Consider the following 52,472-nt stretch of genomic DNA (forward strand, 5'->3'; position numbering starts at 1 on the left):
ATTGCGCGTGCGTGCGGGCGATCGTCTCGATCGCGTCGCCGCCTTCCATCACGTCGGCGCCACCGCCGCCGTGCACGTGCAGGTCGATGAAGCCGGGCAGGATGTAAGGCGCGTCGTTCTTCGCGGGATCGACGGGCTTGCCGTCGAGGGTCGTGATGCGGCCGTTCTCGCTATCGAGCGAACCGTGAATCCAGCCGTCGGGGGTAAGGATGTTTCCAGTCAGCATGACGTTCTCTTGATGATCTGGTGACGCGGGCATCCGCGTCGTGATTTGCAAATCCGTGTCGTTACTTCACGCGTGTCGCGCGCGGGCAGTCTCGCGCGTCAGCGTTTCAGTTCGGCGACGAAGTCGTAGTAATCGTCGCGGCAATACGTTTCACTCACTTCGATCGCGCGCTGGTCGGCGCCGTAGCCGATCCGCGTGATCACCAGCAGCGCCGAACCCGGCTTCACTGCCATCCATTTCGCGATCGCGTGGGTCGCGTTCGCCGCGCGAAAGTGCTGCAGCGCGCGCACGACGGTCATCCCGCGCGCGTCGAGGTATTCGTACAGCGACGCGCCGAGCACCTGCGGATCAGGCACCACTGCCGCCGGCAGCGTCGAGTGCTCGACGGCCATCACGATGCCGTCCGCGCGGCGCAGCCGTTCGAGCCGCGCCACCGTCGCACCGGGCGCGAGGCCGAGACGCGTGATCTCGTCGCGGTTTGCGGCGCGCAGCGTGCGCGACAGCCACACCGAATCGGGCACGAAGCCGCGCTGCTGCATCTTCGCGGTGAAGCCGACGAGACGCGACAGCGGATCGGCGACACGCGGCGTGATGAAGCTGCCTGCCCCGCGCGCCCGCTTGATCAGCCCTTGCTCGACCAGCAACGCGAGTGCGCGACGGGCCGTGATCCGCGACACACCGACCGACACCGACAGCAGCCGCTCCGACGGCAGCGCCTCGCCGGCCCGCCACGCGCCGACGTGGATCGCGCTCGCCAGGTTGCGGGCGAGCTGCAGATAGAGCGGCGTGTCGCTGAGGGGATCGGGCGCCAGTTCGGACCAGCCGGTTTCCATGTGCCTCCGGGTGTCGGACGACGACCGCAGGCCGTCGAAAGTGAGGGCATTATATAACCACAATAATACCAGTCAACGAACTGGTATTAGCCGCGCCAAAATCGCCGGAAGCCTTGCCCTGCAAGCGTTTTAGTTCAAAGAAACCCTTTGTTTACAACGAAGTGCGGGATAGGGATTTACCCGGATTGGTATGCAAGGGGACAGTTCCAGTACGCGGTTCGGCCAGGTTTTGGGCACGAATATAAGACCTTAATAGAACCAGTTGAGCCGACTGGTATGCACGGGTGACGGCAGGCGCGCCGCCACCGCCACGGTGCGTCAGTGGAATTCGCGGCTCGATGTGCGCAGGCCGCCGAGCAGCGGCGTCAGATCCTCGAAGTGCTGTACGACGAGGTGCCGCACGTCGCTCGCGACCTGCCACACGCCGGACGCGGCGAGCAGCCGCGAATCGAGGGTTTCGCGGCGCTGCCGCGCGAGCAGCTCGGGCCGGACGATCAGGTTCACGCAGCCCGTTTCGTCCTCGAGCGTCATGAACATCACGCCTTTCGCGGTGCCCGGCATCTGCCGCGCGGTCACGAGCCCGCACGCACGCGCGAGCCGGCCGTCGGGGCGGTCGTGCAATTCGGCTGCGGACGACAGCCGCCGCGCGCGTAGCGCGGGCCGCAGCAGCGCGACCGGGTGGCGGTTCAGCGTGAGGCCGGTGGTGTGATAGTCGGCGAGGATGTCGTCGGCTTCCGACGGCGCGCCGAGTGCGGGCTTCTCCGCTTCGTCGATCGGAGCGGTCGCGAGCAGGTCGCGTTCGGGGGCTGCTGCAACCGCTTGCCACAGCGCATCGCGGCGGTGGCCGGCGAGCGTTGCAAGTGCGTTCGCGGCGGCGAGCGCTTCGAGATCGCGGCGTTCGAGTTGAGCGCGGCGCGCGAGGGTGTCGACGTTGTCGAACGGGCCGGCCGCCATGCGTGCGGCTTCGATGCGGCGCGCGGCAGCTTCGCCGAGACCGCGCACGAGCGACAGGCCGAGCCGCACGGCCGGCTGACCATCGGGAGGCGGCTGGTCGGGCAGCGCTTCGAGCGAGGCGTCCCAGTTGCTTTGCGTCACGTCGATCGGCAGCACCTGCACGCCGTGGCGCTTCGCGTCCTGCACGAGTTGCGACGGCGGGTAGAAACCCATCGGCTGGCTGTTCAGCAGCGCGGCGAGGAAGATCGCCGGTTCGTGGCATTTGAGCCAGCTGCTGGCGTACGCGAGTTTCGCGAAGCTGGCGGCGTGGCTTTCGGGGAAACCGTAATCGCCGAAGCCCTTGATCTGTTCGAAGATCTGCTCGGCGAAGTCGGGCGGATAGTCGCGCTCGCGCATCCCGTCGACGATCTTGCGGTGATATTTCTCGAGATTGCCCTTGCGCTTCCACGCGGCCATCGCGCGGCGCAGTTCGTCAGCCTCGCCGGGCGTGAAGCCCGCCGCGATCATCGCGATCTGCATCACCTGCTCCTGGAAGATCGGCACGCCGTACGTCCGTTCGAGCGCAGGCTTCAAATCCTCCTTCGGATAACTGACCTTTTCGATTCCCTGGCGGCGTTTCAGATAGGGGTGCACGGCCCCGCCCTGGATCGGCCCCGGCCGCACGATCGCCACCTCGATCACCAGGTCGTAGTAAGTTCGCGGGCGCAAGCGCGGCAGCATCGACATCTGTGCACGCGATTCGATCTGGAACACGCCGACCGTATCGGCACGGCAGATCATGTCGTAGGTCGCCTTGTCATCCTGCGGAATGTGCTTCAGCGTGAACGGTTCGCCATCCGGCTCCGGCGGCCCGCGCCACGCGGTACGCATGTCGAAGGCGCGATGCAGCGCCGACAGCATGCCGAGCGCGAGCACGTCGACCTTCATCAGCCCGAGTGCTTCGAGATCGTCCTTGTCCCACTGGATCACGCGCCGCCCGTCCATCGCCGCGTTCTCGACCGGCACGAGCCGCGTGAGCTTGCCGCGGCTGATCACGAAACCGCCCGAATGCTGCGACAGGTGGCGCGGAAAGTTCAGCAGCCGTGCGGCGAGCCGGGCCCACGCCAGGATGAGCGGCGTCTCGGGATCGAGCCCGATCGTCGAGAATTGCTGCAGCAGGTCGCGGCTGCCGTCGAACCAGCGGTGCGCTTTCGCGACGCGATCGACCAGCATCGGATCGACGCCGAGCGCCTTGCCGGTTTCGCGCAGCACGCCACGCGGGCGATAGGTCGATACGGCAGCCGCAAGCGCGGCGCGGTTGTGCCCGTACTTCTTGTAGATATGCTGGATCACCTCTTCCCGGCGCTGATGCTCGAAGTCGACGTCGATATCGGGCGGCTCGCCGCGCTCCGCGCTGATGAAGCGTTCGAACAGCATCGTGCTCTGCTCGGGATTCACCTCGGTGATGCCGAGGCAGAAGCAGACGACCGAGTTCGCCGCCGAGCCGCGACCCTGGCACAGAATGTTCTGGCTGCGCGCGTATTTGACGATGTCGTAGACGGTCAGGAAGAACGGCTCGTAGCTCAGTTGCGCGATCAGGTCAAGTTCATACCGGATCTGCTTCGACACCTTCTCCGGCACACCTTGCGGATAGCGGGTGGCCGCCCCGGCCATGGTTTCCTGCTCCAGATAGCTCGTCGGCGTGAGCCCCTTCGGCACGATCTCGTCGGGATACTCGTAGCGAAGCGAGTCGAGTTTGAAATCGCACGTATCGAGAATCGTGCAGGTCTCCTCGATCTCCGCCGGCGAATACAGATTCCCGATCCGGTTCCGCCCGCGCAAATGCTGTTCCGCATTCGGCGCAAGCGCATACCCGCACTCGGAAACCGGCATGCCGACGCGAATCGCCGTCATCACGTCCTGCAGCTCCTTGCACGAGCGCCGGTGCATCGTCACGTCGCCCAGCGCGACGATACGCACACCACGCCGCTCGCCGGCCGCACGAATCTCCTCGCGCTGCGCACCGTCCAGCGCGCGCTGCAGTTGCACGAGCCCGAGCCGCGCACGTTCGCCGAACGTCGCGCGAAACCACGCGACCTGCGCATCGAGTACATCCGCACGCACCGGATACGCCGGCACGAGAATCGCGAAGCAGTCAGGCATGCCGCGCAAGTGCGCAAACTCCGCTGGCGGCGCCGACAGCATCCGCGACGTCAGCGTGTAAGTGCCCTTCGGCGAAGCCATCCGCCGCCACGAGATCAGCTCGGACAGATTGCCGTAGCCTTCACGATTCTGCGCAAGCAACACGAGCCCGAACGCGCCGGGGCCCGGATCGTGGCCAGGCGCGACGTCATCCGGCGTGACCTCGAAATACGAACCGATGACGAACGGCAGCCCTTTCGCCTTCGCCGCGACGTGCATGCGCGGCGCACCGGCGAGCGAGCATTCGTCGGTGATCGCGATCCCGCGATAGCCGAGCTCGAATGCACGCTCGACCAGTTCCTCCGCATGCGACGCGCCATGCAGGAACGAAAAGTTCGAACGGCAGAACAACTCCGCGTAATCGGGCAGCCAGCTGAATTCCGCAACCATCACCGTTCACCCGAACAGACCGTGCAGGAACCAGCGCGGCTCGGCCTCGCTCCCCGCCCGCTCCTTGAACACCCAGTAGCACGCACCGGCCTCGTCCTGCGCGACGCAGTAATCGCGCGCAGCGAGCTGACCGTCGAACCACCCGGCTTCGATCCGCTCCACCGACGACATCATCCTCAGCGGCGTATGAAATACCGGCCGCTCCCCACGCATCAACAACGGCAGCGGCTCCGCCAGCAACCACGCGGGCCTCGGCGGCACGGCGGGTGGCCCGGCAGCCGGCTTGCCGGCCTGCGCGTCGAGCGGCAGCCAGCGGTTCGCGGCCTCGGGCCGGTGATCGGCGACGGGCGCCGCGCGCAACACGTTGTCCGCGCCAAGCCGCGCGACCAGCAGCTCGAACAGCCGCGCACGCGTCTCGCGCGTGCCGCCGGGCTCGGGAAACAGATCGTCGGCCGGCGGCGCGACCGATTCGACGCGCGTGGCCTTCAGGCGCACCGCAATCACCGCGGCCGGCAACTCGACGCGCGCGAGCCGCTCGCCGAGCAGCCGCATGAAGTGCGCCTCGTCGCGCACGGGTGCCGCGAATGCGAGTTCGAGCGGCGTCGGCGGCACGGCCTGGCGGCCGCGCTCGTGTTCGAGATCGAACGTCATCGCGGCCAGTGACAGGTGCCGCGCAGCCAGCCAGCCGCAGAGCTGCACGACGAGCCGCCGCGCAACGAACAACACGGCTTCCGCGTATTCGACGCGCTCCTGCAGTTCGAGCCGCACGTCGAACACGGGCGGCACCGCCATCCACGCGAGCGGCTCGACCGCATCGCCGTACGCGCGATCGAGCGCGGCCAGCAACGCGGGACCGCAGCGGCGCTGCAGCCCTGCGCGTGGCAGGCCGCGCAGATCGGCGAGCGTGCGGCAACCGAGGCCGTCGAACCAGCCTGCATAGGGACGCGCGTCGGGCAGCAGCACGCATGGCAGCCGGTCGAGCACGCGCACGAGCGACGCTTGCCCGGCGACCCGGCGCCGGATGCGTGCGCGAGCCGACACGCGCGCGAGCAGCCACGCGCCGCCCCCGGTCGGAGCGGCAGACAGGCGCGCGGCATAGCCGAGCGCCACGAGCGTCGCGCGCACCTGGCGGCACAGCGACGGCAGCCCGCCGAACAGGCGCAGACTCGGGCCGACATCCACGAGCAGCGTGGCTTCGTCGCCGAGCGCGACGCACGGCGAGAAGCGCAGCAACGCGAGCGCGACCGCGCGCAGCGCATCGGCCTCGCGTGCGGGATCGCGTTCGACGAGCTGCGTGTGCGGCGCGAGCGTGAGCACGCCGCCGCGCTTCATGCCCGCGCGCACGCCGTGCCGGCGCGCGGCCGCGTCGGCGATCAGCACGACACCCTGCTCGAGCACCGCACGGCCGGCGCTGCTGGCCTCGCCGTCAGACGGAGGCGCGACGCACACGTCGAGCGGCAGGCGCGGCAGATGGATGCCGAGCAAGACGCGCATAGCGGCTCTCCACGATGGGCGACGGCAGGTCGAGCACGAGCGGCTCGCTGCGGGCGGGGCCGCGCCGCTTGACGATGTCGAGCGACACGCCGCCCGGCACCGGGTACAGCGCGACCCGCAGCACGGCCGGCGACGGTTGCCGCTCGGCCGACAGCGGGCGCAGCATCACGAACAGCGTGTCGCCCGTGCGTGCGGCCGCGAGATGCAGGCGCCGCAGCGCATCGGGCCGCGCGTCCTGCCACAGCAGCAGCGCGCCGCAACAACCGGTCTTGAGTGCCTGCTCGGCAGCCCACAGCGCATCTGTGCGACTGCCGGCACGCAGCCACAGCAGCGCGTCGGCCGGCACGCCGAGACTGGCGAGCGCGGTGGCATGCGGCGACTGCGGCGGCGCGACGAGCGCAAGCGGGCGCCGCGCGCTGACGGTGCGCGCGAGCGCGGGCGCGAGCAGCCGCATTTCGCCGCAGCCCGGCTGCGCGGCCAGCAGTTCGACGAGCCCGCCGACCGGCCAGCCGCCGCCCGGCAACTCGGCGGACAGCGATGCAAAGCCCGTGTCGATCGTGCGCGGGCCGCCACGCGCGAGTTGCGAGCCGCGCCACAGCGACGGATGAAGGGATTCGGGAGAAATGGAGGATGCGAGCATGACGCCACCCACAACTGTATGGATATACAGTATATGGCAATGCGTCCACGCCGCACAGTACTGGTACGAAACCGGTATTTCGTCAGATGAAAGGCGGGTGAAAAGTCGGCGGGTCCGCAATATTACGGCGGGTCGCCGCCGGCATCACCGGCTCGCACCGTCCGGACGCCCGCCACACCCCTCGGGCGCCGATGTGGCGCATGCGAACCGAATCGCGCAGCCGGGCCGAACCGAGCAGAGCCCAGCCAGCCTGCCAACCGGCACGATGCACATCCTGCACACCGCGCCGGCCCGCCCACCGCCCGTCAGCCGAGCAGCAACGCGTCGTCGTCGAGCTGCTCGTGACGCACCTTCTCAAACATCTGCAGCAGGTCCGGCACGTCGAGCCCCTTGCGCGCGTCGCCCGACACGTCGAGCACGACCTGCCCCTGGTGCAGCATCACCGTGCGGTCGCCGTAGTCGAGCGCCTGCCGCATGCTGTGCGTGACCATCATCGTCGTCAGCTTGCTCTCGGCGACGATGCGCGCGGTCAGCTCCAGCACGAACGCGGCCGTCTTCGGGTCGAGCGCGGCCGTGTGCTCGTCGAGCAGCAGGATCCGCGACGGCCGCAGCGACGCCATCAACAGGCTCACCGCCTGCCGCTGGCCGCCCGACAGCAGCCCGATCCGGTCGGTCAGCCGGTTCTCGAGGCCGAGGTTCAGGAGCCGCAGCTTGTCGCGGAACAGCTCGCGCGACGGCCGGTCGAGCGCGGCCCGGAAGCCGCGCCGCGCACCGCGCGCCATCGCGAGCGCCATGTTCTCCTCGATCGTCAGCGCCTCGCAGGTGCCGGCCATCGGATCCTGGAACACGCGCGCAACGAGGTGCGCGCGATCCCACGCGGCCTTGCGCGTGACGTCCGTGCCGTCGATCGAGATGCGTCCCGCATCGACCGCCTGGTCGCCGCTGACCGCGTTGAGGAAGGTCGACTTGCCAGCGCCGTTCGAACCGATCACCGCGACGAACTGGCCGTCGGGAATCTCGAGCGACAGCCCGCGCAGCGCGCGCGTCTCGATCGGCGTGCCGGGATTGAACGTGAGTTTCAGGTCTTGTGCGGACAGCATGTCAGGCCCCTCCGTTCTTGCGCGCGAACAGTTTCTTGCGCGTCGCCGGCAGCACCAGCGCGATCGTGACGAGCGCGGCCGTCACGAGGTTCAGATCCTGCGCCTTCAGCCCGATGAATTCGCTGTTGAGCGCAAGCGCGATGAAGAAGCGGTAGACGATCGCGCCGAGCACGACGGCGAGCGTCGTCAGCACGAGCCGGCGCGCCGGCAGCAGCGTTTCGCCGATGATCACGGCAGCCAGCCCGATCACGATCGTGCCGATCCCCATCGAGATGTCCGCGCCGCCCTGCGTCTGCGCGAACAGCGCACCGGCGAGCGCGACGAGCGCGTTCGACAGCGCCATCCCGGCGAGCGTCGCGCGGCCGGTCGCGATGCCTTGCGCACGCGCCATCCGCGGGTTCGCGCCGGTCGCGCGCATCGCGAGGCCGAGCTGCGACGAGAAGAACCAGTCGAGACCGAGCTTCGCGACCACGACGACGATCGCGAGCAGCGCCGGGCGCAGCACGTAGTCGGGCATCCAGTCGGGCTGCAGCACGGTGAAGATGGTCGGTTCGGTGATGAGCGGCACGTTCGGCCGGCCCATGATCCGCAGGTTCACCGAATAGAGCGCGATCATCATCAGGATACTGGCGAGCAGATCCATGATCTTCAGGCGCACGTTGAGCCAACCGGTGATGAAGCCGGCCACCGCGCCCGCGACGATCGCGATGCAGGTCGAGCTGAACGGGTCGTAGCCGGCCGAGATCAGCGTCGCGGCAACCGCGCCGCCGAGCGGAAAGCTGCCGTCGACGGTGAGGTCGGGGAAGTTGAGGATGCGAAACGAGATCAGCACCCCGAGGGCGACGAGGCTGAAGATCAGACCGATCTCCAGGGCGCCCAGAAACGAGAACAGAGACATGATGGGGAAATCCTGTTGCTTCCCGGCCGGACGTGTACGGCCGGGCGAAGCGAACGGGCGGCCCCGGGTGGGAGCCGCCCGTCCGGCGAAGTCGTTCAGGCCCGGATCGGGCCCGCAAGCGCAGCGGTCGGGCCGCGGCTTACTTGATGACCGTCTTCGCTTCCTTGAGCAGATCCGGCGACAGCGTGACGCCCTGCTTCGCGGCCGCGCCCGTGTTCGCGAACAGTTCGAGGTTGCTGCTCGTCTCCGACACGATCGCGCCCGGCTTCTCGCCCTTCAGGATGCGCGCGACGACCTTGCCGGTCTGGCGGCCGAGGTCGCCGTAGTTGATGCCGAGCGCCGCGATGCCGCCGCGCTTCACACTGTCGGTGTCGCCGGCGACGAGCGGGATCTTCGCTTCATTCGCGACCTTCACGAGCGCTTCGTACGCGGACACGACGTTGTTGTCGGTGTTCGTGTAGATCACGTCGACCTTGCCGATCAGGCTCTTCGCGGCCGGGCCGATGTCGACGGTACGCGGCGCGGCCGCTTCCTTCAGCGTCATCCCCTGCTTCGCGAGAATCTCCTTGAGCTCCTTCACGACCACGACCGAGTTCGCCTCGCCCGGGTTGTAGACCATGCCGACCGTCTTCGCATTCGGGACGACGCGCTTGATCAGCGCGACCTGGCGATCGAGCGGCAGCTTGTCGGACACGCCCGTCACGTTGGTGCCCGACGGGCCCCAGCCCTTCACGAGCTGCGCGGCGACCGGATCGGTCACGCCCGAATAGACGACCGGCACGCTCTTGGTCGACGCGACCACCGCCTGCGCGGCCGGCGTCGCGATCGCGACGATCACGTCGGGCTGGTCGCCGACGAACTTGCGCGCGATCTGCGCGGCCGTGCCCGTGTTGCCCTGCGCGCTCTGGTATTCCCACTTGAGCTTGTCGTCGCCGTAACCTTCCGCCTTCAGCTCGGCGCGCACGCCGTCGCGGATAGCATCGAGTGCCGGATGATCGACGATCGACAGCACCTTGACGGTCTGTGCGTGCGCGGCACCTGCCAGCGCGAGTGCGGCCACGCCGGCCGTGATCGAACGGATCGCGAAAGTCTTGAAACGCTTCATGGGTGTCTCCCCCGTATTGTGTCGGTTCTGGATGATGGATTCCCGCCGCCGTCATGCGGGCGCCGCCACGCGTGCAACGCGGTGGCGACCGGCCCGCGCATGCCCCGGGAAGGCGTGCAGCGGCGAACGCACGAGGATACCATTTCCGCAGACCACCGCCTGACTCCGCGCTTTCGCGAAGATGCCGGTCCGCGGCGCCCGACGGGGCGCCACTCCCGCGCGCGAAGGCTGCCCGGCGGCGGCTCCCGTCGGCCCGGCGCAACGCGTCAGCCGCGCTCGCGGCTTTACGTTATGCTGTCGGCCGACCCAGTCCACTCCTTCGGAGAGCACATGAAACGGGCGATCCGAGCCATCGCATTCGCGGCCGTCGCGCTGGCGCTGCCAGGTGCGGCGTTCGCGCTGACCGACGGCAGTGCGCAATACGACGAGTGCATGCTCAATGCGCTGCGCGAAAGCCGCAACGGTGCGGCGGCCCAGCTGATCCAGCGCTCCTGCGACGCGCTGTATCGCAACAACGCGATGCTGTTGCCGCGCGAGCGACGCTTTCACGAGTGCGTCGTGCAATCGCTGCCGGGCGTGCGCGACAACTATGCGATCCAGCAGATCATGTCGATCTGCTCGCGGCGCGGCGAGATGTGAGCCGGCGTTGAATGCGCCACACCGTGCGGCCGTCGATCGGCCGCGCCAATGAAAAATGTCCGCTGTCAAGCCTTTGATGCGGACAGGCAGCAACATGAAAGGTCTTGTGGGGCAATAGGTTAGGCCAAAAATCGACCGTTGCGCGCTCCTACTGCTTTTTAGGCTAGGTGCCACATAGGCGCTTTGCGGTGGCAAGTGTAGGGGCACTCCGGCGAGCCGGGGCGCATCGCTGTTGTAGCTTCTAGCCTGGTGCAATCCACTCCAAAAGCGAAAGCGCAGCCCGTAGGCTGCGCTTTCGTCGTGATGAACCAACAAAATCAGGCCTGTTTCGGTTGCACGGCCTTCGCCGCCGCCACTGCTCCTTTCCTGAATCCTCGATCCCCAGCCATGAACGCCTCCAGCATGTGCGGGATGAGCGTCGCAGCATCGACCGCCTCGCCGTAGGTCTGCGCGTGCAGCGCGGCGTAGCGGTCGAGGTCGGCCCGCAGGCTGGCCGGACACGCGAAGGTCAGCTTCGTGGACTCCAGTTTCGGCAGTGGCCCGAGCCGCAGCTTCTTGCCCGTGCTCATCGCATCGCCCCCCTGTTGAAGAACATCGGCTGGTACGGTCGCAGCACCAGGTCACGCTTGACGATGATCCGCACCGGCAGGCCCGGCCGCTCGGTCAAGGTCGGCTGGATGTTCATGTTGCGCCGGGTCATCTCCTGGCCGACCTGATTGATGCTGTCCTGCGCGCTGTCGCGCCCCGCGATCACGATGCGGTTGCCGTCCTGCCGGTTCTCCGGCGCGGCCAACTCGGCACCCACGCCCAGTAGCGTCGTCAGCGCCGCGCCGGCGACGATGCGGCTCCAGTGGTAGTCCACGCCATCTTCGAGGCCGGAATAGCCGGCCGGGTCGGTGCCCACAAGGTTGTCGATGGTCAGCGAAGACGTGTCCGGCAGGATGATCCGGTTCCACACCACCTGCACGCGACTCTGCCCGTAGCTGACCTGGCTGTTGTATTTGCCCATGATGCGCGAGCCTTGCGGGATCAGCAGGAACTTGCCTGTGGCCGAGTCATAGACCGGCTCCGTCACCGTGGCGATCACGTCGCCCGGCAAGTCCGACTTGATGCCCGTGACGAGCGCCCCGGCGATCACCGTGCCAGCCATGACCTGATACGGCGATGCCGGCATTTGCAGGTTGCCGGAATTGCGGGTTTCCGTAGAACCGCCTTTCAGGAACGCCTCCTTCTGGTCTTGCCGGTTCTGCGTGGCGGTCGGGTCGGCGGGCTGGGCCGCTGTCGAGGCCGGCCCGGCCGCCAGCGGGTCGAAGGCGCTGCCCGGCGCAGCCGCAGGGGTTTGGGCCGTGGCTGGCGCTGCGGCCTTGCCCTGCTGGCCCGAGCGGAAGAACACCGATGAGGCCGCCGCGGCGTCGGCCTCCTTGCGCAAGGCGTCCTCTGGGTCGTGGCCGGGCGGCGCATAGGTCGGCGTTACCGGCTGCTGCGAGGCCACGATGGCGGGGCCAAGGTCGCCCGGCAGCGGCGGCCCCAGCTCGGGCACCTTCTGCGGCAGCTTCGAGTAGTCCGAAGGCAGGCCGTCCAGCCCTTCGGACTTGCTCACGCGATCGACGTTGTAAAGCTCGGTCTGCTCGCCCGCGCCCCGCCGGTGCGGCTGCAATGACCAGATAGTCGCACCCAGCACGGCGACCGACAGGCCGCCCATGAGCATCGCCAGCGTGCGCCGGTTCAGGCGAGTGACCGGGCGCGGCTGGGCGCGCAGCGCCACCGCCTCGGGCGCGACCTTGCCCGCCTGCGGCGCGGCACGGTCGGGGGTGTCGTCCTTGCTCATGGTCAGTTCCTCCGGGTGCCGTCCGTGCGCTCGATCCGCACCACGTCGCCCTTGTCGCCGCCCAGGCGCAGCTCCGCCGCGCCAAAGAGGCGATCCACGATGTAGTACGGCGCGCGGAAGCGGTAGTTCACCAGTTGCCCGTCGCCCTGCGCACCGATCACGAACAGCGGCGGCAGCTCGCCTTGCGCGATGCCGGCGGGGAACTGGATATAGACCTTCTCGCCGTCATCGAAGGCGCGCAGCGGCTTCCACGGCGGATTGCTGCCGCTGACCGCGTAGCGGAAGCGGATCTTCTCCAGCGACAAGCCGGTATCAACAGGCGCGGCGGTGCTGGCCGCCTGCGCCTGGCGCTGCAAGGCCAGCATCTTGTCCTTCGGGTACTCCCAGGAAACCGAGGCCATCCATGTCTTTTCGGTCGAGGTCAGCTCCAGCAGGTAGGTGCGCCGGCTGGTGGTGATGACCAGATTCGTCTTGAGGCCCGAGCGGATGGGCTTGACCATCACGTTCACGCGCAGCGCATCACCGCTGCCGCTGGACGTGTCGCCCACGATCCAGCGCACCGTGTCGCCCGCGGCGACCGTCACCAGTTCCTCGCCGGGCTGGAGCGCGATCACGGTCACGCGGCCCACGGCCGCATAGACCTGATACAGCGCGCCATCGGTGAAGGGCCACACCTGAATCGCATTGACGTAGCCCTCGCGCGTGGGCGCGATGCGCGCCTCGGCATTGGCACGCGAGACGCGCACAGTTTCGTCGGCCGGTTCCGGCACGGGCTTGGCGGCCTCGGCTTCGGGCAACGGCTTCAACTGCGCCGGCAGCGCCAGCGGCTCGGGCACCTTGACCACTTCCACCGGCGCGGGCGGCTCCGGCAGCGGCTGGGCCTGCACCGGCTCATCGAGCGAGATGGCCGGCGGCGGCTTGCCCTGTGTGGCGCAGCCCGCCAAGGCAACGAGCATCAACGGCAAAGCGTAAAAGCGGAAAGACAGGTTCATGGTTTTGCTCCTTCGGAAGAATCCAGCTCACGGCTCCACGACAGGCCGTTGACGTAGATGCCCAGGGGGTTCTTGCGCAGGCGCTGTTCGGTGCGCGGGGTCTGCTGCACGATGGAAATCACGGCGTTCCAGCGTTCAGTGCCCGCCGCGGCGCCGTTGACGAAGCGCCGTTCCGTCCAGCGCACGTTGAAAGACGTGTCGCTGGCGCGGGTCACGCTGGTTATCTGCACCGTGACGGATTCCTTGCCGATACGCGCGAACGGGTCGTTGGTGCGCGCGTAGTCGTTGAGCACCACGGCGCCCTTGTCGGTGGTGTAGTCGTAGGCGTCGAGCCAGTTCTGGCGCACGACAATGGGGTCGATGGACAGCGAGCGCACCAGCTCGATGAAGCGGCCCAGGTGGTAGGCCACTTGTGCATCGCTGGGCCGGTACGGCGTGGCGGCTTCGCCGACGGCGCGCACTTGGCCCGCGTTGTCCACCTCCACCACGTAGGGCGTGACGATGGATTGCGCGGAGCGCCACACCAGGCCGCCGGCCATCAGCAGCGCCAGCAGCAGGCAGCCGAAAGCCATCAGCCGCCAGTTCTTCGCTTGCACGCGGGACGAACCGATGCGCTCGTCCCACACTTGCGCGGCGGATTGATACGGGGTCGCAGGCTGCGGCGTGTCGGCATAGCGCACCTGCGGGCGTTTGAATCGCATGGGTGTTCTCCTTGAAGATCAGGAATCGGAATCGCGCAGGCTCGGCCCTTGGCTGGAACTGCCGCCGTCGCCACCGCGCAGCGTGTGGGCGGCGGTCGTCGCGGCATGGGTGAGCTGTTGGCGTCGGTGCAGGCGCTTGGCCCAGGCCGGTTGCTCCTGCGGTGCTGACGGCGGCGCATCGCCACTCGCTGGGGACGCGGCTGCTGGCGCATCGGTGCTGAACGCAGCGGCAGCGCGATCGCGGATCGAGCGCGCGCCTTGCGCCACCTTCTGCCCGGCCGCCTGTGCGCCGGTCTTGGCGACGTTGCCCACGCCGGCGGCTGCGCCCTTGAGGCCGCCGCCAGCAGAAGCGGAACCAGCCTGAAACGCGGACTTCGCGCTGCTGGCGGCCCCGGCGGCGGCACGCGCGCCGCTACCGGCCAGCTTGGCGGCAGCCGGGGCCATGCGCGCGCCGGCAGCGACGGCGCCACCAACGCCCGTGGCCGCAGCGCCCACGGCAACGGCGGTGCCGGCCGCGCCCAGCACGGCGCCGGCCATCGCGCCCGCGCCGAGTTGCGGGCCGCCCGATACCAGCCCGGTCGCAATGCCTGGCCCGAAGATGCCCAGCGCCAGCAGGGTCAGCGAGGCCAGCATGACGACGACCGAATGGTCGATGGACGGCTCGGCCGGTTGCACCTGAAACTCGGCGAACAAGCCCGAGCCGATGCCCACGATGACGGCCAGCACCAGCACCTTGATGCCCGACGACACCACGTTGCCCAGCACCTTTTCGGCGAGGAACGCGGTCTTGTTCCAAAGGGCGAACGGCACCAGCACGAAGCCCGCGAGCGTCGTCAATTTGAACTCGATCAGCGTGATGAAAAGCTGGATCGCCAACACGAAGAAGCACAGCAGGACGATCAGCCAGGCGAGGAACATTACGACGATGGGCGTGATGTTCACGAACACCTCGGGAAAGCCCGCCATGTCGCCGATCTGATCGAGGATCGGCGCTCCGGCGTCGATGCCGATCTTGGCCAGCCTTCCCGGATGCAGGAAGTTCTCCATGCTCAAGGTCGAGCCGCTGGCCGTCAGGCCCAGCCCGGCGAAGGAGCGGAACACGATGCCGGCCAGCCAGTTGAAGTTGCCGATGATGTAGGCGAAGGCACCGACGTAGAGCACCTTGCGGATCAGCTTGGCGATCACGTCTTCGCCCTGGCCGGTGGCATGGCTCATCGCCCAGAACAGCCCGGCGATCGTCATGTCGATGACGATCAGCGTGGCGGTCAGAAACGCCACCTCGCCATGCAGCAGGCCAAACCCCGAGTCGATGTAGCGCGAGAACGTATCGAGGAAGCGGTCGATGATGGTTACGTCATTCATGGCGAGTTCTCCTGCCCAGGCCCGTTGTCATCGGCAGCGGGTTCATCGAAGCTGGGTGGGATCGGCGGCAGGTCGGCGAGCGTCTGGTACTCGCCGGGGCCGGCCTTGCCGGAGAGAAAGCGGCGCAGGTCGGCTCGGGCCACCTGCGCGCAGAACGCGCCGCCGTGCTCGCCCGCGCGGCATTGCGCGCGTAGCGCGTGCAGCCGGGACGGGTCGGCGGCCAGCGCGTCCACCGAAGGCGGCCGGCCGCACCCGGCCAACAGGGAAGCGAGAGCGAACAGGACGGGCGCGTTCTTCATGGCCGCACCCGTCAGGGGTTGTAGAAGTTGACGGGCTGCGGCGTGTACGGCGTGCCGCTGCCCAGGAAGCGCCGCGTCACTTCGCGCCCGCGCTCGGTGGCTGCGGCCTGCCGCGCCAGCTCCAGTGCGGTGGCTCGGTCTTGCGTGATCTGGAGCCGCTGCGACTGGATCGACTGCTTGGCCTGCAAGGCGAGCAACTGGTTCATGGCCTGCATCGCCTGCAACGCGCCTTCGGCCGATTGGCTCTTGCCCACGAGGTCGGCCAGCACGGTTTCGTCAACGCCCAGGTTCTGCGACACCTGCGCCTGCATCTGCATGGTGGTCTGCAAGCCGTTGAGCGTGTTCTTCCAACGCTCCTGCGTGTCGCGGTACATCTGGTCGCCACTGACGGTGGCCGCGTACTGCTCGGGGTACAGGCGCGCGAACTCCTGATCCAGATTCGTCACGTCGTAGGCCAAGCCCTTCGCCTGGGCGATCAGCCGCTCGGTCGTCGCCAGGTTGGTGCGCAACTGGCCGACCACGCTGGACGGCAGGCTGGCGAGGTTGCGCGCCTGGTTCATCAGCATCTGCGCTTCGTTCTGGAGCTGCTGGATCTGGTTGTTGATCTGCTCCAGCGTGCGAATCGCGGTCAGCGTGTTCTGCACGAGGTTCGTGGGGTCGATCACGACCCATTGCGCGTGTACGGTGGAAACGGTGCAAAGCATGGCCGCGACGGCAGCGGCGATGAGTCGCTTTTTCATGGCTGGTTCTCCTGTGGGTAGTCGGCGGTACGGAGGAAATCCGGCGTGAGGCCGGAGAACAAGGGCAGCAGGTCAGCCGCCCAATCGAGGCCGCGATGGCGCAGCCAGGCGCCGGCGAAACCGGGGGTACCGGCGTCCAGCCGCACGCGGTCTATGTCGAGCTGGTCTTGCGGCGTGGAAGCGCCTACGAACGCGAGCGCAGCCGCCCCCAGGTCGAGGTCGAACAGGCGGTTTCCGAGGCGGGATTGGTAGTAGTAGTCGCGCTTCGGAACTGCCGTGGCGACGATTTCGATCTGGCGGTTGTTGAGGCCGAAGCCCTGATAGATCGTCTTGATCTGCGGCTCGGTCGCCTGCGGGTTCGGCAGGAAGATGCGGCTCGCGCAGCTTTCGACGATCGCGGGCGCGATGCTCGAATCCTTGATGTCCGCGAGCGACTGCGTGGCGAAGATGACGCTGACGTTTTTCTTGCGCAGCGTCTTGAGCCATTGGCGGATGCGCGCTGCAAACACTGGGTCATCGAGAAACAACCAGGCTTCATCGAGGATCAGCAGCGTGGGCGCACCGTCGAAGCGTTCATCGAAACGCGCAAAGAGGTAATGCAGCACGGCCATGACGGCGGCCTTGCTGTGCATCAGCTCCTCCATCTCGAAACCCTGCACGTCCGCCATGCCCAGCCGGTCGTGGTCGGCGTCCAGCAGCTTGCCGTGTGCGCCGCCCAACACATAGGGCGACAAGGCTTGGCGCAGCGCGTTCGATTGCAGCAGCACTGACAAGCCGGTCATGGTGCGCTGCTCCACCGGCGCACCAGCGAGGCTGCCGAGTGCCGACCAGATAGCCGCCTTCTCGTCCGGGCCGACGGCCACGCCTTCGTGCAGCAAGCGGCCTTCGATCCATTCGGCCGCCCAGGTGCGGTAGCCGTCGCGGTCAATGCGTGCCAACGGCTGGAAGGCGATTTCGCCATCCATGCCCAGGTCGTAGTGCTCGCCGCCCAGCCCGAGAACAGTGGCGCGCATCGAGCGCCCCATATCGAACGCGAAGATGCGCGAGCCGCGATAGCGGCGGAACTGCATCGCCAGCGTGGCAAGCAAGACCGACTTGCCCATGCCCGTCGGGCCGGCGACCAGCGTGTGGCCCACGTCGCCGATGTGCGTCACCAGCCGGAACGGCGTCGCGCCATCGGTGCGGGTGACGATCAGCGGCGGGCCGTCCAAGTGGTCGTTCTTCTCCGGCCCGGCCCATACCGCCGACACCGGCATCATGTGCGCCAGATTGAGGGTCGAGATGATCGGCTGCCGGACATTCGCATAGGCGTTGCCGGGAAGCGAGGACAGCCACGCATCCACGGCATTGAGCGTTTCGGGGATGGTCACAAACCCGCGCCCCTGGATGACGCGCTCCACCATCCGCAGCTTCTCGTCGGCTGCGCCGGCGTCCTCGTCCATGACGGTGACGGTCGCCGTCAGGTAGCCGAAGGCGACTTGATCGCTGCCCAGCTCCTGCAAGGCGGCATCCGCATCGGCGGCCTTGTTGCTGGCATCGGTATCGACCAGCGGGCTTTCCTGCTGGAAGATCGTTTCGCGCAGCAGCGCGATGACGTTCTTGCGCTTGGCGAACCACTGGCGGCGCAGACGCCCCAATTCCCGTTCCGCCTCGGATTTGTCGAGGCACAGAAAGCGCGTACTCCAGCGATACCCAAATCCCAGGCGGTTGAGGTCGTCCAGAATCCCCGGCCAGGTCGAGGTCGGAAAGCCCCGCACCGACACCACGCGCAGGTGCCGGTCGCCCAGCATGGGCGCCAGGCCGCCGACCAGCGGCGAATCAGTCAGTAGCGCGTCGATGTGGAACGGCACTTCGGGCACCGCCAGCCGATCGCGCCGCGTCGATACCGTGGCGTGCAGGTACGTCAGCGTCTGGCTGTCGTCCAGCCAGGAGATTTCCGGCATCACGCCATCGAGCAGATCAAAGACCCGATCCGTCTCCGCCACGAAGGCGGTCAGGCGCTCACGCCAGTCCACGCCCTCGGTGGGCCGGTTCTCGTACAGCATTCCCGCTGCACGGGCACGCGATTCTTCGGGCGGCAGGTACACCAGCGTCAGGTGATAGCCGCTCTCGAAGTGGTTGTCGGATTCCTCGAACGCTGCACGGCGTTCCTCGTCCACCAGCCACGAAAGCGGCTCGGAAAACTCGGAGTGAGGATAGTCGGCGGCGGCGCGGCGCTCGGCCTCGATGAACAGCGCCCAGCCCGAACCCAGCCGGCGCAGCGCGTTGTTCAAGCGCGCCGACGTGGCGATCAGCTCGCCTTGCGTGGCGCTGTCGAGGTCAGGACCGCGAAACCGGGCCGTGCGCTGGAAACTGCCGTCCTTGTTCAAGACGACACCCGGCGCGACCAGCCCGGCCCAGGGCAGCCAGTCGGCGAGCAGCGTGGGCCGCTGGCGGTATTCGGCGAGGTTCAGCATGGCATCACCTCACACGTCCAGCAGCGGGCGATGCTTGACGTGCCGCGCGAAGACCTGCATGAACTGCGGATCGACGCGCGCCCCCCAAACCGCCAGCGCATGGCCGACGATCCAGAGCACGGCACCGGGAATCCAGAGTTGCAGGCCCAGCCCGACAGCGGCGGCCAGCGTGCCGTTGGCGATCGCCACGGTGCGCGGTGCGCCGCCCAGCAAGATCGGCTCGGTGAGCGAGCGATGCAAAGGCACCTCGAACCCTGCCGCGAAGCTGTCCGGGCCGCTCATACGACAGCCCCGCCGGAGAAGCTGAAGAACGACAGGAAGAAGCTCGAAGCCGCGAACGCGATGGACAGGCCGAACACGATCTGGATCAGTTTGCGGAAGCCGCCCGACGTGTCGCCGAAGGCCAGCGCGAGGCCCGTGGCGATGATGATGATGACCGCGACGATGCGCGCCACCGGCCCTTGGATCGACTCCAAGATCGACTGCAGCGGCCCTTCCCACGGCATCGAGGAACCTGCGGCCTTTGCCGTCCCGGCCATGAACAGCATTACCGCAGCCATCATCATTCCCTGCTGTGCAGGGCGAGCCAGGCGGCGCAGTCGGGCAAGGCCGGACAGGCGCGAAGGCGGATTTACGGAAATACGGAAAGCAGGAACGTGCATCTGCGTCATGGCAGTTCTCCAGGGTGGTTGAGGGACGGGGAAGAAAGGTCGGACTGCGATGGCAGCTCGGGAAACGGCGCGGCCAGAGCGTCCGCCAGTTGGTAGCCCACGCCATCGAAGCCGACGACGCGGGCGATGCTCTCGATGCGGCGCTTGCGCCCGCGCCCGGCGATATGGATCACCACGTCCACGGCTTCGGCGATCAGCGCACGGGGCGGGTTCACCGCCACTTCGAGAATCAGTTGCTCCATGCGCAGCAGCGCGCCCAGCGCGGAGCCTGCGTGGATCGTGGCGATGCCGCCGGGGTGGCCGGTGCCCCACACCTTGATGAGATCCAGCGCCTCGGGGCCGCGCACCTCGCCGACGACGACGCGATCCGGCCGCAGACGCATGGATGAGCGCACCAGCTCGGTCATGGACACCACGCCGGAACGCGTGCGCAGCGGAACGTGGTCGCGGGCCGCGCATTGCAGCTCCACCGTGTCTTCGAGCACTAGCACGCGGTCGCCGGTAGCGGCGATTTCAGCGAGCAAGGCATTGGCGAGCGTGGTCTTACCGCTGCTGGTGGCCCCGGCGATCAGGATGTTCTTGCGCTCGCGCACCGCGCGAACGAGAAAGGCCGCCTGGGCGGCGGTCATCATTCCGTCCACGACGTACCGCTCCAGCGGGATCACGCCGATGGCGCGCTTGCGCAGCGCAAAGGCAGGCCCCGGCGCGGCGGGCGGCAAGATGCCCTCGAAGCGTTCGCCGGTTTCGGGCAGCTCGGCGGATAGCAGCGGCTGGCCGCGATGCACCTCCGCGCCGACGTGAGCCGCGACTAGGCGGATGATTCGCTCGCCATCCGCTTCGGGCATTTCCACGCCCATCGGCGCGCGGCCCGAGGACAGGCGATCCACCCAAAGGGTGCGATCCGGGTTGAGCATGATTTCCACCACGTCGGGGTCTTCGAGCGCGGTGGCGATCAGCGGCCCCATTGCCGTGCGCAGCATCTGGATGCGCCGGTCGAGCGACGTGGCGCTCATGGATTGGGGAACTGCGCTCATGACGCACGCTCCTGCGCTTCTGTGGCTGCCGCCGCGTCCTCCATCCGTACCGGATCAGGATGCAGTTCTTCCACTACGTCACGCACGAGGCTTCGCCCGCGCAGCAGGTGGCGACCAAGCTGCTCCACGAACTGCTCGAAGCGCGCTTTGCCCTGGGCGCGCGCTGCCTCTTGGTGCGCCTCGGGAACCGGCATGCTGACCGTGAGGTAGTAGCGGATGAACAGCGCCAGCGTTTCGATGGCGATGTTCTGGTCGCGCTCCATACGCTCGGCCTGGCGCGACAGGCGATCCAGCCGCTTGGCGATGGCCGCCTCGCGCTGGTCGGCGGCATCGGGCGACAGCCAGGACGCCAAGGCGGCAGCGACGATGCTGGATTTGGACACGCCTTTCTTGGCGGCCAGTTCGTCGAGCCGCTGGGCGTGCTCGGGCTGGATAAAGAGATTCAGGCGATAACTTGAACGATGTGGGCTCATAGTTCGATTCCATCGTTGGGGTCGAGGGATGCCAGCCGGGCCGTGCGCTGCATGGCCGTATCGAGCTGGCGAGGAAGGGGAAGCGGCAGGTCGTCGTCGTCATCGAGCAGCCCGAGGTCGGCCGCGGGTGCGGCTTGCTCGGGGTCGTAGGCGACGGCCTCAGTTAGCTCGGGCTGGCGGCGCGGGCCGCCGTCGTCGGCCGTTCCCAGGTGCTCCAGGCCATCGGCGGATGCCGTGGCCGGTGCGGCAGGCGTCGGCGGAATCGCCAGGCCACTCCAGTCGTCAGCGCGTGCCGGAGGAACATCGGCATAGCGCCCTGGACTGGACGCTGTGGCGAGCGCAGGCGGCGACAGAACGCGCCGCTTGAAGTTGGCGTCGGCGTAGTAGCGCAGCTTCTTGGCCCTGATCGGCGCCACGCTCGACACCATCACCACGGCTTCGTCGGGTGGTAGCTGCATGACTTCGCCCGGCGTGAGCAGCGGGCGGGCCGTTTCCTGCCGCGACACCATGAGGTGCCCCAGCCACGGCGCGAGGCGATGGCCCGCGTAGTTGCGCTGCGCGCGCAGCTCGGTCGCGGTGCCCAGCGTCTCGGAAATGCGCTTGGCCGTGCGTTCGTCGTTGGTGGCGAACGTCACGCGCACATGGCAGTTGTCGAGGATCGAATGGTTCTGCCCATACGCCTTGTCGATCTGGTTGAGCGACTGCGCGATGAGGAAGCTGCGGATGCCGTAGCCCGCCATGAAGGCCAAGGCCGTCTCGAAGAAGTCCAGGCGCCCGAGCGCCGGAAACTCATCGAGCATCAGCAGCAGCTTGTGGCGGCGCTCGATGCCATCGCTGCCGTCGAGTGATTCGGTGAGCCGCCGCCCGATCTGGTTGAGGATCAAGCGGATCAGCGGCTTCGTGCGCGAAATGTCCGAAGGCGGCACTACGAGGTACAGCGATACCGGGTGCTCGGCGGAAATGAGGTCTGCAATGCGCCAGTCGCAGCGCGACGTGACTTCGGCCACCGTAGGGTCTCGGTACAGGCCGAGGAACGACATGGCGGTGGACAGCACGCCCGAGCGCTCGTTGTCGCTCTTGTTGAGCACTTCGCGCGCCGCAGAGGCCACCACCGGATGCGGGCTTCCACCGTTCCCGTTCATCAGGTGGGGCGTGGTCATCATCCGGTGCAGGGTCAGCTCGAAGGGACTGGCCGGATCGGAGAGGAAGTTGGCGACGCCGCGCAGCGTCTTGTCTTCGCCCGCATACAGAACATGCAGGATGGCGCCCACCAGCAGCGCGTGCGAAGTCTTCTCCCAATGGTTGCGCTTCTCCAGCGCGCCTTCGGGATCGACCAGAATGTCCGCGATGTTCTGCACGTCGCGCACCTCATGCGCGCCGCGCCGCACCTCCAGCAGCGGGTTGTAGGCCGCCGACTTCGCATCCGTGGGGTTGAACAGCAGGCAATGCGAGAAGCGCGAGCGCCAGCCGGCGGTGATCTGCCAGTTCTCGCCCTTGATGTCATGGACGACGGCGGACGCGGGCCAGGAAAGCAGCGTTGGCACCACCAGGCCGACACCCTTGCCGCTGCGCGTCGGCGCGAAGGTCAGGACGTGTTCCGGGCCTTCGTGGCGCAGGTACTGGCGGTCGTGCTGGCCGAGGAACACGCCGGCCGGCTGCGTGAGGCCCGCCTTGCGAATGTCCTCCGCGTTGGCCCAGCGGGCCGAGCCGTAGGTGGTGACGAGGCGTGATTGGCGCGAGCGCCAGATCGACATGCCGATGGCGACCAGCACAGCGACAAGGCCGCTGCCGCCGGCAAACGCACCGCCGATGTCGAAAACACGGGGCGCGTAGGCGTCGAAGAAGAACCACCACTCGAACAACCGCCACGGGTGGTAGATCGGCGTACCCAGGAAATCAAACCAGGGCGAGCCAAGGCGTAGCTGATAGCCCAGAGCGGCGGCTGTCCATTGCGTGGCGCTCCAGACGCCAGCGATCACGATGCCGAATACCACGGCGATCTGACCGAACAGTACGTTCGTCCCTTGCATGACCTTGCCTCCGATTTCTCCTGCGCTGATTCCTCATGGGAAAAGCGGCACAAGGGCGTGCCGCAGGCGTCAGGATCGGTGTCAGGTCAGTGCCGGTCAAAGACCGTTTCAGGCAGAAAGATCGAGCAAAAGGAAAGAATTCGTGAAGCGGCGAGTCAAAGAAAAACGCCACAAGAACTGGCGCATTGCGGCGTGTTGAGAAAAATAAGGCTCTGTTGAATTTCAAGTGGGTTGCGGGGCATGAGGATTGATGGCCTGGAAGTCGAGCTTGCCGGCGATCAGGAAGATGACGGTTCTGATGGTGGCCAGGCGCACGAAGCCACGGGCGCGGCGCTTGGCGGCCTGGAACAGGCCGTTGATGGCCTCCAAGAAGCCGTTGGTCTGGCGGGTCTGCGCCCAGGCGACGATGCCCTCCAGGTGGCGACGCACGAGCGCGGCCACCTCCTTCATCGGTTCAACCTTGGAGTGCATGACGCAAGTGCACCAGTGCTGGAGCATGGTGCGCACGACGTTGATCTGCTTGCGCTCGAGGATCTCTCGCAGCTGCTCCTTGTAGACCCAGGCGCGGGCCGTGCGCACCGTGGTCATTCTGGCGATCAAGGCGTCCAGATCGGCGGCGGCCTCGGGCCTGAGGCGGCTGCGATCCTTCAGCAGCGACCAGCGCAGACCCTTGAGCGACTTGTCGCTGCGCTGCTCGATGCGGCGCATCTTGTCCACCGCCGCACTGGCATGCCAGACAACGTGGAACTTGTCGAAGGTGATGCGGGCGTTGGGCAGGAACTCAGTGCAGCCCTTGATGAAGGCGGGTGACATGTCGATGCTCACCGAGGTGATCTGCTCGGCCGGGCAGCCGTGCGCAGCAAGGTCCGCTGCCAGCGCTTGGAGCGTCTTGGCGTCACGGCCCTCGGTGACGAACAGCACCCGGCGTGCGGCGGCGTCGGCAGCCAAAGTGGCGTAGTCGTGGCCTCGGGCACGCGAGGTCTCGTCGATGGCCAGAGCCGTGACCTGGCTGAAGTCGGCCAGGCCCAGGGCGATCTCAACGTAGCGCTCGCACACGGCCATCACCCGGTGGGCCGACTCGCCCACGATGCGCGCCACGGCGGCAAACGGCATCTGCTGCGCCAGCATCAGGATCAGCGCCTCGAACAGCAGCGTGAAGGTATCCGTCCGGCCAACTCACCTGGACGGATTTGCATTCCTTTGATCTGGCGCGCTGCTACGGGGCTGCCGCAAGCTTCCAGCGATGCGGCAGCAACTCATCAATGCGGCTGGCCGGGTGCGTGGGCAGGCGCTCCAACACGTTCTTGATGTAGGCGTAGGGCTCATGCCCGTTGATGCGCGCCGAGTGCAGCAGGCTCATGATGGCCGCCGCCCGCTGGCCTGCGCGCAGGCTGCCGGCGAACAGCCAATTCGAGCGGCCGATGGCGATGGGCCGGATCTGGTTCTCCACCCAGTTGTTGGAGATCGGCACATCGCCGTCCTGCACGAAGCGCGTGAGTTGCGTCCAGCGCTTGAAGCTGTAGTCGATGGCCTTCATCGTGGCCGAGCCCGGCGGCACCAACTGCCGCTGTCTGAGCAACCAGCGATGCAAGACCGCTAGCACCCGACGTGACTTGCGCTGCCGTATCTTCCTTCGCTCATCGCCAGGCAGTTCCTCGATCTCGCGCTCGATCCTGAACAGCACCTGGAAGTAGCGCAGCGCTTGGTGGCCGACCGCGCTGGCGTGGTTGGCCCACAGGTCGTTGAATTTCCTGCGCGCGTGCGCCATGCATTGCGCCGATGTCACGCCCTTGGTCGTCGTGGCGGTGTAGCCGCCAAAGCCGTCGGTAACCAGCGTTCCCTGCCAGGCTCGCGGGGTGTCGAGCTTGAGGAACTGCTGAACGTTCTCGCCGCTGCGGCCCTCGGTGAACTGGAAGACCACGGCCTTCGTCGCGTTCAAGCTCGTGGTGCAGTACGACCAGATGTAGGCCTTGTGCGTCTTGCCGTCGCTCAGGTGCTTGGGCTTGAGCATGGCCACCGGCGTCTCGTCGGCGTGCAGCACCGCATGGCGGCGCAACTCGTCGGCCAGCGCGTTGACCAGCGGCTGCAATTGCGCCCCGCACTCGCCGACCCACTGCGCCAGCGTCGAGCGGGCGATCAGGTGGCCGGCGCGCTCGAAGATGGCTTCCTGGCGGTACAGCGGCAGGTGATCCAGGAACTTGGCAACCAGCAGGTGCGCCAGCAGGCCGGCGCTCGGGATGCCCTTGTCGATGACGTGTGCCGGCACCGGCGCCTGAACAATCCGCTCGCAGCAGCGGCATGCCCACTTGCCACGCACATGGCGCTCGACGCTGAACACGCCGGGCTGGTAGTCCAGCCGCTCGGCCACGTCCTCGCCGAAGCGCTGCAGGGGCTGCCCGCAATTGCAGGTGGTGTCCACCGGCTCGTGCAGCACGTCGCGGCGCGGCAGATGCGCTGGCAACGGGGTGCGCTTGGGCGTCTTCTTCTCGGTCTTGTCCTTGGCCTTGTCGTCGGCCTGGCCCTGCTCGCGTTCGATCTCCCGTTCGAGTTCGGCCAGGTCGGCGTCCAGCGTCTCCTCCAGCAGACTCCTTTGCTCGGGTGCCAGGCTGGCAGCGAAGCGTTCGCTGGTGGCGGCGAACTTCATCCGCTTGAGCACGGCCATCTCGTGCGTGAGCTTGTCGATGAACGCCTGCTTGAAGGCGATCTCGGCGTCGCGCTGCTGGATCTGCGCCAGCAGCGACTGCACGGCCTGGCGCATCTGCGGCTGCAGGGTGTCCAGTTGCTCGGCGCTGATCATGGACGTGATCCTGCCGCGCCGAAGCGCCCTGCGCATCGGCACATCCGGCAATTGCAAGGGTGGTTCAGATCACACGGATGATCCCCGCATCGCCCAGCCGCTGCCAGGGCAGGCCCAGCACCAGGGCATCGAACTGCGGCCGCGTCAGCTGCAGCGTGGCGCTGGCGTCGGCGGGCCAGACGAACTTGCCGGCGTTGAGCCTGCGAGCGGCCAGCCACACGCCGATGCCGTCGTGCACCAGCACCTTCATGCGGTTGGCGCGCCGATTGGCGAAGAGGTAGGCATGGTTCGGGTGCGCAGCGCCGAAGACGCCGACCACGCGGGCGAGTGCGGCCTCGGTGCCCAGGCGCATGTCCAGGGGCTGTACGGCCAGCCACACAGCATCGACCTTGATCATGCGCGTCTCAAGCCAGTACGTCGCGCAGCCAGGCGGCGCTGCGCGCGTCCATCGGCAGGCTGGCGCTGACACTGGTGGTGCCGCGGCGGATCTCCACCGTGACGCGTTCGGATGCCGAGGGGGCAGCGCTCGGCTCGGGCGCGGCAGGTGTTCGATCACCGAAGTCGGCCAGCGTCACCGGCACGAATGCGGGTGGGCTCATGGCGGCCTGGGTGCGCGTCGCCGCGGATGCATCGTCGGCCATCTCCGACTCGCGCACCCAGCGTCGCAGCATGTTCGCGTTCAGGCCGTTGGCAAGCGCCACTGCGGCGACCGAGCCATGGCCTTGGCGGGCCATCGCGATGACATGCGACTTGAACTCATCGCAGTGCCGCCGCCAGCTCCGCTTGGGTGGCCGCGCCACACCGGGATCGGGTTGGGAAGTGTCCATGTGTCCACGCATTTGTTCGTGGACACAAGCATCCAGGGCCGGCTGCGGCAATTCAAGGTGGGTTGGCCGGACGGTTACGCGTGAAGCCCGACAGGCGCCCGGCAAAGTCCGGCTCGACCAGGCGCACCGAGCCGTTGGGCAGCTTGACACGAGGCGTGCGCACCTGCAGGTGGCATTCGTGCTGGAAGAAGTTCAGGTGCCGATAGGTCTTGGTCACGGTGTCGTGCACCGGGTGCGCACCTTCGTGTCCGGAGATCGTGAAGCGCGTGCCCGGCTTGAAGTCGATCAGCACCGTCAGCACCTTGGCCGCTTCGTCGAACTCCACCGTGTCCACCACCCAGGGCTGGGCAATCCCCAGCGCCACCTCAAACAGCTTGGCCGTCATCACTGCCCCCCGCTTCTATGCCCACCAAGGCCCAAGATTACCCACTCGGAATTCAAGAGAGGCAAAAATAATGAGGTGATGCGGCTAAGGAAGGTCTGAACAAGTGCATGTTTCTTGCATGAGGCACAGGGTCACGCAGCGGAGCCACATCGATGAGCCAGATCAGTTTCTCGGACGCGGAGCAAGCGGGCAAGAGGAAGAAGACGCGGCGCGAAGTCTTCCTCGGCGAGATGGAAGTGGTGGTGCCGTGGAAGGCGCTGCTCAAGGTGATCGAGCCGCACTACCCGGTGGCGGGTCGGGGCCGCAGGCCGTATCCGCTGGAGGCGATGCTGCGAGTGCACCTGATGCAGAACTGGTTCGCGCTGAGCGATCCGGCGATGGAAGAGGCGCTGTACGAGATCGCCTCGCTGCGCACGTTTGCCGAGCTGGATCTGGCGGCGATCCCTGACGAGACGACGATCCTAAACTTCCGCCACCTGCTGGAGGCCAACGACCTGGCCGAGGACATCCTCAAGACGGTCAACGCGCACCTGGCCCGCAAAGGCCTGCTGCTCAAGCGCGGCAGCATCGTGGACGCCACGATCATCGCCGCGCCGAGTTCGACCAAGAACGCCGAGGGTGGGCGCGACCCCGAGATGCACCAGACCCGCAAGGGCAAGCAGTGGCACTTCGGCATGAAGGCGCACATCGCGGTGGATGCCGACAGTGGTCTGGTTCACACGGTCACCACCACGGCGGCCAACGAGTCCGACGTCGAACAGATCGGCGATCTGCTGCATGGCAAGGAACAAGACGTGTGGGCCGACTCGGGCTACCGGGGCGCGCAGCGCCGAGTGACCCGAGATGATCGGCACTGGCACATCGCCGGCCGGCCCAGCGACATGGCCAAGCTGCCCGAGGGGCGTGCGAAGCAGAGGCTCAGGAAGCAGGAGTACCGCAAGGCCAGCGTGCGCGCAAAGGTCGAGCACCCGTTTCGGGTCATCAAGTGGCAGTTCGGGCTGGTGAAGGTCAGGTTCCGGGGGTTGGCGAAGAACACGGCCCACGTGGTCACCCTCTTCGCGCTGTCGAACCTGTGGATGGCGCGCAAGAAGTTGATGGCGATGGTGGGAGTCGTCCGCCTGCAGATGGCATGACGCACGAACAACGCGGCGCGATGCGCCCAAAATCCTCGAAGCGCCGGCACTCTTCCGGGCCGAACCAGTTCGCACGGCTCAATGCCATCGCGTTCTTGCCCTGTTCAGACCTTCCCTAACCGCCAACAGTCAGAACTTCGGCGATTCTTTCGGTGGCGCGTACGGGGTTTCGCCGTCGCCATAGAACCGCTTGCGCGTGGCTTCGGCGACCCGGTTGCACAGAAGGTCACCCAACTTGGGGCGGCCGGCTTTGCATTGCCGCCGCAGCTCCTTGAGCCGTTCGGGGTTGGCTGCCAGTTCTTCCACCGTTGGAATGCTGACCTCTGAGACGGCGGCCTTTTGAGGCGTCTCGGACTGGCCGCAGGCTGTCAGGGCTGCCACGAACAGGAAGGGGATGATCTTCTTCACGGCCTCGGTTCCTCCGGTGGATCGGGATGGAGGTCCGGTATGGGCCCGGGCGACTCCGGTGACTCGACGGCCTGCACGCGCTCAATGAACCGCGCCAGCACATCGGACGAGTTGCCTTCGAGACGCAGCAGGTAAGTTGTCAAAGGCGGCACGCGCGATGCCAACGGCCGGGCCACGACGCCAGGCTCGCGATTGGCAGCAATGCGTGCGGCGCCGACCAGTCCCAGCGCGAAGCCGGCTGATACCAGGGCCATCATCAGGTCAGTGGATGCCACCCGCTCTGCAATCAGTGGCTCCATATCCGCGCGGCGTAGCACCCGCTCAACGTGCTTGGCATGGCCTTCACATGCCTGTGGATCGCACAAGACCAACGGATAGCGCAAAAGTTCGTCTAAAGGAATGCGCTTATGTGCCAGTAGGGGGTGCCGAGCGGGCACTGCCACTATCAGCGCATCGCTCCAAGCGGGCACGGAAACGATGCCATTGCCAACTTCGTTGGACTGGGCGAACCCTACGTCATAGAGATCGTCATGTAGCCCTTTGATCTGCTGCGACAGCGGCACCTCGAAGAGGCGAATCTCGACCTCAGGTTCTTCTTGGCGACAAAGTACAAGCAAAGCGGATAGGCGCGACAGCGTGATACCGTCGGACAGAGCCACGCGCAGTTGCCTGTGAAAGCCATTGGCTGCCGCTTTCACGCTGTCACGCGCTTGTTCCAAGGCAGCAAACACGCGACGCACGTGCTCAAGGAACAGATTCCCGGCTCGGGTTAGCCGCGTGCTGCGTGTGGTGCGAGCAAACAAAATCACGCCTAGTTCTTCTTCCAGTTCCTTGATGGCGCGCGATAGCGGCGACTGCTCGATATACAATCGCTCGGCGGCGCGGGCGAAGTGGAGTTCTTCGGCCACAGCCAGAAAGCAGCGCAAATGACGAAGTTCCATATCCCGTTCCTCACTAGGTGACTGGCAAAGCCTTGTGGTGATGCATGGCCGAGTGACCTGCCCCAACGCGCGCATTGCCTTCGATAAGTTCTACTTCGTTGCCCACGCCACAAGCGATGTTGACTAGACGCCTCACCTTGGACAGAAGATCGAACCGGATCTCGAGGGCTCATGCTGGGCGTTGATCAGAGACCGCATCCGCCAGCCCGCCTTCCTACGGGCCGATCTGAGCAGCCTCATCACCCAAGTTGCGACCAAGCGCACGGCGCGCGAGCCTTTACCGAAAGCGGCTGCACGAGTTCCCCGTTCGGAAGCAGACCATCGTTGCGTGCGAGATGCGCACCCAGTGGTACACGACCTTCATGCGCTCCGGGGTTGAGCCGAGGAGGGGCGCTTGTCTGATCCGCAAACATTTCGAGGACATCGTTGCCTAGACGCAAGTCCGTCAGACCAACGGCTTCTTCCATGCGGCTAAGCGCAAGGCGCGCGTCTACCCGCTTCGCCACCAGGTGAACCGTATTCTTCCTGAGCACAGGCAAGCACAACTTCGTTCAGATAGGCCCGCAACTGCTTAACCCACGCAAAGTCGGAAAGAGTCTGTAGCGAAAGAGCCCTTGATTCACCTCCAGACTTGCTTGGGTAAACTGAAAATCCTTTCAAATTGGTATGAATTTCTCGCCGTCACCCACGCAGGGCGTTGACGAAAATCCTCGGCAGCTTGGTCCAGCTGGGTTTGAACTGGAAGTCGGTCAAGAGACGGCCAATCACATCTTGCCGCCGGTTCGTGATGAACCAAGGTGGCCGAGGAAGGAGCGTTGGATGCAGTGAGAGCAGACTGCGAGGGAATGGTCGCCATGGGGCGGATATGACGGTACGCTCCGTTCCTTCAAGCATGAACGAGTTATGTACCGTCCCAATACCAGATTGCGGATCGCGCGACGACCCTCCGGGAAATCCTCCCCAGGGGCAGGGTGCAAGCAGAAATCCCAATCCGGTCCAAGCATTCACGGCGATGGTGCCGTAGCGCAGCTTTTGAAGCAGTTCTTCGAAGCGTTGACGACCGATCTCTCGCACAGTCTTGGGGTGAATCAGAATATTTGCCCCCAGGGTGCCGTACAAACGGTCATTAGCGTACGCAATGGCTGATTCAAGGTACGACCCCGCATCTTTATATTCGAAGGACTTTATTGCTAACGCCGTGCCGAAGACTTCGTGCTGCGCCAGCCATGGCTCATCGCCCCGATCCATGTTCGCAAGAATGCACGCAGGCGCAAGCAGACCACGGTCGATCGCATCCGAACCTCCGGCGTGGGCGGCAAACTCTTCGATGCGCTGCTCGTTGCCAGGGTAGTAGGCCTCCCGCTGCCCGAAGCGCGACATGACATTGGACACAGCAGCCAAAAGTTTGTCCGTGTGTCGCCAGCCACGAGGCACGATCAAGGTTTGGCACGCCACGCAGTTAAAGCCGGAGTTGTGCAACTTGTGCGTTGCTATCTGTTCGGCCTGAAAGCGGATGTCCGCGTTCGACCACGGCCCGGGCACCACAATGGTGGGGCAGACTGCGCCCAGTTCGGACGTGATCTTTCGATGGTTCTTCGGTGTATTCGCGGCCTTGTTGCGTGCGCCTTCTTCTCCGATGCCCCAGACGATGGCATCGTGGGTGGCCTTTGCGCCGGTGATGTGGATTTCCTCTACCAGCGGATGCTCGCACAGGTAGGCACCCACGGCGCCATCGCCGCGAATGATGCGTAGCGCGTCGCATTCGATCAGGGGCCGCAGGGCTGCCTTGAGATAGTCGGTCAGGTAGTCGTTGACCGGATTCATCTTCAGCAGAACCACCTGGTTTTCGATAAACAGCTTCTGAAATGCATCGAGAGGCGAGATGGCCGCGATGTTGCCTGCCCCCAAGACTAGGGCCACCTTACCGCGCCGCTGTTCGGGAGGGATGTCATAGGCGACCGCCGCATGTTGAGCGAGACTGGCCTCGGAGATTCCCTTTTGCATCCAGACTTCAGCTGAGACCCCGGATAGGAGCAACCGATCCCAGATCGAATGGGGCAGAACTCTAACCGCCAATTGCCCATTCTTGAGGTGGCCCAAGGGCAAGTGCTCAAGATATTCCTTTCTATCAATGGCACCGAGTGTCTGCATCAACCCGTTGCAGGCGCCCATGAGGGCGTAGGGGCCGGAGAGCCATTCCTCCCCGGCCAGCGGCGATGCATGCGGAATGCGCTTCTTCCGGGCAGCTGTCTCCGCCCACCCCTGCGCAACCTGCATCAGCGCTGGCTTGATGCGGCCGAGAATAGCAATCCGATCGGCGACCGAGGTTTTTGCCCAGTGGTGCTTGGCCCCATCCAGTGCCTGCAAGTCCTGATCCAACAGGGCCTGAATATCGAAATTTGGGAGAGCGGCCCCCATCACTGCGTGCTCTCCGTGGTATTGCCGGTCAGGAGGCTGCCGTAGGCTTCGCGGAGCCTGTTCTTGAGCACCTTCCCCGTGCCACTGAGTGGCAGCACATCAACGAAGACGGCTTTGTCGGGGATCTGCCAGTCCGGCAGGCGTCCTTTGAAGCAGGCCAGAAGGTCCGCTTCGGACACATTCGCGCCTTCCTTTTTCACGGCGACCAGAACCGGTCGTTCGTCCCACTTCGGGTGGGGCACGCCGATGGCCGCCGCATTGGCGATGGCAGGATGTCCGATAGCGATGTTCTCGATCTCGACCGATGAAATCCACTCTCCACCAGACTTGATGATGTCCTTGGCGCGGTCGCGGATGACCATATAGCCGTTGACATCAAGCGTTGCTATATCACCGGTGTCGAACCAGCCATCACTGGTCAGCGCACTGGATTCGGCGCCGAAGTAGCTGCTGACGATCCAGTGCCCCCTGATCTGTAGTTTGCCCGGGGATTTGCCGTCGTTCGGCAAGACTGCGCCGCCGTCATCGACCACGCGCAGCTGAACGCCGTAGGGTGGTCGTCCCTGCCCCAGTCGCACTTCGCTCTGCCGCTGAGGATCAAGATGGATGTGGCGAGCCAGTGGTTGATTCAGGGTGCCCAGCGGGCTCGTTTCGGTCATGCCCCAGGCATGGATCAGTTCGACACCGAACTCGTCCCGGAACGCGGCGAACATCGACGGCGGCAGTGCCGCGCCGCCAACGATGGTGCGTTTCAAGCTTTTGGGCTTGGTGCCGCGCGCCCTCAACGCCGCCAGCAGTCCCATCCAGATCGTGGGAACGCCAAGTGCCAGACCGACTTCCTCGTCGTCGATCAGGGTGGCGAGACTTGGGCCGTCAAGGTTCGGGCCAGGCAATACCAGTTTCGCTCCCTGCGCCGCCGCAATGTAGGGCACTCCCCAGGCGTTGACGTGAAACATGGGAACAACCGGCATGACAGCATCGCGGGCCGAAACGCCAATGCCGTCCGGGCTGTTGCCCGCCAACGCATGCAGCACCGTGGAGCGGTGGCTGTAAAGCACACCCTTCGGATGTCCCGTAGTGCCGGAGGTGTAACACAACGAAGAAGGTAGATCCTCGTCAATGCTCGGCCACGGGTAGTCGGCGTCGCCCGAGGCGACCACCTCGTCGTAGAACTGCAAGCCATCCAACATGCCCGATGCCTCCTCATCGCGTGGCCCCATGAGAATGACATGTTTGACGGTGCTCAATGCCGACCGAAGCTTGGCCACAATGGGCAGAAAGGTCCGGTCGATGAACAGCACCTGATCATCGGCGTGGTTGACGATGTAGATCAGGGTTTCGGCGGACAGGCGCGGATTGACTGTGTGGCACACCATGCCCGCGCCGGAAACGCCATAGTAAATTTCCAAATGTCGCCGATTGTTCCATGCAATGGTCGCGCAACGCTCGCCCGATTGCACGCCCAGCTTGGCCAGCGCTGACGACAGGCGTCGCGCATTGATCTCGACTTGACCCCAGGTCGTGTGTTCGATCCCGCCCGTGGTGTTGACGGAAACGACTGGCGTATCGGCATGGTAACGCGCAGCATGGGCGATGAGACTGGAGACGAGCAAAGGCTCGCGCATCATTTTTCCGAGCATTTTTCTACTTTCTTTCAGAATTGGTATTTGAGGCCGACGTCGACAACCAGAGGATTGAGGCGAATGGAGACTGAAGTAGACGGTCCACCAAGCGCAAGCATCGTGCCAGCGGCCTTTAAGAGGTTTTTCTATTGGTATGCAAGAAGTAATGCACCAGATTTACCTGAGGAGTGCGCTCTCGTATGCTTGGCGTTCGTTCTTTCGGGAAATCTGGGCTGGGTGTCCATGTGCTCGTTTAATGAGGTCCGCAGCCCTCTCGGCGATCATGATCGTTGGCGCGTTGGTGTTGCCGCTGATCAAAGTCGGCATGATGGAGGCATCGACGACACGCAAACCTTGCAGACCATGTACCTTCAGCTCCGCATCGACCACGGCCATTGGGTCCACACCCATCTTGCAGGTGCCGACCGGGTGGTAAATGGTGTCGGATCGATCTCGAATGAGCTGGCCCCATTGCGCATCACTCATGCCATCGGTAACGCCGAACAATTCGCGCCCACGGTACTTGGCCAAGGGGGATGCCAGCATTATCTCTCGTGTGGCCTTGGCCCCTTGGACCAGGAGCTTCACGTCACGCTCGTCAGACAGGAAGCGCGGATCAATTCCTGGGTCGTCCAGCGGGTTGGGTGATTGCAAGAACACCTCGCCACGCGAGTAAGGGCGCAGATTGCAGACGTGGCACGAGAAACCATACCCAACATGCAGTTTGCGCGCGTGGTCGTCCACGATCGAGATCACGAAGTGCAGTTGCAAATCCGGCCGATCCACGTCAGGGGCGCTCTTGAAGAATGCGCCGCCCTCGGCAAATGGGGTGGCAAGCATGCCGCTGCCATCCTTGCGCCAACTGGAAATGTGGCCCAGCATGTCCACTGACCCTTTGAGTCCGATGCCGAAGTTGTCAGTGTCCTGGGAGGTGTAGGCCAGAATGAAATCCAGGTGATCCTGCAAGTTCTGGCCAACACCGGGCAACTCATGCACCATGCGGATGCCGTGATGGGTGATGTCTTCCGGGCGCCCGACGCCGGACAGCTGAAGAATCTGCGGTGAACCAAAGGCGCCGGCAGCCAGAATGACCTCCCGCTTGGCCCTGACCTCGTGTTCGGCACCGCCGGCATGGTAGGCCACGCCCACGGCGCGCTTGCCCTCGAAGATGATCCGGCTGGCGCGGGTATTCGTCTTGATCGTGAGATTCGGCCGTTGCCCCCGCAGAGGATGCAAGTATGCGGCTGCAGCGGAGCAACGCTCGCCTCGGCGGGCAGCATCGTGGAATTGCGTGACCTGATACAAGCCAACGCCTTCGTTGTCTCCATCATTGAAATCGGCACGAAACGGAATGCCGCGCTGCTTGGCTGCCTCAATGAACGCAAGCGTGATCGGCCTGGGGCTACGCTGCTCGGACACATGCAAAGGTCCATTCCCGCCATGGAGCTTGCTCGCTCCACGCTCGTTGTTCTCTGCCTTCAGGAAATACGGCAGCACCGAGTTCCAGTCCCACCCTTGACACCCCAGGTCGGCCCAGTGATCGTAGTCCTGACGCTGTCCACGGACATAGAGCATGGCGTTGATGGCCGAAGATCCGCCAAGGGCGCGGCCCCGCGGTTGATAGCCCCGCCGACCATTGAGGTTCGGCTGAGGTGCGGTGTTGAATGCCCAGTTATTGATCTTGCCCTTGCCTGGCATCATGACCACCGTTCCAGCTGGCATGCGGACGACCAATGAGTCGCCTTGTCCGCCCGCCTCAAGCAGGCAAACACTGATGCGGGAGTCTTCGCTCAGCCGCGAGGCCAAGGTGGCGCCGGCAGAGCCGCCGCCTAAGATGATGTAATCGAAATTCATAAGAGCCCACGAAGGAGCCGATGGCTCCGAATTGAAAGAAGGGAGTGGAAGGAGCAGCGAGCGTGTTCAGCCAGCCGCCAATTCCTTGTTCCATTGGCGTGGGTCGTAGAAACGCAATGCCTTCAGGCCACTTTTCTGGTTTGCACGCAGCGCCAACTCCCTCTCCTCTGGCGTGGCGTAGTGCCGATCCCACTCCATGAGCTTGGGGATCATCATTCGCTGCCAAAGCGGCGGAATCATCGTCAGCAGTATCGTGGTAAGGTAGCCAGCGGCCATTGTCGGGGCCTCCGGCAAGGGCATCAAGTTCTGGTAAGGCACCTCGCCTTGGGCATGGTGGTGCGAATGCCGACTTAGATTGAACATGGCCCAGGAACTCATTCTGGCATTGGTATTCCATGAGTGCCGTAGTTGTACAGCCTGATCGGGAGCGCGCACCATGCCGTAATGCTCCATGTAGTTCACGATTTCGAGCAGGGATTTTCCCCACAGCGCGCTGCCGGTAAATCCAAGCACGCCGATCCATCCCGCCATCCAGTAGGCGATCGCCACGAGCACCGCACTCATGAGCAATCCGCGGATATAGGCGTTGCGCAAGGAGATCACCGGAAGATGCTTGCGCTTGAGGCGTTCGGCTTCGATGCGCCAGGCGCTGGCGTTGCCGCGAATGGTGGAGATTACGATGTGCTGATACACATTGCGTCCTCGCGGGGCCGTGGCCGGATCATGCTCGGTCGACACATAGCGGTGATGCCCGTAGACATGCTCGATGGCGAATCCCACGTCGAAGCTGAAAGACAGCAGCCAACGGCCAATGAACATCGAGACCGGCTCCCAAGTGCGATGCGTCAATTCGTGCGCCGTGATCGTTCCCAGCACGCCAATCACGAAGCCAGTCAATATGCCTCCAGTGAGGTGGTGCCAAAAGCCCGTCGCCTCCCGGGCGGCCAGAACGTCATAGTGGGTGAGATGGGCTACCCATGCGCCGAATCCCAACGGATCACCGGAAGAAAGCGTCCAGATGTAGGCAAATACGATCAGCGCCACCAGGGGCAGGATGAACCACAGTTGCACCGTGAGAATCCACGGTGATTTGTATTTTGGCGTTCGGGTATCGTTGCCCAACAGCGCATCACCGCCAACGTAGAAGGCGAGAAAGCCGAGCAGCCCCAAACTGGTGTAGGCGCCGCCCGCCAGAATGGAGACCAAAGCACCGATCCCCGCCCCATGCAAAAGGAAGAACTTCAGATAGTCCAAGATATTGGCTGGCACACGCTCAACGGTAGGCAAGCCGACAGCGCCGTAGAAGCCGGTGTGGAGCTTGGGCGCCTGATCGACGAAGCGGTCCGCGTGCAAATTCGTGTCTGCAATACCACGCTGGCGCAGGACGGCGATGGCCGAGTCGATCATGGCCGGCGGGCCGCACAGATAAGCCGACGTGGCGCCCCCAAGCAGTTCTGGAATGTGCTCCGTCACCAAGCCAGTGCGCCCGTCCCAGGGCGATGAAGGGTCGGCCTCGGACAGAACCGGCACGAACCGGAAGTTCGGCCAATCCTTTTCGTAGGCTGCCATCTCGTCGAGCGCGTACAGATCCTTCTGGCTCCGAGCGCCAAACAGCACCGTCACCGGCCGCGTGTCGCCCGAGCGCTTCATGTCTTGAAGCATCGCGAGGATGGGCGCCAAGCCGCTGCCACCAGCCACCATAAGGACTGGCCCCCGGCCCGGGCGCATGTAAAAGTGACCGCCGGGGCCGCGCACGGCGACCGATTCGCCCACATGCGCCTGGTCCACGAGATGCCCGGACACCCGCCCCCCCGGCACACGGCGCACCGTGAAACTCACTTGGCGATCATTGCCAGGTGCGGCCGAGAATGAATAGCTGCGAGGAGCATCCCACATCGAAGTCAGCGTGACCTCTGCAAACTGGCCGGCACGATAGCGAATCGGCGTGTCCAGTTGAATGTCGATTCTCGCGATGTCGTGAGTCAGCATTTGCTTGCCGACGATCACGCCCTTGACCGGAGGGCCATCGATCGCACCCTCCCGATCCAGCTCGATCTTCACATCGCTGCGCAGGCGGCTCTGGCAGGCCAATATGAACCCGTCGGAGATTTCCCTCTCCGTCAGCAGGTACGCCGTCTCGGTCAGTTCGTCAACCTTGCCGCTCTTGAGCTTGCACTTGCAAGTCCCGCAGCCGCCGACACGACAGATGGAGGGAATGTTGATGTTCTGGCGTTGCGCTGCCTCCAGCAAAGTTTCATCGGGCTCGACGGTGATGGTCTGCCCGTTTATCTCCGCTTGGTGCAAGCTTCTTCCGTGAAGAAAATTCATCGCAATTGTCTCCTAATGAATGTTTTTTTCCTTTTTTATTAGACTTCGCCACCACTTTCTGTCGCAAGCGCATAAACTGACAAACATGGTGCATTTCTTGCCAAGCACCTGCCGCTACGTGTAGGATCGTTTTGATAGTCATCAGAGGAAGAAGGCTGAGGAGCGTGTCGGACTCCTCAGGGCGGCCACCGGCCGGCACAAGAACATGGAGCGAGACAACCGTGAACCCAAAAACTGTTCGAGTCACCTACCTGCGGCAAATTGCAGATCAAGCGGCTGAACTGGGCGTGGATACCGTGGCGTGGCTGGCCATTTCCGACCTCAAGCAAGATGATCTTGCCGATGCGTCGGCGGTAGTTGCCGTCGAAAAGTTTGGAGAGCTGATCACCCGCGCCGTCAGTCTGTCGCGTGAGACGGGCTTCGGGGTATTGGCTGGGCGTCGTTTGCTTACAGCAACCCATGGTGTCCTCGGCATGGCGGCTGCGGCAAGCCGCAGCATCCGTGAAGCCATGCAAATCGTCGAGCGTTTTGTCTGCATCCGAACGGAGGCTATCAGTATTCATACCCGCGAGGTAAATGGAAGTCTGGAGGTCTGGTTTGAACCGGCGATCGGTCTGGGTTCTGCAAGCAACACGGTGACGGAAATCGCGATGGTTGCAGTCAAAAATATCGCCGACGACATATTTCTGAGTCGCAGTGCCTGCAATATGGCTTACTTTCAATTTCCTGAGCCGCCTCATGCGGCACTGGCACGCGGCGTTTACGGCTGCGCAGTTCGATACAATCAGAAATGGTCAGGTTTATCTTTTGATATTTCTGCTGCCGAAGAAGTCACCCAGAAATACGATCCATTGGTTCTAACAGAGGCAGTACGCTTCTGCGTCGAAGAGTTAAATGAAACTGGAGATAACAGGAGCGCAGGCTCGAAATTGGAGAAAATTGTTCTAGAACGGCTTCCGCCAATTCCTCATCTCACCGTATGTGCACGGCTGCTGAGCACGACGCCTCGGACACTTCATCGGCGCTTGATCGAAGAAGGAACCACTTACCGTGAAATAGTGGAATCAATTAGGCATCGCATGGCGTTAAAACTGCTCAGAAAAGGGTCTTCCATCAAAGAAGTGACCTATTTCTTGGGCTATGCGGACATCGCCAGTTTCAGGCGCGCATTCCGGCGCTGGGAAGGTATGGCGCCGTCGGATTGGTCGGCAAGAGTGCAAGAGCCGGCGGGTGAATCCAGGTAATTGATGGCTCTTGGAATGTGAAGGATATGCTTGATGACACACCAGAAAAGTTCGTGCGACTGAACTATATTCGGCCAAATTTTTGCCGAATATTTTGATCAAGTGTAGAGCCAGCAGATGCCCCGTGCGCGTGCGATGCTTTCTTGATCGAAACATTGCAGGCCTTCGGTATCGAATGGAAAAAAACGTTTTGTCCATCGTCTCAAACGATAGCAGGCCCGCGTTTACGCCCGATCTCCCAACATACCCCGCTACCGCGCACTATGGCCGCAAGCGGCTGCCCCAGGCGCTGTTCAATTACCGGTTTCCAGGGCACCAGGCTGAATCCTATGCCATCGTCCAGCATCGCGTAGCGCCCACTGGCGAGCATGACGCTGCGGCGGTAGATGCCGGCCACGCGCTGCCCGTCGGCCACCGGGCGATGCTCCAGGCCGGTTTCGCCGGCAATGTCCTTCGCGGCCTGCGCCAGTTCCCGGTTGCGCAGCATGCCCAGCAGGTTGCGCGCCAGGATCACACGCTGCCCGCGCCGCTCGGCCAGCCCCTGTTCGGCCAGGAAGTCGGCGCGCTGCTGCATCGCCTGCTTGGCCTCCGCGCCAAAGCCCAGGTCGCCCAGGCCCGAGCCGCCGCCGATCAACTGCTGGTCGAGCCAGGTGGCCCCGATCACGCGTGCCTGCCGCTCGATGGGCAGGTGCGATTTCAGCTCCACGGCCACGCCGCCCAGGCGTTGCGCGTCGTAGCGCTGGCCCTGCTCGGGCAGGTCGCCCGGCACCTTCCATAGCCCTTCCGCCACACGCTCCACGATGCCCGCCCGGCGCAGAGCTTCCAGGCGGCGGACATGGGCCGCCACAACTTCCTGCGGGTCGCGGCCCGGTACGACCTGGCCCTGCGCGATGGCGAGGTGGTGGTCGGTGCGGTACAAGCCATCGCTCGCCAGCGCGGCGATGTTCCTGTCGGCCGCGCGCACATCGGCCGATCCCTTCACCTCCACTACGGCCCCGGTCGGATAGTTCGCCAGCTCGTCGCGGGCGTTGAGCGCGACGTAGTGGGCCTTGCCGTCCACGCCGTCTATGACCAGATAGCCCCGGTCGCGCAACTCGTCGGCCAGCCCCTTCGCGGCCACGCGGCCGAGGATGGTTCGGCCGTCGTCCCCCGGCTCGAACACCGCCAGCTCGCGCGGCTCGCCGCGCATGGCCCGCTGCATCGTGCGGATGATGTCGCCGCGCTCGCCCAGGGCGCACAGGGTCTTCTCTGCATCGGCATGGACGGCCCAGGTGCCCGGCCGCGTCTCGTCGGCCAGGCCCAGGCGCTGCAAGCGTTGCAGGCGGCCGATCAGCAGCAGGCGCCGGCGCTGCAAGCGGGGTTCGTTGAGCCGTTCGGTATGCACCAGGCCATCGCCGCCGGCCTCGCCCATTTCTCGTTTGAGGGTGCGATCCAGGCTCGTCCACCGCTCTTGCTCCACCTCGCGCTGCAAGGTCTGCTGGATCTCCAGCTCGGTGCGCGGCCCCAGCCATTCGGTCGCCAGCTCGGCGGCGCGGTGGCGGAAGCCAACGGCGATGTAGTCGCCCGCGATGATGAGGTCTTTGCCCGTGTCGTCGCGCCCGCGCACGACGATGTGCGTGTGCGGGTTGTCGGTGTTCCAGTGGTTCACGGCCACCCAATCGAGGCCCGTGCCCAGGTCGGCCTCCATACGCTGCATCAGGTGCCGCGTGTAGGTGCGCAGGTCTTCCAGCTCCGCGCCATCCTCGGGCGAGAGGATGAAGCGGAAATGGTGCCGGTCGTCGGCGCAGCGTTCCTTGAAGGCGTCGAGGTCGGCCATGTCTGTCTGCGGCCTATAGGCTTGGCCCGGCTCGCCGTCGCGACCCACGCCATCGCGCTCGATGTAGCGCAGGTGCTTGGCAAGCGACTGCGGGCTGGCCCGCTGGTGATTCACCAGCAGCGTCTTGATGGTCACGCGCCGGGACATCGGCGTCAGCTTCGCGCCCGCAAAGCGCGCCGCCGTATGGCCGCGCCCCAGGCGCGATCCGGGCCGTTGGCCGGTGCCGCCCGCCGAGCCAGGACGGCGCACCGTGGACTTGCCGCTGCTGGCCTTGCCCGTCTGCTTGAGCACCTTGGAAACGAAGCTCTGCCCCTGGCCCTTGCCCCGGTTCTTCGGGGCCTTTGGAGGGTTCGGGTGCACGCGGAAATCGTCATCGCGGCGGTCGCTCATGGCTGTGCTCCCTGCAAGCTCTGGCGTGTCCTGTCGTGCGAAGCACGCGGACATGCCTGCATTGGCGCGGGCCTCGCGCCATACGCGGCACGGCGGCGAAGCCGCTCCGTGCCGCGCCACCCCCACGTGCAGACTGGCTTTCGACGCGGCCCGGTGCCGCGTCCTTTTGTCTTGCCTTCCGCATTTGCCTCCCCCTGTCCCCCAGGTTCTCGATCCCGGCAACTGCGGCCCGGTGGCAAGGCTGCACCAGCAGCCAGCGCACCGGCGAACACGGCAATGGCCGCAGGCCAGCCGTGTTCGAGGCAAGACGCCTGCACGTGGGACGGCTGCGCCGGAGGCAGCGCGAAGTGCAGCGCGGATGCGCTCGCACTGCACGCGCGACGACATGACAACGGCCAGCAGAACGACACGCCCGATAGCACGATGATGCGCAGCGAATCGGTGGCCATCATGGGCGCGACTCCAGCCAGACGGGGCGCGCAACGCCGATCACGGAAGCTGCGCTGACCGGCCCGAAATACCGGCTATCGAACGACGCCGGATTGGTCACGCTGAGGAGGAACAGCTCGCCATGCCGCAAGCGGTGGCATTGCTGCCGGGATGGCAGCGGCCGGCCCCAGCGATCGGCAGACAGCACGGCGGCTGAAGGCACGCCGTCGATGCGGACTTTGCCGTCAGCGATGCACACCTCTTGCGGCGCCACCGCGCCCACGCGCTTGAGCAGAGGAATGCGCGTCGGCAGGTAGCCGCGCTGCGCAGCGAGCGCGGCAGCCTCGGCAGGCAGCGGCACCAGCACGATGCTGCCTACCGACAACGGACGTGGTGGCGAGCTGGTGCGATGGTCGAGCGGATCGATGCGATACCAGCCGACCTCCACGCTGTCGGACGGGTTGTAGGTCAGGCGTGGCAGCGGATGCACGAAGGACGCCCAGGCCAGCGCAGCGAGGCCGCAGGCGGACAGGCCCGCCAGCACGAGGCGAGCGCGCACGCGCAAGCGAGGGTGCGGCGCGGTGCCGGAAGTGGAAACTGCGGTCATGGCAGCGCCCTCCCGGCCAGCCAGGCGGCGTGCCGCTCGGCGGTGTATTCGTGCAGCGGCAAGTGCGCTGCGAGCCGGTTGGCGAGCGTGCGCCAGTACGCGGGCGAGACGCCGACAGGCGTGATGCCCAGCGCCTCGATGGCGTCGATGCGCGCCAGCACGGCACGCACCGATTGCTCACCCTCGGCGTGCAGCAAGAGGCGCGCGCCGGGTTGCACGCCGGAGATGCGCTGCGCGCCATCCATCGGCATGCACGCCTGCATCACCATGAGCTGCCAGCGGATCGTGCCGTAGTCGTTGGCCTGCCAGCGGATGCGGCAGAGAACCGCATTCGGCGTGAACACCGCGCAGCGGCGCCAGCGGTCGAACCGGATGATGCGGGCAGGATCACCGAAGCGCAGGTAGAGGTCGAAGCGTTGGTCGATGTATGCGAGCGCAACGCGCGTCAGCGGTACGCCGTCGGCCACGCCGACAGGCGGGATGGACGGCGGTGCCGAAGCCGTCGAGGCGGGTGTGTTCATGAGGACTTCTCCGGGAATTCCCGCTCCAGCAGCGCGCGCAACAGATCGGCCACCGTCACGCCTTGCGTGAAGGCCGATACCTTGATGCGCGCCCGCATGGCGGGCGTGATGTCGAGGGTCAGGCGGGCCGTGTAGAGGTCGCCTTTCTGGAGGTCATCGGCACTGCCCTGGCGAATCCACGCCTCGGCGTGCGGATTCGCGGGCGGGCGAGCGCCGATGCCGATGCGCTTGCCCGTGCGCTTGCTGGCAGGAGTGCTCATGACGGCCACCGCAGCAGTTCATCGACCAGCGCGGTGATTTCGCGCGCGGCGGCGCTGTCTGGCGCCGTCTCGCGTGCAAGCCGGCCGGCGGCCACGCTGTCGGCAAACACGATGCGCTGATGCACTTCCGCGCGCAGCGCAGGAAGCGGCTGCTCGGCCAGCGCGCCGCGGGCCTCGCGTCCGATCACGGTGGTGCTCACGCGCCGGTTGATGACGAAGGCCGCGCGCAGCGCAGGCCGGAACACCTGCGCCTCACGGATCAGCGCCACCATCTCGGCGCTGGCCCACAGGTCGTAGGGGCTGGGCTGCACCGGGATCAGCACCCGCTCGGCCGCCAGCAGCGCGGAGCGCGCCAAGGCAGCGATCCTGGGTGGCCCGTCGATGACGACGTGATCGGCCCGCCTGGCGAGTTCTGGCGCTTCCTGGTGCAGCGTTTCGCGTGCGAGGCCCACGGCGCTAAATAGCCTTGGCAAACCTTGCTGGCTGCGGCGCTGTGTCCAGTCCAGCGCGGAGCCCTGTGGATCGGCATCCAGCAGGATGACCGACTGCCCGCGCATCGCCAGCTCGCCGGCGATGTGGGTGGCGAGCGTGGTCTTGCCCACGCCGCCTTTCTGGTTGAGCAGCGCGACGATCATGACCGGACCCTCCGTGTCGGAAAGCCCGCCTGTTGCCGCTGCGCTTCGCGTCCTGTGGCGGTTGTCCACCGAGGCGCGGCGCTGCTACTACCAGTTAGAGTATTTAAGTTAGGGAAGTTAGGAGAGGCCGAAACCCGCGCCAGTATTAGCTTTGCGGCCGGTTTTGTTGCCTGATAGCACGAGGATTCGTTGCCTGATAGCACGATACCTCTGTTGCCTGATAGCACGAGTCCGTCCACAGGCTGCGCAGCAGTTATCCCCGTGCCGTGGACGGCACGGGCCGGAACGTCAGCAGCGGCGAGGCAATGCCCGAGACGTACTCGATGCCCAACTGGTAGCCAGGCAAGGCTTGCCGCACCACCAGTGCGCGCAGGTCGGCGGCGAAGTCGTAGTACCGCGCCACGCTGCCCGACTTGCGGTACAGGTGCTGGAAGTCGAACTGCCAGCCGCCAGGCTGTCGCCCGCCGTGCTTGCGCACCAGGCGGTACAGCCATCGCTCGATCCCGCCCGTCAGCCGGAAATACGCCGGGTCGATGGTCAACACGAGGGCAGCATCGAGCACGCCCGCATAGAACCAGTCCGGCAGGATCAGTTCCAGCCCCAAGGGGGTGCCCTTGGCATCGGCCAGTTCCTTCCACTCGTTGATCCATGAGAAGCGATGCAGGCGCCGCCCGGTCGTCTCGCGGATCGACGTGGCCACGGTCGTGGACTGCAGCCGATCCAAGGCCGCCTTGAGGCGCTGGTAGTCGCGCAGCGACGTACCGCGCCCGATGAAGCGCAGGATCTCGTAGGGCGTGGCCTGCATCAGCCGCGACGGGCGCAAGCCCGCATCGCGGGCTTCCACAATCTGGCTTGCAGCCCAGATCAGGATGTCCGCATCCCAAATCGTGGCGATGCCATGCTCCTGCGTGCCCTCCACGCGGATCGTGATGCCGCTGGCGCGGAAGTCGATCGGCGCCGTGCGCCGCGACTTCGCCAGCGAGAAGAACGGAAAGGCCATCAAGTCCTGGCTGTCGCGCGGCGCCATGTCGCCCGGCAAGGCGCGGAACAGATCGAGCTGTTCGCGCTCTTGCATCGGTCGCTGCCGCATGGGCAGCGCGGGGCTGGACATGGCGAAGGCCACCCGCGCGCCAGCGATCAGCGCGCACGGCTGTCCGCCGAATGCTGCTCGGCGTACTCGGGCTCGGACGTGCTCTCGAAGCTGCGCTCGGCGGCCCAGGCATCGAGGTCGACCACGGCGTACATCACGCGGCGGCCGAACTTGCGGAACTTGGGACCGCCTCCCAGCACGCGCTGCTTTTCCAGCGTGCGCGGCGACAGGCGCAGGTACTCGGCGGCTTCGTCGTTGGTGAGATAGCGTTGGGGCTGCGCGGCAGCGGTCGAGACAGTAGCGGCAGGCCGCAAGGGAGCAGGACGCATGGTGAGAACCTCCATCGGTTGCAGGGCTCCGGCCACACAGCGCAACCGGATGAAGGCAGTCTCAGAAAACGAAGCCCTCCTGCTCAGGGTCGTTTTGCGCTCTCTTCAAAACGACCCTTCTCAAGCGGCGGCAGTTGTGCTAGGCGGCGATAGCCGCCGCGCATCAACGCATCGCCGCGCCGCACCAGGCGGCGCACCTTGGAGCGCAGGCCGCCGTCGCTGTACCAGCCGGCTGCGGCGTCCGCACCGAACAAGCCCTCGGCGACGTCGCGCAAGGACGCGCCCGCCAGGGTGGCGTCGAGCGCCTGCAGGGTGTGTAGCTCCAGCAGCGCCGCAGGCGGTGGCCTGGGCCGAGCCATTGACGCAGGCGTACCAGGCATAGGGGCCGCAGGGGCGGCGTGACGGCCACGATAGGCATGGGCCACGGCCATGCCGTCCTCCAGGCCAGGCGCCAGCGCATAGCGCTGGCAAAGGCTGGGGCTGCGCGCGATCAGCGCCAGACCCTTGCCGTCGTGCAGCAACTGCTTGTGGCCGGGGATGCGCCAGAACGCGAAGGCGGTGGCATCCGGAGGCGGATCGGCATCGGGGTGAAGCTGCACCACGGCCCCATGGCCGGGAAGCCAGGCCGGATGCGCGTCACGCGCATCCACGTCCGGGTCTTCCAGCAGACGCAAGCCCCAGCGATGCGCGGCATCGGGGCAGCGCGCACGGCGCAGCCAGTCGATCCGGTAGTCGGGATGGCGGCGCAGGTACTCCCAGGCCAGTGCGAGCGTGTCCAGACACAGGACGTAGAGGTAGGCGGCGGTCGGATACCAGTGCGCGAGGTGGTGCGGTTCGGCCATGACGCAAGCTCCCGTAGAGCAGGACGGCCGTCACTGGTTTCACACGCCAACGTCACCGCATCGAACTAGCATCCAATCGTGAATAAGCTGGTAGATTAGTAACTTGCGTGTCAAGACGAAAAGCATCCGATGGATTGCGCGGATCGTCTGAATGCGACGGTGGCGCGCGAGGAAATGCGGCCTCCTGCGCTATCCACCGTGCCCGATGGCACGGCTGGCGTCATGACCGTTTGCGTCAGGGTGGCACTGGTTTGGTGCAACAGTGCGGATTAAGACCTGACGGGTCTGGAGCAAGACCGAAATAGCCTCAATGCGCCCGGCTTGGCCGTGGCGCGAACGGCTCAATCGAGGACGGAACCGTTCTCCTGGGCCAGCCGCAGGTACTCCGACAACGGGCGCACCGCCCGGAAATACCGATCTCGCATCACGGGCTGTTTGCTCGGCCCGACGATGGATGCGAGGTCGGACAGCTTGATCTCGCCCAGCTCAGGCATGCTGATCCCCAAGTCGATCAGGCCATGGGCCGTATCGCCGTCAGCGGGGTCAAGCGACACCAGCAGCCAAGTGGCGTGTGCGTCCGGCGTGAACAACCGCACCACGGGCAGCGGGTCGATGGCCCGGCCAGCGGCCCGGACCCGGCCGTGTTCCAGCAGTTGCTTGCGCTCGTCCTCGGTCATGAGTTGGTTCATGGGCGTCACCTCATTCGCACAAAACCGCCGAAGCGTGAAAGCGCAAAACCGCATCGGCGGGTTTGTGGAAAGGCACGGATGCGGTTTTGTGCTTCTGTGAGAAGCTGCAGATACGGATTTCCGTAAAAGCACGAAAGCGGCAGGCGGGCATAGTTGAACACTATAGATTGTAGCCCTATAGGGCTCAATCGGATGTCATCTTGGATTTTGCGGAGATCCAGGGTTGGCAGCGAAACATACATTGTCGGAGGCACTAAAGACCATCAGGAAAGCACGTGGTTTGAGCCAGGAAGCGTTCTCGGACGTGTCCAGCCGCACCTACATGAGCACGCTGGAACGCGACCTCAAAAGCCCCACCTTGAACAAGCTGGCCGAGCTGTGCGAGGTCATGGAGGTGCACCCGCTCACGCTGCTGACGCTGGCCTATGCCGGCGACGACCTGCAGCAGGTCGATCAGCTGCTGGCGCAGGTGCGCCAGGAGTTGGAGACTGTGGCGAAGAAGAGTGACACGCCATAGCGTGCGACCGCGCTGGCGTGGCCGATCCGGTGCAGCCGGTTCGGGGACTTCAGGGGCGCCAAGCATCGCGCGGCGGGGAGAGGCCGCAGGGTTTTCCCCCGGAGGCAAGCGAAGCGCGCAGCTGCGATAGGGATTGAAGCCGAATGGCCATGACGGCGAAGTCGGCATGGGGCGCAGCCCGCAAAGCCCGGTCGGCGCAGTGCGCCGAATCGCCCTGCATTCGCCCTGGCAACACGAAGTCATGGTGATGCTGCCCGACCACCACCATCACGAAGCTGGGAGAGCCAAGCCTTCCAGTCTGCTGATCCAAGCAGTACAGCGCCCCGCCGCAGTGGGCGGGGCGCTGGCGGCCGTCAGGCCGCCTGGGGCTTGCTGCGCGACCAGATCAGGTCGTGCGTGCCGTTCTCTCCTTCGATCAGGCGGGCATAGACCGTGGCCGGGAACGAAGGATCGTCGAGGGTCACGGAGATGTACTCCCGCCCGGCCTCGCTGGTCTTCTTCCACGCCGCGCCGATGTCGTGGCTGGCGGCCTGCAGGCGGAAGTCCGGGGCCTTCTCGTTGTCCCCCTTGTCGTTGGGCACCAGCTTGACCTTGACGTTGAGCGTCAGGGTGCGAAGCGTGCCGGTGAAGCCGTCTTTGTCTGCGGTGAAGGTGCCGATGTTGGCCATGATGAAACTCCTTTTGGTGGAACAAGGTTCGCGCCCATCGCGTCCTTGTTGTGATCCGGCCGGCGGGGGACGGGCGGGCTGCACCGCTTGCGGTCGCAACGCAGTGGAGAGCCGGGAGGCGAAAAGAATTTGTCCCGCGAGGAATGCGCCGAACGCAGTGACAAAGCAGGGGAAATTGTTTTCGCCGGACGGTTGCAGCCATGAAGCCCGAGGCGCAGCCGCGCCACCGCTAGGATTCACAACAACACAAGGACGCCTTGGGCCGAACCGCATCGAAAGGAGGCAGGGCCGGCTCGGCATCCCCGCACGAAGGCAGCACCGGCTCGCCCACTGACGCGGGCCAGGTCAACCATCCGACGACAAGCGAGAACGCCCCGGCCGCACCTTGCGGCGCCGGTCTTGAGGCGTGGCGTGGAAGCTCCATAGCGATGCCGGGCGGGATGTCCGTGAACCGTCCTTCGTGACGTGATGGGCGAGAACCGCCAGCGTTGAGGACGGCACGCATTCGCACAACCTGCCGCAGCAAGCACCAGCGTGTTCGCCAGCTCCGTCCATTGCGGCGGGGCGCTGGCCGGGCCGATCCGGCATCGACGGTTCGGCGGCATCGAGGGGCGCCAAGCTCGCGCGGCGGGGATGGGCCTTGCGCCGATCCCCCGGAGGCAAGCGCAGCGCGCAGCGCCGCAGGCGCGAAGGCGTGAGTGGATTGAAGCCGAATGGCCGTGACAGCGAAGTCGGCACGGGGCGCAGCCCGAAAGCCCGGCGGCGCTACGCGCCGACACGCCCAGGCCGTTCTATATTTTGAGCAGGGAACGCAGAAAACCATGACCATCCAGCTACGACACGAAACCACGAACGACATTGCCGCTATCGAGGCCGTGACCATTGCCGCCTTCGCCGATGCGCCGCACACCAGCCACACGGAGCAATTCATCGTGCGTGCATTGCGCGACGCTAGCGAACTGACGCTTTCCATCGTGGCCGAAGAACACGGCCAGGTCGTCGGCCATGTGGCTCTGTCGCCGGTGACTATCACCAACGACCACGGCCACAAGGCCAAAGGCTGGTGCGGCCTGGGGCCGATCTCCGTCCTGCCGCAGAGGCAGGGGCACGGCATCGGCTCGCGCCTGATGGAACAGGCGCTGTCTGAACTGCGGGCCATGCAGGCCGAAGGCTGTGTGCTGCTCGGAGAGCCCGCGTACTACGGGCGCTTTGGCTTCCAGGCCCATGCGGGCCTGCAACTGCCGGGCGTGCCGCCCGGCTATTTTCTCGCACTGGCCTTCCATGGGCCAGTGCCCGAAGGCATCGCGCAGTACAGCGATGCCTTCAACGCCGCCGCCTGAGTGCCAGTGAAGGCGGCGGCGTAATGCCCCGGCTATTCGGCTTCAACACCGGGCGCGGCCACCGCCGCGCCCGGATTATGCGTTTCACCGCGCCCAGGGCGGAACGGCCTGGGCGCGGTGCTGACGATGATCATTCCTTCGTTTCGATGATCCACCACACGGCACGCGGCAAGGCGCGGCCCGTGATGGGATGTATGTCGGTGAGGTCAGCGCGGGCCGACCAGCCCGAGGGCGGTCGGTAGCCGCGCACGTCGCCATCGCCGTGCCAGCGGCGGGCGCGCACCGTGCCGGGTGCATAGACCGCCGCCATGCGCGGGCGGTTGGTGGTGGTGCGGGTCATGGGGGCTTCTCCTTGCAGCGAAGCGCCCCGGTCGAAGCCGGGGCGCTTGCCTTCGGCGTGGGTCAAGCGGCCAGCGCCTCGGCGGGTTCATCCGCCATTGCCTCGGCATCCTCCGGGGCGTCCTGCTCCGGGCCTGCCTCCTGCGCGCTTTCCTTCACTGCCTGCTGCGGGCCTTCGACCTTAAAGATGGCAGGCATCCAACCCGCGCCATCGGCCAGCCGCTCGGCTTCGCTGGCAATGTCGGCCTTCTTCAGCTTCGCCAGCCGGGAAACCTGATCGGGCGCGTACTCGCCCACGGCTTGCAGAACTGCCGCCTTCGGAACGTGCTTGAAATACCCCTCGGCGGTCGGCTGCCACCATGCGGCCATGTCGAGGCCCACGGCCTGCGCCAGTTCCTCGCCGGGCTGGTGCGGTGTGGCGCGAGGCGTCACCACGTCCACCGTGGAAGCCACGCACACGGCCAGCAGCTTGACCAGTTCGCCTTGCTCCATCGCCAGCAGCGCGGCAAACAGTTCGGCGCTGTCCTCGGGCAGCTTGCCGCTCCACGCCTGCTGCAATTCACGCAGCGCCACAGCGGCGGGTGACTCGGGCCAGTCCGGGGCCATGCCGTCCAGCCGGTCTTGGACTTTCAGGCTCACGCCCAGCGGCAGGTCGCGCCCGTAGTAGCGGCCCTGCAAGACGGTCTGCACCATGCCATGCACCAGCGCGGCCACCGCCACCTGCGGATGCCGGGCCACCTCGATTTGCAGCGCGGCGGTGCGATGGGCGCTCAGGCGCTGGGCCAGTCGGTCGGAAATCGCTGCTGCCTTGGGCGGCTCGTCGTCCTCGCCTTCGTCATCGTTCGCGGCATCTGGGTCGCTGAACCCTTGGCGCAGCTTCTCCAGTGTGCGCAGTGCCTTGGCCTCGGCCTCGCGCAGCAGTCCGCGATGAATCACCACCTCGCCGTTGCGGCCGATGGTGACGATGGCCCCGGCTGCGGCCTTCACGTTCGCGCCGTACCCCTGCAAGCCGTCTTCCAGCGCCTGCAACTGCTCGCCCAGCCGCTCGCCTTCCTCTTGCAGCGCATCGGCCTTGTCCTCGTCGTCGGCGTCCGTCGCGGCATCAATGGCTTCGGCCACCTCCTGCATCTTGGCTTGCAGCCTCTCGATGCGCTGTGCTTCGCGCTTGTTCGGCTCGCGGCGCTCCCTCGGCGCACGCTGGAAGGCGTGCAGATCGGCATGGGTCACGCCCGGCGTGGCATCAGCCCAAGCCCAGCCCTCGGCCTTCACCTCTGCGGCGATGCCCGCCAGCTTGTCTTGCGCCAGTCGTTCCAGCAGCGCGGCGTCGGTCAGGTACACGCCTGCATCGCCCTCCGCGAACAGGTCGCGGCGGATGCCGCCGCCCGCCTGCTCGTAGGTGTCCAGCCCGACGAAGCGCACCAGCGGATGCCGGTAGGCGTCAATCTCGCGCTCCGTCAGACGTTCGCGCAAGTGCGAGGGTTGGCGCTGCCATTGCGGCGCATCGTAGAACGCGCATTCCTGCGCGGCGTGGTCGTCGGTGATGGAGAGCGCCATCAGCTGATCGAGGCTCACGGCATCGGCCCGGTAGTCCTCCATCAAACGCGGCGAGACATTGGCGAGCTTCAAGCGGCGCTGCACCACCAGCGGCGTAACGGAGAAATCCGCCGCAATGTCCTCAATCGGTCGGCCTTCGGCCACCAGCGCGGCGAAGGCTTCAAACTGGTCTGCTGGGTGCATGGCTTCGCGCTGCACGTTCTCGGTCAGGCTGGCGGTGCGGGCCGTGCCATCGGCCACCTGCAGGCAAGGCACGTCCCAATCCTTGGCGATACGGTGCTTCTTTGCCAGCAGCTTGAGGGCCGCAAAGCGTCGGCCACCTGCCACCACCTCGTAATGCAGGTCATCGGCGGCGGGAATCACGATCAGGTTTTGCAGCAGGCCCACGCGCTGAATGCTCGCGGCCAGCTCGGGGATGGACATGCGCGGGACGGTCTTGCGCACGTTGCGGCCCGTGGGGCGCAGCACCAGCCGCGACAGCGGAACCAGAATCATGTGCTTGCTCGGGTCGGCGGCTTGCAGCACGTTTGCGCGGCTGTCGAGGGCTTGAGCTTCGGTGTAAGTAACGGCGTTCATGGTGAATCTCCAATCAAGTGAAACAAGGGAATGGAGGGGAAACCGCCCCTCCGGCGGGGAACACGTCAGAGGGGGTCAGGCCTTGAGGGCGCGCATGCCATCGGCCAGCAGCCACAGGGCGCGGTTCAGGCGAATGTCCGAATCAATGCCCTGCACGGGGCGGGTCTGCTGTCTGCGGCCATTGGCGGCGCGGCCATGCAATCCGCCCTTGGTCAGGTTCTCCTGCGTGCGGTTGAACACGCTCCACAGGTCGGGGCGGCGGTCGTCGAAGCGGCGCGGCATCAGGATTTGCGATTCCGTGACGGGCGCGGGCTTGGTTGGGTCGTCGTACTTGAGGGCCAGCGCGGCGCGGGCGAACACTTCCGATTCCCCGGCATCCAGCGTGATGGCCTGCATGGATTCGCGCGATTCCTGCGCATGCTCGAAGCCGCTCAGCACCTGATAGGCGCCCTCGATGACATGGCCCGCCACGTCGCCCTTGTGGGGCACGCGCACATCGCCCACGGTGTCGCCGCAGACAAGGCCATTGCTGCAAACGAAGCGGAACATGCCACCCAGTAATTGATAGCTGCTCGTGCCGTCGTGCGAGTTCAGCAGGATGATTTCATTGGCTTCGCGGGCGTTGATCTGGTTGGCGTGGCGCAGGCGCAGCATGTGTTTCGTGTGCTCGCGCCGGCCCTCGTTGCGAACGCGGGTCTGGCACACCATGAAGGGCTGAAACCCCTCTTTGCGAAGCTCGGTTGAGCGTGAGCACGTAAATCGATGGGAATTCGGGGCGTTTTGAGCAGCTTGCGTGATGTAGCGGTGGGGGTCTCCCTCAGGCATCTTGCACAAACGACGCCCAAGGGAGAGTCTCGTGTCTGCCAA

48 protein-coding genes and 2 pseudogenes (1 of these 50 cut by a window edge) are annotated in these 52,472 nt (G+C 65.6%); 5 read left to right on the forward strand and 45 right to left on the reverse strand.

Annotated features, from left to right (window positions below; all coding sequences use genetic code 11):
* From nagA to QZM67_RS34000, 8 genes are all read right to left on the reverse strand, one after another.
* On the reverse strand, positions 1 to 226 hold the 5' portion of the coding sequence (gene nagA, locus QZM67_RS33965) for an N-acetylglucosamine-6-phosphate deacetylase (protein ID WP_301810124.1). Its footprint begins 878 nt before the window's first position; 226 of the gene's 1,104 nt are visible here — the first part of the coding sequence; the start codon lies at positions 224 to 226; its stop codon lies off the left edge, out of view.
* 98 nt (positions 227 to 324) lie between these two features.
* Positions 325 to 1,059, reverse strand: a complete 735-nt coding sequence (locus QZM67_RS33970) for a GntR family transcriptional regulator (RefSeq protein ID WP_301810125.1) — start codon at positions 1,057 to 1,059, stop codon at positions 325 to 327.
* A 318-nt stretch (positions 1,060 to 1,377) separates the two neighbouring features.
* Positions 1,378 to 4,584, reverse strand: a complete 3,207-nt coding sequence (locus QZM67_RS33975; protein ID WP_301810128.1) for an error-prone DNA polymerase — start codon at positions 4,582 to 4,584, stop codon at positions 1,378 to 1,380.
* A 6-nt stretch (positions 4,585 to 4,590) separates the two neighbouring features.
* The gene (locus QZM67_RS33980; RefSeq protein ID WP_301810132.1) at positions 4,591 to 6,078 is read right to left on the reverse strand and encodes a DNA polymerase Y family protein; all 1,488 of its coding nucleotides are present in this window, start codon (positions 6,076 to 6,078) and stop codon (positions 4,591 to 4,593) included.
* A complete protein-coding gene (gene imuA, locus QZM67_RS33985) occupies positions 6,011 to 6,718 on the reverse strand; it encodes a translesion DNA synthesis-associated protein ImuA (protein WP_043187248.1) in 708 nt (235 codons plus the stop codon). Before imuA ends, QZM67_RS33980 begins: the two co-directional genes overlap by 68 nt.
* Positions 6,719 to 7,023: 305 nt before the next feature.
* Entirely contained in the window at positions 7,024 to 7,818 is a 795-nt protein-coding gene (locus QZM67_RS33990; protein ID WP_011353261.1) for an ABC transporter ATP-binding protein, read from the reverse strand.
* Position 7,819: 1 nt separating this feature from the next.
* Positions 7,820 to 8,716, reverse strand: a complete 897-nt coding sequence (locus QZM67_RS33995; RefSeq protein WP_039346181.1) for an ABC transporter permease — start codon at positions 8,714 to 8,716, stop codon at positions 7,820 to 7,822.
* Between the two features lie 139 nt (positions 8,717 to 8,855).
* A complete protein-coding gene (locus QZM67_RS34000) occupies positions 8,856 to 9,821 on the reverse strand; it encodes an ABC transporter substrate-binding protein (RefSeq protein ID WP_301810136.1) in 966 nt (321 codons plus the stop codon).
* Between the two features lie 330 nt (positions 9,822 to 10,151).
* Here QZM67_RS34000 and QZM67_RS34005 point away from each other — a divergent pair, with 330 nt between their 5' ends.
* The gene (locus tag QZM67_RS34005) at positions 10,152 to 10,460 is read left to right on the forward strand and encodes a VF_A0006 family four-cysteine protein (protein ID WP_175026191.1); all 309 of its coding nucleotides are present in this window, start codon (positions 10,152 to 10,154) and stop codon (positions 10,458 to 10,460) included.
* A 317-nt stretch (positions 10,461 to 10,777) separates the two neighbouring features.
* Here QZM67_RS34005 and QZM67_RS34010 read toward each other — a convergent pair whose 3' ends face one another.
* From QZM67_RS34010 to QZM67_RS34095, 18 genes and pseudogenes are all read right to left on the reverse strand, one after another.
* Positions 10,778 to 11,029: a DUF2274 domain-containing protein gene (locus QZM67_RS34010; protein ID WP_024100052.1), complete on the reverse strand. Its 252-nt coding sequence runs from the start codon at positions 11,027 to 11,029 to the stop codon at positions 10,778 to 10,780.
* Positions 11,026 to 12,288 carry a TrbI/VirB10 family protein gene (locus QZM67_RS34015; protein WP_024100053.1) on the reverse strand — a complete coding sequence of 421 codons (1,263 nt, stop codon included), beginning with the start codon at positions 12,286 to 12,288 and terminating at the stop codon, positions 11,026 to 11,028. The genes QZM67_RS34010 and QZM67_RS34015 overlap by 4 nt, the downstream gene beginning before the upstream one ends.
* A gap of 2 nt (positions 12,289 to 12,290) precedes the next feature.
* Positions 12,291 to 13,280 (reverse strand): P-type conjugative transfer protein TrbG, encoded by a 990-nt coding sequence (gene trbG, locus QZM67_RS34020; protein ID WP_024100054.1) that lies wholly within the window; start codon positions 13,278 to 13,280, stop codon positions 12,291 to 12,293.
* A complete protein-coding gene (trbF, locus tag QZM67_RS34025; protein WP_024100055.1) occupies positions 13,277 to 13,981 on the reverse strand; it encodes a conjugal transfer protein TrbF in 705 nt (234 codons plus the stop codon). The genes trbG and trbF overlap by 4 nt, the downstream gene beginning before the upstream one ends.
* Positions 13,982 to 13,999: 18 nt before the next feature.
* A complete protein-coding gene (trbL, locus tag QZM67_RS34030) occupies positions 14,000 to 15,343 on the reverse strand; it encodes a P-type conjugative transfer protein TrbL (RefSeq protein WP_024100056.1) in 1,344 nt (447 codons plus the stop codon).
* Positions 15,340 to 15,642 carry a hypothetical protein gene (locus tag QZM67_RS34035; RefSeq protein WP_024100057.1) on the reverse strand — a complete coding sequence of 101 codons (303 nt, stop codon included), beginning with the start codon at positions 15,640 to 15,642 and terminating at the stop codon, positions 15,340 to 15,342. Before QZM67_RS34035 ends, trbL begins: the two co-directional genes overlap by 4 nt.
* Before the next feature lie 11 nt (positions 15,643 to 15,653).
* Entirely contained in the window at positions 15,654 to 16,382 is a 729-nt protein-coding gene (gene trbJ, locus QZM67_RS34040; RefSeq protein WP_024100058.1) for a P-type conjugative transfer protein TrbJ, read from the reverse strand.
* Positions 16,379 to 18,838 (reverse strand): conjugal transfer protein TrbE, encoded by a 2,460-nt coding sequence (trbE, locus tag QZM67_RS34045; protein WP_024100059.1) that lies wholly within the window; start codon positions 18,836 to 18,838, stop codon positions 16,379 to 16,381. Before trbE ends, trbJ begins: the two co-directional genes overlap by 4 nt.
* Positions 18,839 to 18,847: 9 nt before the next feature.
* Entirely contained in the window at positions 18,848 to 19,120 is a 273-nt protein-coding gene (locus QZM67_RS34050) for a VirB3 family type IV secretion system protein (protein WP_024100060.1), read from the reverse strand.
* Positions 19,117 to 19,509, reverse strand: a complete 393-nt coding sequence (locus tag QZM67_RS34055) for a TrbC/VirB2 family protein (protein ID WP_024100061.1) — start codon at positions 19,507 to 19,509, stop codon at positions 19,117 to 19,119. The genes QZM67_RS34050 and QZM67_RS34055 overlap by 4 nt, the downstream gene beginning before the upstream one ends.
* Positions 19,506 to 20,543 (reverse strand): P-type conjugative transfer ATPase TrbB, encoded by a 1,038-nt coding sequence (gene trbB, locus QZM67_RS34060; RefSeq protein WP_024100062.1) that lies wholly within the window; start codon positions 20,541 to 20,543, stop codon positions 19,506 to 19,508. Before trbB ends, QZM67_RS34055 begins: the two co-directional genes overlap by 4 nt.
* Positions 20,540 to 21,016, reverse strand: coding sequence for a CopG family transcriptional regulator (locus QZM67_RS34065; protein ID WP_024100063.1), 477 nt, complete (start codon positions 21,014 to 21,016; stop codon positions 20,540 to 20,542). Before QZM67_RS34065 ends, trbB begins: the two co-directional genes overlap by 4 nt.
* Entirely contained in the window at positions 21,013 to 23,046 is a 2,034-nt protein-coding gene (locus tag QZM67_RS34070) for a conjugal transfer protein TraG (protein ID WP_024100064.1), read from the reverse strand. Before QZM67_RS34070 ends, QZM67_RS34065 begins: the two co-directional genes overlap by 4 nt.
* A 222-nt stretch (positions 23,047 to 23,268) precedes the next feature.
* Positions 23,269 to 24,204 (reverse strand): annotated as a pseudogene (locus QZM67_RS34075) (ISL3 family transposase); the annotation flags it as partial.
* A 58-nt stretch (positions 24,205 to 24,262) separates the two neighbouring features.
* Entirely contained in the window at positions 24,263 to 25,843 is a 1,581-nt protein-coding gene (locus QZM67_RS34080; protein ID WP_024100066.1) for an IS66 family transposase, read from the reverse strand.
* 64 nt (positions 25,844 to 25,907) lie between these two features.
* A complete protein-coding gene (tnpB, locus tag QZM67_RS34085) occupies positions 25,908 to 26,240 on the reverse strand; it encodes an IS66 family insertion sequence element accessory protein TnpB (protein ID WP_024100067.1) in 333 nt (110 codons plus the stop codon).
* 7 nt (positions 26,241 to 26,247) lie between these two features.
* Entirely contained in the window at positions 26,248 to 26,670 is a 423-nt protein-coding gene (locus tag QZM67_RS34090) for a transposase (RefSeq protein WP_041025200.1), read from the reverse strand.
* Between the two features lie 79 nt (positions 26,671 to 26,749).
* A pseudogene (locus QZM67_RS34095) lies at positions 26,750 to 27,055 on the reverse strand (ISL3 family transposase); the annotation flags it as partial.
* Between the two features lie 152 nt (positions 27,056 to 27,207).
* Between QZM67_RS34095 and QZM67_RS34100 the strand changes: the two are divergent.
* Complete coding sequence (locus QZM67_RS34100) at positions 27,208 to 28,188, forward strand: IS5 family transposase (RefSeq protein ID WP_024100070.1); 981 nt, start codon at positions 27,208 to 27,210, stop codon at positions 28,186 to 28,188.
* A gap of 129 nt (positions 28,189 to 28,317) precedes the next feature.
* Here QZM67_RS34100 and QZM67_RS34105 read toward each other — a convergent pair whose 3' ends face one another.
* The 6 genes from QZM67_RS34105 to QZM67_RS34130 form a co-directional block, all read right to left on the reverse strand.
* Positions 28,318 to 28,596 carry an EexN family lipoprotein gene (locus tag QZM67_RS34105; RefSeq protein WP_024100071.1) on the reverse strand — a complete coding sequence of 93 codons (279 nt, stop codon included), beginning with the start codon at positions 28,594 to 28,596 and terminating at the stop codon, positions 28,318 to 28,320.
* Positions 28,593 to 29,537 carry a LysR family transcriptional regulator gene (locus QZM67_RS34110; RefSeq protein WP_024100072.1) on the reverse strand — a complete coding sequence of 315 codons (945 nt, stop codon included), beginning with the start codon at positions 29,535 to 29,537 and terminating at the stop codon, positions 28,593 to 28,595. The genes QZM67_RS34105 and QZM67_RS34110 overlap by 4 nt, the downstream gene beginning before the upstream one ends.
* 681 nt (positions 29,538 to 30,218) lie before the next feature.
* Positions 30,219 to 31,955 carry an aldehyde dehydrogenase family protein gene (locus QZM67_RS34115; protein WP_024100073.1) on the reverse strand — a complete coding sequence of 579 codons (1,737 nt, stop codon included), beginning with the start codon at positions 31,953 to 31,955 and terminating at the stop codon, positions 30,219 to 30,221.
* On the reverse strand, positions 31,955 to 33,595 hold the full coding sequence (locus QZM67_RS34120) for a long-chain fatty acid--CoA ligase (protein WP_024100074.1): 1,641 nt from the start codon (positions 33,593 to 33,595) through the stop codon (positions 31,955 to 31,957). Before QZM67_RS34120 ends, QZM67_RS34115 begins: the two co-directional genes overlap by 1 nt.
* Before the next feature lie 159 nt (positions 33,596 to 33,754).
* Positions 33,755 to 35,431: a GMC family oxidoreductase gene (locus QZM67_RS34125; RefSeq protein ID WP_041025201.1), complete on the reverse strand. Its 1,677-nt coding sequence runs from the start codon at positions 35,429 to 35,431 to the stop codon at positions 33,755 to 33,757.
* Between the two features lie 66 nt (positions 35,432 to 35,497).
* Positions 35,498 to 37,759, reverse strand: a complete 2,262-nt coding sequence (locus QZM67_RS34130; protein ID WP_024100076.1) for a fatty acid desaturase — start codon at positions 37,757 to 37,759, stop codon at positions 35,498 to 35,500.
* Between the two features lie 221 nt (positions 37,760 to 37,980).
* Here QZM67_RS34130 and QZM67_RS34135 point away from each other — a divergent pair, with 221 nt between their 5' ends.
* Positions 37,981 to 39,003 carry an AraC family transcriptional regulator gene (locus QZM67_RS34135; protein ID WP_079280739.1) on the forward strand — a complete coding sequence of 341 codons (1,023 nt, stop codon included), beginning with the start codon at positions 37,981 to 37,983 and terminating at the stop codon, positions 39,001 to 39,003.
* Positions 39,004 to 39,205: 202 nt separating this feature from the next.
* Here the strand turns inward: QZM67_RS34135 and QZM67_RS34140 are convergent, their stop codons facing one another.
* The 9 genes from QZM67_RS34140 to QZM67_RS34180 form a co-directional block, all read right to left on the reverse strand.
* Entirely contained in the window at positions 39,206 to 41,209 is a 2,004-nt protein-coding gene (locus QZM67_RS34140) for a relaxase/mobilization nuclease and DUF3363 domain-containing protein (RefSeq protein ID WP_024100077.1), read from the reverse strand.
* A 448-nt stretch (positions 41,210 to 41,657) separates the two neighbouring features.
* Entirely contained in the window at positions 41,658 to 42,245 is a 588-nt protein-coding gene (locus QZM67_RS34145) for a S26 family signal peptidase (RefSeq protein WP_011517538.1), read from the reverse strand.
* Entirely contained in the window at positions 42,242 to 42,766 is a 525-nt protein-coding gene (locus tag QZM67_RS34150) for a DUF2840 domain-containing protein (protein WP_024100078.1), read from the reverse strand. The genes QZM67_RS34145 and QZM67_RS34150 overlap by 4 nt, the downstream gene beginning before the upstream one ends.
* Entirely contained in the window at positions 42,763 to 43,026 is a 264-nt protein-coding gene (locus tag QZM67_RS34155; RefSeq protein WP_003056186.1) for a hypothetical protein, read from the reverse strand. Before QZM67_RS34155 ends, QZM67_RS34150 begins: the two co-directional genes overlap by 4 nt.
* Entirely contained in the window at positions 43,023 to 43,661 is a 639-nt protein-coding gene (gene parA, locus QZM67_RS34160) for a ParA family partition ATPase (protein ID WP_003056189.1), read from the reverse strand. Before parA ends, QZM67_RS34155 begins: the two co-directional genes overlap by 4 nt.
* Positions 43,662 to 43,914: 253 nt before the next feature.
* Positions 43,915 to 44,772, reverse strand: a complete 858-nt coding sequence (locus tag QZM67_RS34165; protein WP_011517539.1) for a replication initiator protein A — start codon at positions 44,770 to 44,772, stop codon at positions 43,915 to 43,917.
* Positions 44,773 to 44,798: 26 nt separating this feature from the next.
* A complete protein-coding gene (locus QZM67_RS34170) occupies positions 44,799 to 45,080 on the reverse strand; it encodes an AlpA family transcriptional regulator (protein WP_023123353.1) in 282 nt (93 codons plus the stop codon).
* A gap of 83 nt (positions 45,081 to 45,163) precedes the next feature.
* Positions 45,164 to 45,922: a DUF2285 domain-containing protein gene (locus tag QZM67_RS34175; protein WP_011517541.1), complete on the reverse strand. Its 759-nt coding sequence runs from the start codon at positions 45,920 to 45,922 to the stop codon at positions 45,164 to 45,166.
* A 341-nt stretch (positions 45,923 to 46,263) separates the two neighbouring features.
* Positions 46,264 to 46,611, reverse strand: coding sequence for a DUF2958 domain-containing protein (locus QZM67_RS34180; protein ID WP_003056199.1), 348 nt, complete (start codon positions 46,609 to 46,611; stop codon positions 46,264 to 46,266).
* A 223-nt stretch (positions 46,612 to 46,834) separates the two neighbouring features.
* Here QZM67_RS34180 and QZM67_RS34185 point away from each other — a divergent pair, with 223 nt between their 5' ends.
* Complete coding sequence (locus QZM67_RS34185; RefSeq protein ID WP_003056202.1) at positions 46,835 to 47,128, forward strand: helix-turn-helix domain-containing protein; 294 nt, start codon at positions 46,835 to 46,837, stop codon at positions 47,126 to 47,128.
* 353 nt (positions 47,129 to 47,481) lie between these two features.
* Here the strand turns inward: QZM67_RS34185 and QZM67_RS34190 are convergent, their stop codons facing one another.
* Positions 47,482 to 47,796: a DUF736 domain-containing protein gene (locus QZM67_RS34190; RefSeq protein ID WP_003056203.1), complete on the reverse strand. Its 315-nt coding sequence runs from the start codon at positions 47,794 to 47,796 to the stop codon at positions 47,482 to 47,484.
* 821 nt (positions 47,797 to 48,617) lie between these two features.
* Here QZM67_RS34190 and QZM67_RS34195 point away from each other — a divergent pair.
* Entirely contained in the window at positions 48,618 to 49,136 is a 519-nt protein-coding gene (locus tag QZM67_RS34195; protein ID WP_011517543.1) for a GNAT family N-acetyltransferase, read from the forward strand.
* Positions 49,137 to 49,266: 130 nt separating this feature from the next.
* Here QZM67_RS34195 and QZM67_RS34200 read toward each other — a convergent pair whose 3' ends face one another.
* From QZM67_RS34200 to QZM67_RS34210, 3 genes are all read right to left on the reverse strand, one after another.
* The gene (locus QZM67_RS34200; protein WP_003056207.1) at positions 49,267 to 49,476 is read right to left on the reverse strand and encodes a hypothetical protein; all 210 of its coding nucleotides are present in this window, start codon (positions 49,474 to 49,476) and stop codon (positions 49,267 to 49,269) included.
* A 62-nt stretch (positions 49,477 to 49,538) separates the two neighbouring features.
* A complete protein-coding gene (locus tag QZM67_RS34205; RefSeq protein ID WP_003056209.1) occupies positions 49,539 to 51,605 on the reverse strand; it encodes a ParB/RepB/Spo0J family partition protein in 2,067 nt (688 codons plus the stop codon).
* 75 nt (positions 51,606 to 51,680) lie between these two features.
* Positions 51,681 to 52,472, reverse strand: a complete 792-nt coding sequence (locus tag QZM67_RS34210; RefSeq protein ID WP_301810212.1) for a DUF932 domain-containing protein — start codon at positions 52,470 to 52,472, stop codon at positions 51,681 to 51,683.

This window comes from Burkholderia sp. AU45251 (genome assembly GCF_030482905.1).
GTDB lineage: Bacteria > Pseudomonadota > Gammaproteobacteria > Burkholderiales > Burkholderiaceae > Burkholderia > Burkholderia aenigmatica.

What these genes read in the sequence shown, in the direction of transcription:
- QZM67_RS33970 (WP_301810125.1), bottom strand. Translation starts at nt 1,059, where the DNA reads ATGGAAACCGGCTGGTCCGAACTGGCGCCCGATCCCCTCAGCGACACG.
- QZM67_RS33975 (WP_301810128.1), bottom strand. Translation starts at nt 4,584, where the DNA reads ATGGTTGCGGAATTCAGCTGGCTGCCCGATTACGCGGAGTTGTTCTGC.
- QZM67_RS33980 (WP_301810132.1), bottom strand. Translation starts at nt 6,078, where the DNA reads ATGCGCGTCTTGCTCGGCATCCATCTGCCGCGCCTGCCGCTCGACGTG.
- imuA (WP_043187248.1), bottom strand. Translation starts at nt 6,718, where the DNA reads ATGCTCGCATCCTCCATTTCTCCCGAATCCCTTCATCCGTCGCTGTGG.
- QZM67_RS33990 (WP_011353261.1), bottom strand. Translation starts at nt 7,818, where the DNA reads ATGCTGTCCGCACAAGACCTGAAACTCACGTTCAATCCCGGCACGCCG.
- QZM67_RS33995 (WP_039346181.1), bottom strand. Translation starts at nt 8,716, where the DNA reads ATGTCTCTGTTCTCGTTTCTGGGCGCCCTGGAGATCGGTCTGATCTTC.
- QZM67_RS34000 (WP_301810136.1), bottom strand. Translation starts at nt 9,821, where the DNA reads ATGAAGCGTTTCAAGACTTTCGCGATCCGTTCGATCACGGCCGGCGTG.
- QZM67_RS34005 (WP_175026191.1), top strand. Translation starts at nt 10,152, where the DNA reads ATGAAACGGGCGATCCGAGCCATCGCATTCGCGGCCGTCGCGCTGGCG.
- QZM67_RS34010 (WP_024100052.1), bottom strand. Translation starts at nt 11,029, where the DNA reads ATGAGCACGGGCAAGAAGCTGCGGCTCGGGCCACTGCCGAAACTGGAG.
- QZM67_RS34015 (WP_024100053.1), bottom strand. Translation starts at nt 12,288, where the DNA reads ATGAGCAAGGACGACACCCCCGACCGTGCCGCGCCGCAGGCGGGCAAG.
- trbG (WP_024100054.1), bottom strand. Translation starts at nt 13,280, where the DNA reads ATGAACCTGTCTTTCCGCTTTTACGCTTTGCCGTTGATGCTCGTTGCC.
- trbF (WP_024100055.1), bottom strand. Translation starts at nt 13,981, where the DNA reads ATGCGATTCAAACGCCCGCAGGTGCGCTATGCCGACACGCCGCAGCCT.
- trbL (WP_024100056.1), bottom strand. Translation starts at nt 15,343, where the DNA reads ATGAATGACGTAACCATCATCGACCGCTTCCTCGATACGTTCTCGCGC.
- QZM67_RS34035 (WP_024100057.1), bottom strand. Translation starts at nt 15,642, where the DNA reads ATGAAGAACGCGCCCGTCCTGTTCGCTCTCGCTTCCCTGTTGGCCGGG.
- trbJ (WP_024100058.1), bottom strand. Translation starts at nt 16,382, where the DNA reads ATGAAAAAGCGACTCATCGCCGCTGCCGTCGCGGCCATGCTTTGCACC.
- trbE (WP_024100059.1), bottom strand. Translation starts at nt 18,838, where the DNA reads ATGCTGAACCTCGCCGAATACCGCCAGCGGCCCACGCTGCTCGCCGAC.
- QZM67_RS34050 (WP_024100060.1), bottom strand. Translation starts at nt 19,120, where the DNA reads ATGAGCGGCCCGGACAGCTTCGCGGCAGGGTTCGAGGTGCCTTTGCAT.
- QZM67_RS34055 (WP_024100061.1), bottom strand. Translation starts at nt 19,509, where the DNA reads ATGACGCAGATGCACGTTCCTGCTTTCCGTATTTCCGTAAATCCGCCT.
- trbB (WP_024100062.1), bottom strand. Translation starts at nt 20,543, where the DNA reads ATGAGCGCAGTTCCCCAATCCATGAGCGCCACGTCGCTCGACCGGCGC.
- QZM67_RS34065 (WP_024100063.1), bottom strand. Translation starts at nt 21,016, where the DNA reads ATGAGCCCACATCGTTCAAGTTATCGCCTGAATCTCTTTATCCAGCCC.
- QZM67_RS34070 (WP_024100064.1), bottom strand. Translation starts at nt 23,046, where the DNA reads ATGCAAGGGACGAACGTACTGTTCGGTCAGATCGCCGTGGTATTCGGC.
- QZM67_RS34080 (WP_024100066.1), bottom strand. Translation starts at nt 25,843, where the DNA reads ATGATCAGCGCCGAGCAACTGGACACCCTGCAGCCGCAGATGCGCCAG.
- tnpB (WP_024100067.1), bottom strand. Translation starts at nt 26,240, where the DNA reads ATGATCAAGGTCGATGCTGTGTGGCTGGCCGTACAGCCCCTGGACATG.
- QZM67_RS34090 (WP_041025200.1), bottom strand. Translation starts at nt 26,670, where the DNA reads ATGGACACTTCCCAACCCGATCCCGGTGTGGCGCGGCCACCCAAGCGG.
- QZM67_RS34100 (WP_024100070.1), top strand. Translation starts at nt 27,208, where the DNA reads ATGAGCCAGATCAGTTTCTCGGACGCGGAGCAAGCGGGCAAGAGGAAG.
- QZM67_RS34110 (WP_024100072.1), bottom strand. Translation starts at nt 29,537, where the DNA reads ATGGAACTTCGTCATTTGCGCTGCTTTCTGGCTGTGGCCGAAGAACTC.
- QZM67_RS34115 (WP_024100073.1), bottom strand. Translation starts at nt 31,955, where the DNA reads ATGGGGGCCGCTCTCCCAAATTTCGATATTCAGGCCCTGTTGGATCAG.
- QZM67_RS34120 (WP_024100074.1), bottom strand. Translation starts at nt 33,595, where the DNA reads ATGCTCGGAAAAATGATGCGCGAGCCTTTGCTCGTCTCCAGTCTCATC.
- QZM67_RS34125 (WP_041025201.1), bottom strand. Translation starts at nt 35,431, where the DNA reads ATGAATTTCGATTACATCATCTTAGGCGGCGGCTCTGCCGGCGCCACC.
- QZM67_RS34130 (WP_024100076.1), bottom strand. Translation starts at nt 37,759, where the DNA reads ATGAATTTTCTTCACGGAAGAAGCTTGCACCAAGCGGAGATAAACGGG.
- QZM67_RS34140 (WP_024100077.1), bottom strand. Translation starts at nt 41,209, where the DNA reads ATGAGCGACCGCCGCGATGACGATTTCCGCGTGCACCCGAACCCTCCA.
- QZM67_RS34145 (WP_011517538.1), bottom strand. Translation starts at nt 42,245, where the DNA reads ATGACCGCAGTTTCCACTTCCGGCACCGCGCCGCACCCTCGCTTGCGC.
- QZM67_RS34150 (WP_024100078.1), bottom strand. Translation starts at nt 42,766, where the DNA reads ATGAACACACCCGCCTCGACGGCTTCGGCACCGCCGTCCATCCCGCCT.
- QZM67_RS34155 (WP_003056186.1), bottom strand. Translation starts at nt 43,026, where the DNA reads ATGAGCACTCCTGCCAGCAAGCGCACGGGCAAGCGCATCGGCATCGGC.
- parA (WP_003056189.1), bottom strand. Translation starts at nt 43,661, where the DNA reads ATGATCGTCGCGCTGCTCAACCAGAAAGGCGGCGTGGGCAAGACCACG.
- QZM67_RS34165 (WP_011517539.1), bottom strand. Translation starts at nt 44,772, where the DNA reads ATGTCCAGCCCCGCGCTGCCCATGCGGCAGCGACCGATGCAAGAGCGC.
- QZM67_RS34170 (WP_023123353.1), bottom strand. Translation starts at nt 45,080, where the DNA reads ATGCGTCCTGCTCCCTTGCGGCCTGCCGCTACTGTCTCGACCGCTGCC.
- QZM67_RS34175 (WP_011517541.1), bottom strand. Translation starts at nt 45,922, where the DNA reads ATGGCCGAACCGCACCACCTCGCGCACTGGTATCCGACCGCCGCCTAC.
- QZM67_RS34180 (WP_003056199.1), bottom strand. Translation starts at nt 46,611, where the DNA reads ATGAACCAACTCATGACCGAGGACGAGCGCAAGCAACTGCTGGAACAC.
- QZM67_RS34190 (WP_003056203.1), bottom strand. Translation starts at nt 47,796, where the DNA reads ATGGCCAACATCGGCACCTTCACCGCAGACAAAGACGGCTTCACCGGC.
- QZM67_RS34195 (WP_011517543.1), top strand. Translation starts at nt 48,618, where the DNA reads ATGACCATCCAGCTACGACACGAAACCACGAACGACATTGCCGCTATC.
- QZM67_RS34200 (WP_003056207.1), bottom strand. Translation starts at nt 49,476, where the DNA reads ATGACCCGCACCACCACCAACCGCCCGCGCATGGCGGCGGTCTATGCA.
- QZM67_RS34205 (WP_003056209.1), bottom strand. Translation starts at nt 51,605, where the DNA reads ATGAACGCCGTTACTTACACCGAAGCTCAAGCCCTCGACAGCCGCGCA.